Annotated in this window: 59 protein-coding genes and 1 pseudogene (1 of these 60 running past the window's edge); 41 read left to right on the forward strand and 19 right to left on the reverse strand. The window is 71.4% G+C overall.

Annotated elements, in window-relative coordinates; translation table 11 throughout:
• Positions 1-187: 187 nt before the first annotated feature.
• Positions 188-712 carry an ATP-binding protein gene (locus tag ACFVX9_RS20435; protein WP_380481688.1) on the reverse strand — a complete coding sequence of 175 codons (525 nt, stop codon included), beginning with the start codon at positions 710-712 and terminating at the stop codon, positions 188-190.
• A 329-nt stretch (positions 713-1,041) separates the two neighbouring features.
• Here ACFVX9_RS20435 and ACFVX9_RS20440 point away from each other — a divergent pair, with 329 nt between their 5' ends.
• Together ACFVX9_RS20440 and ACFVX9_RS20445 are read left to right on the forward strand one after the other, a co-directional pair.
• Positions 1,042-1,599: a DUF3291 domain-containing protein gene (locus tag ACFVX9_RS20440; protein ID WP_387982924.1), complete on the forward strand. Its 558-nt coding sequence runs from the start codon at positions 1,042-1,044 to the stop codon at positions 1,597-1,599.
• A 199-nt stretch (positions 1,600-1,798) separates the two neighbouring features.
• Positions 1,799-2,947 carry a serine hydrolase gene (locus ACFVX9_RS20445; protein WP_063347206.1) on the forward strand — a complete coding sequence of 383 codons (1,149 nt, stop codon included), beginning with the start codon at positions 1,799-1,801 and terminating at the stop codon, positions 2,945-2,947.
• 365 nt (positions 2,948-3,312) lie between these two features.
• Here ACFVX9_RS20445 and ACFVX9_RS20450 read toward each other — a convergent pair whose 3' ends face one another.
• The gene (locus ACFVX9_RS20450) at positions 3,313-4,062 is read right to left on the reverse strand and encodes an SDR family NAD(P)-dependent oxidoreductase (protein ID WP_387982876.1); all 750 of its coding nucleotides are present in this window, start codon (positions 4,060-4,062) and stop codon (positions 3,313-3,315) included.
• 92 nt (positions 4,063-4,154) lie between these two features.
• Here ACFVX9_RS20450 and ACFVX9_RS20455 point away from each other — a divergent pair, with 92 nt between their 5' ends.
• Together ACFVX9_RS20455 and ACFVX9_RS20460 are read left to right on the forward strand one after the other, a co-directional pair.
• Complete coding sequence (locus ACFVX9_RS20455) at positions 4,155-4,562, forward strand: winged helix-turn-helix transcriptional regulator (RefSeq protein WP_380481684.1); 408 nt, start codon at positions 4,155-4,157, stop codon at positions 4,560-4,562.
• Positions 4,559-4,858 (forward strand): hypothetical protein, encoded by a 300-nt coding sequence (locus ACFVX9_RS20460; protein WP_387982879.1) that lies wholly within the window; start codon positions 4,559-4,561, stop codon positions 4,856-4,858. Before ACFVX9_RS20455 ends, ACFVX9_RS20460 begins: the two co-directional genes overlap by 4 nt.
• Before the next feature lie 28 nt (positions 4,859-4,886).
• Here the strand turns inward: ACFVX9_RS20460 and ACFVX9_RS20465 are convergent, their stop codons facing one another.
• Together ACFVX9_RS20465 and ACFVX9_RS20470 are read right to left on the reverse strand one after the other, a co-directional pair.
• A complete protein-coding gene (locus ACFVX9_RS20465; protein WP_387982881.1) occupies positions 4,887-6,083 on the reverse strand; it encodes an alpha/beta hydrolase family protein in 1,197 nt (398 codons plus the stop codon).
• Positions 6,084-6,344: 261 nt separating this feature from the next.
• Entirely contained in the window at positions 6,345-6,527 is a 183-nt protein-coding gene (locus ACFVX9_RS20470) for a DUF397 domain-containing protein (protein WP_380481680.1), read from the reverse strand.
• 47 nt (positions 6,528-6,574) lie between these two features.
• Here ACFVX9_RS20470 and ACFVX9_RS20475 point away from each other — a divergent pair.
• Positions 6,575-6,784 (forward strand): annotated as a pseudogene (locus ACFVX9_RS20475) (IS630 family transposase); the annotation flags it as partial.
• 12 nt (positions 6,785-6,796) lie between these two features.
• Here ACFVX9_RS20475 and ACFVX9_RS20480 read toward each other — a convergent pair.
• The 4 genes from ACFVX9_RS20480 to ACFVX9_RS20495 all read right to left on the reverse strand — a co-directional run bounded on the left by ACFVX9_RS20480 (position 6,797) and on the right by ACFVX9_RS20495 (position 9,818).
• Positions 6,797-7,159 carry a peptidase inhibitor family I36 protein gene (locus ACFVX9_RS20480; protein WP_380481678.1) on the reverse strand — a complete coding sequence of 121 codons (363 nt, stop codon included), beginning with the start codon at positions 7,157-7,159 and terminating at the stop codon, positions 6,797-6,799.
• Positions 7,160-7,696: 537 nt separating this feature from the next.
• Positions 7,697-8,245, reverse strand: a complete 549-nt coding sequence (locus ACFVX9_RS20485) for a YceI family protein (protein ID WP_380376330.1) — start codon at positions 8,243-8,245, stop codon at positions 7,697-7,699.
• A 525-nt stretch (positions 8,246-8,770) separates the two neighbouring features.
• Positions 8,771-8,962, reverse strand: a complete 192-nt coding sequence (locus tag ACFVX9_RS20490) for a DUF397 domain-containing protein (protein ID WP_380481676.1) — start codon at positions 8,960-8,962, stop codon at positions 8,771-8,773.
• The gene (locus ACFVX9_RS20495; protein WP_387982926.1) at positions 8,955-9,818 is read right to left on the reverse strand and encodes a helix-turn-helix domain-containing protein; all 864 of its coding nucleotides are present in this window, start codon (positions 9,816-9,818) and stop codon (positions 8,955-8,957) included. The genes ACFVX9_RS20490 and ACFVX9_RS20495 overlap by 8 nt, the downstream gene beginning before the upstream one ends.
• A 219-nt stretch (positions 9,819-10,037) precedes the next feature.
• Here ACFVX9_RS20495 and ACFVX9_RS20500 point away from each other — a divergent pair, with 219 nt between their 5' ends.
• From ACFVX9_RS20500 to dnaE, 4 genes are all read left to right on the forward strand, one after another.
• On the forward strand, positions 10,038-10,397 hold the full coding sequence (locus tag ACFVX9_RS20500) for an ATP-binding protein (RefSeq protein WP_380481672.1): 360 nt from the start codon (positions 10,038-10,040) through the stop codon (positions 10,395-10,397).
• On the forward strand, positions 10,397-10,663 hold the full coding sequence (locus tag ACFVX9_RS20505) for a hypothetical protein (RefSeq protein ID WP_159398403.1): 267 nt from the start codon (positions 10,397-10,399) through the stop codon (positions 10,661-10,663). The genes ACFVX9_RS20500 and ACFVX9_RS20505 overlap by 1 nt, the downstream gene beginning before the upstream one ends.
• A 174-nt stretch (positions 10,664-10,837) precedes the next feature.
• Positions 10,838-11,746: a hypothetical protein gene (locus tag ACFVX9_RS20510; RefSeq protein ID WP_387982884.1), complete on the forward strand. Its 909-nt coding sequence runs from the start codon at positions 10,838-10,840 to the stop codon at positions 11,744-11,746.
• Positions 11,747-11,885: 139 nt separating this feature from the next.
• Entirely contained in the window at positions 11,886-15,419 is a 3,534-nt protein-coding gene (gene dnaE / locus ACFVX9_RS20515) for a DNA polymerase III subunit alpha (protein ID WP_380334013.1), read from the forward strand.
• A gap of 42 nt (positions 15,420-15,461) precedes the next feature.
• On the opposite strand, the gene ACFVX9_RS20520 is transcribed toward dnaE, so the two are convergent.
• Positions 15,462-16,349 (reverse strand): LysR family transcriptional regulator, encoded by an 888-nt coding sequence (locus ACFVX9_RS20520; protein WP_063347194.1) that lies wholly within the window; start codon positions 16,347-16,349, stop codon positions 15,462-15,464.
• Between the two features lie 72 nt (positions 16,350-16,421).
• On the opposite strand from ACFVX9_RS20520, the gene ACFVX9_RS20525 reads away from it, so the two are divergent.
• The 6 genes from ACFVX9_RS20525 (at position 16,422) to ACFVX9_RS20550 (ending at position 23,066) form a co-directional block, all read left to right on the forward strand.
• Positions 16,422-17,312 (forward strand): dihydrodipicolinate synthase family protein, encoded by an 891-nt coding sequence (locus tag ACFVX9_RS20525; RefSeq protein ID WP_380481666.1) that lies wholly within the window; start codon positions 16,422-16,424, stop codon positions 17,310-17,312.
• Between the two features lie 100 nt (positions 17,313-17,412).
• Positions 17,413-18,459, forward strand: a complete 1,047-nt coding sequence (locus ACFVX9_RS20530) for an aspartate-semialdehyde dehydrogenase (RefSeq protein WP_387982887.1) — start codon at positions 17,413-17,415, stop codon at positions 18,457-18,459.
• A 296-nt stretch (positions 18,460-18,755) separates the two neighbouring features.
• Positions 18,756-20,222: an NYN domain-containing protein gene (locus ACFVX9_RS20535; protein ID WP_387982889.1), complete on the forward strand. Its 1,467-nt coding sequence runs from the start codon at positions 18,756-18,758 to the stop codon at positions 20,220-20,222.
• 102 nt (positions 20,223-20,324) lie between these two features.
• Positions 20,325-21,323 (forward strand): ABC transporter ATP-binding protein, encoded by a 999-nt coding sequence (locus tag ACFVX9_RS20540; protein WP_387982891.1) that lies wholly within the window; start codon positions 20,325-20,327, stop codon positions 21,321-21,323.
• On the forward strand, positions 21,320-22,135 hold the full coding sequence (locus ACFVX9_RS20545; RefSeq protein ID WP_063347189.1) for an ABC transporter permease: 816 nt from the start codon (positions 21,320-21,322) through the stop codon (positions 22,133-22,135). The genes ACFVX9_RS20540 and ACFVX9_RS20545 overlap by 4 nt, the downstream gene beginning before the upstream one ends.
• Before the next feature lie 109 nt (positions 22,136-22,244).
• Positions 22,245-23,066 (forward strand): hypothetical protein, encoded by an 822-nt coding sequence (locus ACFVX9_RS20550; protein WP_387982892.1) that lies wholly within the window; start codon positions 22,245-22,247, stop codon positions 23,064-23,066.
• A gap of 45 nt (positions 23,067-23,111) precedes the next feature.
• Here ACFVX9_RS20550 and ybaK read toward each other — a convergent pair whose 3' ends face one another.
• The 3 genes from ybaK to ACFVX9_RS20565 all read right to left on the reverse strand — a co-directional run bounded on the left by ybaK (position 23,112) and on the right by ACFVX9_RS20565 (position 26,082).
• Positions 23,112-23,606 (reverse strand): Cys-tRNA(Pro) deacylase, encoded by a 495-nt coding sequence (ybaK, locus tag ACFVX9_RS20555; protein WP_380423260.1) that lies wholly within the window; start codon positions 23,604-23,606, stop codon positions 23,112-23,114.
• A 98-nt stretch (positions 23,607-23,704) separates the two neighbouring features.
• On the reverse strand, positions 23,705-24,433 hold the full coding sequence (locus tag ACFVX9_RS20560) for an LON peptidase substrate-binding domain-containing protein (RefSeq protein WP_380376363.1): 729 nt from the start codon (positions 24,431-24,433) through the stop codon (positions 23,705-23,707).
• A 71-nt stretch (positions 24,434-24,504) separates the two neighbouring features.
• The gene (locus tag ACFVX9_RS20565; protein WP_380481657.1) at positions 24,505-26,082 is read right to left on the reverse strand and encodes an oxidoreductase; all 1,578 of its coding nucleotides are present in this window, start codon (positions 26,080-26,082) and stop codon (positions 24,505-24,507) included.
• Positions 26,083-26,173: 91 nt separating this feature from the next.
• Here ACFVX9_RS20565 and hisD point away from each other — a divergent pair, with 91 nt between their 5' ends.
• The 8 genes from hisD to hisF all read left to right on the forward strand — a co-directional run bounded on the left by hisD (position 26,174) and on the right by hisF (position 32,067).
• On the forward strand, positions 26,174-27,499 hold the full coding sequence (hisD, locus tag ACFVX9_RS20570) for a histidinol dehydrogenase (protein ID WP_380376369.1): 1,326 nt from the start codon (positions 26,174-26,176) through the stop codon (positions 27,497-27,499).
• Between the two features lie 71 nt (positions 27,500-27,570).
• A complete protein-coding gene (locus ACFVX9_RS20575; protein WP_063347183.1) occupies positions 27,571-28,671 on the forward strand; it encodes a histidinol-phosphate transaminase in 1,101 nt (366 codons plus the stop codon).
• 5 nt (positions 28,672-28,676) lie between these two features.
• Positions 28,677-29,270, forward strand: a complete 594-nt coding sequence (gene hisB / locus ACFVX9_RS20580; protein ID WP_063347182.1) for an imidazoleglycerol-phosphate dehydratase HisB — start codon at positions 28,677-28,679, stop codon at positions 29,268-29,270.
• A complete protein-coding gene (locus tag ACFVX9_RS20585; RefSeq protein WP_167745856.1) occupies positions 29,267-29,419 on the forward strand; it encodes a hypothetical protein in 153 nt (50 codons plus the stop codon). The genes hisB and ACFVX9_RS20585 overlap by 4 nt, the downstream gene beginning before the upstream one ends.
• Before the next feature lie 72 nt (positions 29,420-29,491).
• On the forward strand, positions 29,492-30,127 hold the full coding sequence (gene hisH / locus ACFVX9_RS20590) for an imidazole glycerol phosphate synthase subunit HisH (protein WP_350885738.1): 636 nt from the start codon (positions 29,492-29,494) through the stop codon (positions 30,125-30,127).
• 19 nt (positions 30,128-30,146) lie between these two features.
• A complete protein-coding gene (priA, locus tag ACFVX9_RS20595; RefSeq protein WP_380481653.1) occupies positions 30,147-30,872 on the forward strand; it encodes a bifunctional 1-(5-phosphoribosyl)-5-((5-phosphoribosylamino)methylideneamino)imidazole-4-carboxamide isomerase/phosphoribosylanthranilate isomerase PriA in 726 nt (241 codons plus the stop codon).
• Positions 30,869-31,300: a RidA family protein gene (locus tag ACFVX9_RS20600; protein WP_063347179.1), complete on the forward strand. Its 432-nt coding sequence runs from the start codon at positions 30,869-30,871 to the stop codon at positions 31,298-31,300. The genes priA and ACFVX9_RS20600 overlap by 4 nt, the downstream gene beginning before the upstream one ends.
• Positions 31,297-32,067, forward strand: a complete 771-nt coding sequence (hisF, locus tag ACFVX9_RS20605) for an imidazole glycerol phosphate synthase subunit HisF (protein ID WP_063347178.1) — start codon at positions 31,297-31,299, stop codon at positions 32,065-32,067. Before ACFVX9_RS20600 ends, hisF begins: the two co-directional genes overlap by 4 nt.
• Before the next feature lie 91 nt (positions 32,068-32,158).
• On the opposite strand, the gene ACFVX9_RS20610 is transcribed toward hisF, so the two are convergent.
• From ACFVX9_RS20610 to ACFVX9_RS20630, 5 genes are all read right to left on the reverse strand, one after another.
• Entirely contained in the window at positions 32,159-32,941 is a 783-nt protein-coding gene (locus tag ACFVX9_RS20610; protein ID WP_380481649.1) for a VOC family protein, read from the reverse strand.
• A gap of 134 nt (positions 32,942-33,075) precedes the next feature.
• On the reverse strand, positions 33,076-33,885 hold the full coding sequence (locus tag ACFVX9_RS20615) for an aminoglycoside phosphotransferase (RefSeq protein ID WP_380481647.1): 810 nt from the start codon (positions 33,883-33,885) through the stop codon (positions 33,076-33,078).
• A gap of 69 nt (positions 33,886-33,954) precedes the next feature.
• Positions 33,955-34,089 carry a hypothetical protein gene (locus tag ACFVX9_RS20620; protein ID WP_363618922.1) on the reverse strand — a complete coding sequence of 45 codons (135 nt, stop codon included), beginning with the start codon at positions 34,087-34,089 and terminating at the stop codon, positions 33,955-33,957.
• Complete coding sequence (locus tag ACFVX9_RS20625; RefSeq protein ID WP_380481645.1) at positions 34,086-35,207, reverse strand: radical SAM protein; 1,122 nt, start codon at positions 35,205-35,207, stop codon at positions 34,086-34,088. The genes ACFVX9_RS20620 and ACFVX9_RS20625 overlap by 4 nt, the downstream gene beginning before the upstream one ends.
• Positions 35,195-35,905, reverse strand: a complete 711-nt coding sequence (locus tag ACFVX9_RS20630) for an ATP-binding protein (protein ID WP_380536585.1) — start codon at positions 35,903-35,905, stop codon at positions 35,195-35,197. Before ACFVX9_RS20630 ends, ACFVX9_RS20625 begins: the two co-directional genes overlap by 13 nt.
• 192 nt (positions 35,906-36,097) lie before the next feature.
• Here ACFVX9_RS20630 and ACFVX9_RS20635 point away from each other — a divergent pair, with 192 nt between their 5' ends.
• Positions 36,098-37,450 (forward strand): tetratricopeptide repeat protein, encoded by a 1,353-nt coding sequence (locus ACFVX9_RS20635; protein ID WP_380423251.1) that lies wholly within the window; start codon positions 36,098-36,100, stop codon positions 37,448-37,450.
• A gap of 30 nt (positions 37,451-37,480) precedes the next feature.
• A complete protein-coding gene (locus ACFVX9_RS20640; RefSeq protein ID WP_380481643.1) occupies positions 37,481-37,981 on the forward strand; it encodes an NUDIX domain-containing protein in 501 nt (166 codons plus the stop codon).
• 103 nt (positions 37,982-38,084) lie between these two features.
• Here ACFVX9_RS20640 and ACFVX9_RS20645 read toward each other — a convergent pair whose 3' ends face one another.
• Positions 38,085-38,729, reverse strand: coding sequence for a TIGR03085 family metal-binding protein (locus ACFVX9_RS20645; protein ID WP_380481641.1), 645 nt, complete (start codon positions 38,727-38,729; stop codon positions 38,085-38,087).
• A gap of 19 nt (positions 38,730-38,748) precedes the next feature.
• Positions 38,749-39,324 (reverse strand): hypothetical protein, encoded by a 576-nt coding sequence (locus ACFVX9_RS20650; RefSeq protein ID WP_380481639.1) that lies wholly within the window; start codon positions 39,322-39,324, stop codon positions 38,749-38,751.
• 215 nt (positions 39,325-39,539) lie between these two features.
• Between ACFVX9_RS20650 and hisI the strand changes: the two genes are divergently transcribed.
• The 16 genes from hisI to gltB all read left to right on the forward strand — a co-directional run.
• Positions 39,540-39,911: a phosphoribosyl-AMP cyclohydrolase gene (hisI, locus tag ACFVX9_RS20655; RefSeq protein ID WP_063347172.1), complete on the forward strand. Its 372-nt coding sequence runs from the start codon at positions 39,540-39,542 to the stop codon at positions 39,909-39,911.
• Positions 39,912-39,959: 48 nt separating this feature from the next.
• Entirely contained in the window at positions 39,960-41,483 is a 1,524-nt protein-coding gene (locus ACFVX9_RS20660) for an anthranilate synthase component I (protein ID WP_380334091.1), read from the forward strand.
• Between the two features lie 50 nt (positions 41,484-41,533).
• Positions 41,534-42,034 carry a Uma2 family endonuclease gene (locus tag ACFVX9_RS20665; RefSeq protein WP_380481637.1) on the forward strand — a complete coding sequence of 167 codons (501 nt, stop codon included), beginning with the start codon at positions 41,534-41,536 and terminating at the stop codon, positions 42,032-42,034.
• Complete coding sequence (locus ACFVX9_RS20670) at positions 42,031-42,633, forward strand: TIGR02234 family membrane protein (RefSeq protein WP_380376397.1); 603 nt, start codon at positions 42,031-42,033, stop codon at positions 42,631-42,633. Before ACFVX9_RS20665 ends, ACFVX9_RS20670 begins: the two co-directional genes overlap by 4 nt.
• Positions 42,634-42,868: 235 nt before the next feature.
• Positions 42,869-43,123 carry an HGxxPAAW family protein gene (locus ACFVX9_RS20675; RefSeq protein ID WP_380334098.1) on the forward strand — a complete coding sequence of 85 codons (255 nt, stop codon included), beginning with the start codon at positions 42,869-42,871 and terminating at the stop codon, positions 43,121-43,123.
• A gap of 135 nt (positions 43,124-43,258) precedes the next feature.
• Positions 43,259-43,702, forward strand: a complete 444-nt coding sequence (locus ACFVX9_RS20680) for a DUF2752 domain-containing protein (protein ID WP_063347168.1) — start codon at positions 43,259-43,261, stop codon at positions 43,700-43,702.
• A 347-nt stretch (positions 43,703-44,049) separates the two neighbouring features.
• Positions 44,050-44,856 (forward strand): indole-3-glycerol phosphate synthase TrpC, encoded by an 807-nt coding sequence (trpC, locus tag ACFVX9_RS20685; protein WP_063347167.1) that lies wholly within the window; start codon positions 44,050-44,052, stop codon positions 44,854-44,856.
• Positions 44,857-44,865: 9 nt separating this feature from the next.
• Positions 44,866-45,015 carry a tryptophan biosynthesis modulator TrpM gene (trpM, locus tag ACFVX9_RS20690; RefSeq protein WP_167745855.1) on the forward strand — a complete coding sequence of 50 codons (150 nt, stop codon included), beginning with the start codon at positions 44,866-44,868 and terminating at the stop codon, positions 45,013-45,015.
• A gap of 47 nt (positions 45,016-45,062) precedes the next feature.
• Positions 45,063-46,334 carry a tryptophan synthase subunit beta gene (gene trpB / locus ACFVX9_RS20695; RefSeq protein ID WP_063347166.1) on the forward strand — a complete coding sequence of 424 codons (1,272 nt, stop codon included), beginning with the start codon at positions 45,063-45,065 and terminating at the stop codon, positions 46,332-46,334.
• A gap of 2 nt (positions 46,335-46,336) precedes the next feature.
• Positions 46,337-47,146, forward strand: coding sequence for a tryptophan synthase subunit alpha (trpA, locus tag ACFVX9_RS20700; protein WP_063347165.1), 810 nt, complete (start codon positions 46,337-46,339; stop codon positions 47,144-47,146).
• A gap of 211 nt (positions 47,147-47,357) precedes the next feature.
• On the forward strand, positions 47,358-47,606 hold the full coding sequence (locus tag ACFVX9_RS20705; protein ID WP_063347164.1) for a hypothetical protein: 249 nt from the start codon (positions 47,358-47,360) through the stop codon (positions 47,604-47,606).
• A 176-nt stretch (positions 47,607-47,782) separates the two neighbouring features.
• Positions 47,783-48,301: a MauE/DoxX family redox-associated membrane protein gene (locus tag ACFVX9_RS20710; protein WP_363618934.1), complete on the forward strand. Its 519-nt coding sequence runs from the start codon at positions 47,783-47,785 to the stop codon at positions 48,299-48,301.
• Between the two features lie 66 nt (positions 48,302-48,367).
• Positions 48,368-49,231, forward strand: coding sequence for a DsbA family protein (locus ACFVX9_RS20715; RefSeq protein ID WP_380376409.1), 864 nt, complete (start codon positions 48,368-48,370; stop codon positions 49,229-49,231).
• Between the two features lie 143 nt (positions 49,232-49,374).
• The gene (gene lgt, locus ACFVX9_RS20720; RefSeq protein ID WP_387982900.1) at positions 49,375-50,466 is read left to right on the forward strand and encodes a prolipoprotein diacylglyceryl transferase; all 1,092 of its coding nucleotides are present in this window, start codon (positions 49,375-49,377) and stop codon (positions 50,464-50,466) included.
• A 160-nt stretch (positions 50,467-50,626) separates the two neighbouring features.
• Positions 50,627-51,349, forward strand: coding sequence for a VIT1/CCC1 transporter family protein (locus tag ACFVX9_RS20725; protein WP_380481729.1), 723 nt, complete (start codon positions 50,627-50,629; stop codon positions 51,347-51,349).
• 440 nt (positions 51,350-51,789) lie between these two features.
• Positions 51,790-55,475, forward strand: partial view of a glutamate synthase large subunit gene (gene gltB / locus ACFVX9_RS20730; RefSeq protein WP_387982927.1) — the 5' portion only. 916 nt of this gene lie beyond the right edge of the window; the window shows 3,686 of its 4,602 coding nt (coding positions 1-3,686); it begins with the start codon at positions 51,790-51,792; its stop codon lies off the right edge, out of view.

Genomic DNA, 55,475 nt, shown 5'->3' on the forward strand with positions numbered 1-55,475 from the left:
CTTGGCTCTTTTTTGGTAGGGGAAGGGGTGGGAGGTGTCTGCTCTTGTGCTGGGGTTGCGAGGGGGGTCGGGCCGGCCGCTTTCCTGCGCGGTCGGGCGTTGGGCGGGCTGAGCCGGTCCCTGGTGGAGGCTGTTCGCGCTACTCGACATCGGAAGGCCATTTTTTGTTGCGGGTGGCGGGCGGACCTCAACTCCTGACGGCCTCTGCGATCTGCAGGGCGGCCTGGGCGGGCGTGAGGTGCGTGGTGTCGACGACCTCGGCCTCGGCGTGCAACCAGGTACGGGCCGCTTCGGCGTAGGGCTCAAGGTGGTTGAGGCGGAACCGGGAGTTGGGGCCGACCACAGTGTCCCCCGCGATGCGGCCGCGGAGGGTCTCCTGGTCGGCGTGGAGGACGAAGTGCTGCACCGGAATGGCGTGGTGGGCGAGGCCCGTGCTGATCTCGCGCCAGTACTGCTCGACCAGGACGGTCATCGGCATCACCAGAGTCCCGCCGGTGTAGTCGAGCACGTGGCGGGCGGTCTCGACCACTAGTGGCCGCCACGGCGGCCAGTGCTGGAAGTTGTCCGTCCCGGGCAGGCCCGGCGTGATGTCCATGAGTGTCTCGCCGACCTTCTCGGCGTCGAACACCCGGGAGTCGGGGATCAGTTGCTGCACGAGTGCACTGGTCGTGGTCTTGCCCGCGCCGTGGGTGCCGTTGAGCCATACGATCACGGGCTCGACGTTAGCGGTGCGCGGGCCGTAGGAACGGGCACAGCGGAAACCCGGGCGAGTTCGGCACGGACTGGCCCGGCGGCGTGCCCGTACAGGTGCACGCGAAGGAGGCCGACCCGTTCTTCGCCGAGGACCGCGACGTCGCCCGCGCCCGCAACGGCCGGTGCAAGAGGCCATTTTGGCGGGGGAAACGCAACTTCGACAGGGGCTGCGGAGGCGGCTATCTTCACCTGGTCCTCGGCGATCGCCCACGGTCGTACGGGAGTTCCTTCGAGCTGAGCCGCCCGCGGCCGGGCCCGCACCAGGCACCCCCAACCAGGGAGAGACGCATTCCTCATCTTGCGCTGTACACGTTCGGCGTCCTGAAGTCACCTCTCGCCGATCCCGCACCTCTCACGCGCGAACTCCACGACACCGGCGAGGCCGTCTACCGGAGGATCAGCGAGCACCCCGGGTACCTCGCCCATGCCGAAGCGGCAGACGGCGGCCGGGGCACGCACTTCGACCTGGACTGGGGCGCATGGGGGGAGTTCGCCGTACCGGCCTGGTACGGCAAGGGCCGTACGGCGGAAACCACCGCCCTGGCCGCGACCCTCTCACTTTGGACCGACCCGCACTCCGCCTTCGACGCCATCTACACCGACCTGCACCGTGAGGCGCTGAACAGGCGTCACGACTGGTTCGAGAGGACCGGACGCCCGGCTTACGCGTTCTGGTGGGTGCCCGACGGAGTGATACCCGTCTGGCAGGACGGGGTTTCGAGGCTGGAACACCTCCACGACCACGGCTCCGCGCCGCACGCCTTCACCTTCCACCACGCGTTCGCCCCGGACGGAACTCCGGCCAGGGTCGGAGGCATCGGGCCGAAGAGCGACCAGGTCCGCTGACAAGGAAGCCTCAACGACCAGTTGGTGGAAGTGGAGGCGGTGGCCGTGCTGCCGTGAACCCGCACTCCTGCGGACATAGGGGGATAACCCCACCCAAGACCGGGTGGATAGCAGCATCGTCGCAGGTGGTTTGTTCCGGAGAGGGTGGGGGTAACGGCGCGATCCGCCGTTTCCCTCGACGAACAACCGGAGTTGACACATGCGCAAGCAGGCGCGGCAGACCGTCCATCCGTCCCGGCACCGGAAGGTCCTGGTGGCCGCCATGGCCGTCGGTGCCCTGGCGACGGGGGTACTGGCCCCGACCGCGGCGTTCGCGGCGCCGAAGCCGGACATCGTCCAGCAGGGCCTCGACGCGCTGGTGCGGGACGACGGCATTCCCGGCGCGCTGGCGAGCGTCGAGAAGGGGCACGGCCGCGCCCGCAACTACACCGCCGGGGTGGGTGACCTGGCCACCAAGGCGAAGGTCCCGGTCGACGGCCAGGTGCGGATGGGCAGCAACACCAAGACGTTCACGGCGACGGTCGTGCTGCAACTGGTCGGAGAGGGGAAGATCGACCTCGACGGGCCCGTCGAGACCTACCTGCCGGGCCTCCTCCGCGGGGACGGCATCGACGGGCGAAAGATCACCGTCCGTCAGCTCCTCCAGCACACCAGCGGGCTCCCGGACTACCTCAAGGGCGATGTCCCGCCCCGCTACTACGAGCCGCGCGACCTCCTCGACACCGCACTGAAGTTCAAGGCCGACTTCGCCCCGGGCGACCGGTCCAAGTACAGCAACACGAACTACATCGTGGCCGGACTGATCGTCCAACGGGTCACCGGCCGCCCGCTCGCGGCGGAGATCGACCGCCGCATCGTCAAGCGCATCGGCCTGCGCCACACCTACTTCCCCGCCCCCGGCGACGTGACCATCCGCGAGCCGCACCCCAAGGGCTACTACCGGGACACCCCGGACGCGCCGCTGGGCGACGTCACGGAGACGGACCCGTCCTTCGGCTGGGCAGCTGGTCAGATGATCTCCACCAACTCCGACCTCAACCGGTTCTTCTCCGAACTCCTCCACGGCGACCTGCTCCGGCCCGCCCAGCTCGCCGAGATGAAGAAGACCGTCCCCGCCGACTACCTCGGCCCCGGCGCCGCTTACGGGCTCGGCCTCGTGAGCAAGCCCCTGCCCTGCGGCGGCGGGCTCTACTGGGGGCACGGCGGCAGTTTCCCGGGCTACGAGACCCGGGGCGGCGTCACGGAGGACGGCAGCGCTGCGGCGAACATCGCCGTGACGAACCGGCCGGCCGACCCGGCGGCCATGAAGCACGTCGAGGGCCTGGTGGAAGCCGCCCTCTGCCGCTGAGGCCGCTGAGGCCGCTGAGGCCGCTGAGGCCGCTGAGGCCGCTGAGGCCGCTGAGGCCGCGGACGTCCCGGCGCCGAGGCCGCCCGGCGCACTTCGGTGCCGGGCGGCCCCGGTTTGTTGGCTATCTTCCGGCCTCGAATGGGCCAGGGGCGCGGTAGCTGGACTTTTGCCAGTTGGTGTCGGCCGGCCGGGGTCCCGTTGTTTGGCGCAGGAAGTCGGGCTGGCCGACTTCCTGTGCTGTGGTGTGTCCAGGGCGTGTTTCGAAAGTGCTGGTCACAGCCACTCATTGACGGCTGCGACCAGCACCGTTGTTTCGTAGCCGACGGAGCCCGGAGCCCGGAGCCCGGAGCCGAACGGACGGGACGTCAGCGCATGCCGCCGGAAGCGAGGATGACATCCCCGGTGATCCAGCGCGCGTCGTCGGAAGCCAGGAAAGCCACCAGCGGGCCGTAGTCGTCCGGGGTGCCCGTTCGGCCCAGCGGGGTGCCGGCGATCGCCTGTGCTTCCTGGGCCGAGCCGGGGAATCCCATGGCCCTGGTGCCCTCGGTGTCCGACGGTCCGGGCATGATCGCGTTGACCCGGATGCCGCGCGGGCCCAGCTCCTTGGCCGCAACGATGGTGAACGCGTTGACAGCGCTCTTGGACGCGACATAGAGCGAGGCGTACGGCGGGTGGGTGAGTGTGCCGGCCGTCGAGACGTTGATGATCGAAGCGGCGCCGATGTCGTCCTGCGCGGCCAGGGCCTGCGTAGTGAGGATCGTGCCCAGGACGTTCGTGGTCATCTCGCGCTGGAACTCCTCTTCGGTGATGCCCGACAGCGGCGCGAAGGCGGCGACGGCCGCGTTGTTGACGAGCACGTCGACCGGTCCGTACTCCTCGCGCGCCCGATCGAACAGATGGCGCACTTCGTCGTTGCGGGCCACGTCGGCCCGGACCGCGATCGCCCGGCCGCCCTCGGCGGTGATGCCCGCGACGACCCGCTCGGCGCCCTTCGCATCCTCCCGGTAGTTCACCACGACGGCTGCGCCGGTCCCGGCCAGCGCCTTGGCGATCCCCGCGCCCAGGCCCTTCGATGCGCCCGTGACGATCGCCGTACGCGCGTTGCTGCTGCTCACAGTGGCTCCTCGAACGTTGGTGCTTACGAGGTCACCGTAGGAAAGCCAGTTGCTGCTGGGAAGTACCTACTTTTTTGTAAGCTCCTGCTGTGATGGAAACTCGGCAGGTCGCGACAGCCGCCCGGCTCCTGGCCCACGACACCTTCGACAACAAGTGCGCGCTCAGGCCGATCATGGACCAGACGACAAGTCGCTGGGCGACACTGATCATCTCGGCCCTCATCGCCGGCCCGCACCGCTTCGCCCAGCTGCACCAACGAGTCGGTGGCATCAGCCAGAAGATGCTGTCGCAGAACCTCAAGGCACTGGCCCGGGCCGGGCTCGTCGACCGCCAGGTCGCGCCCACCAACCCGCCCCAGGTCACCTACAGCCTGACGGAACTCGGTGTCAGCCTGGCCGGGCCGCTGACCGAACTGATCCAGTGGTTCGGCCGGCACGGAGGCGAGCTGCTCGCCGCCCAGGAGCACTACGACAGCCAGCAGGCGTCACCGCGCGAGTGACGGGCCAGTCCCATGGGCCGGTTCGGCGGAGTCTCGCGGCAGCGCCAGCCGCCCTGGCCGGAGAGCACAGGTCCCGTCCCCGATTCAGCATCCACCACACCCCCGAACACGCCGGCCGGCTCGACCAAGTCGAGCTGTTCTTCTCCACCCTGACCCGACGTCTACGACGCCGCGGCCAGTTCGCCTCCCGCGACGAACTGGCCGCGGCCATCGACACCTTCGTCCTGGCCTGTGACGAACACGACGCCAAGCCCTACTGCCGGACCTACGACGGCAGCCCACTCAAAGCCGCATGAACCCCCGAAGGATCAACGCGGCGCTGCACTAGTACTGGAAGAGCACTTCCGGATTGTTCGGTGAGGGGCCGTCCAGCAGCGGACTGTCGATCCCCTTCAGCGTCTGGTCGAAGAACGCTGCCACGTACTCGCGGGTGATCGCCACCCCGCGTTCCGGGGAGAGGGGCGGCGTCGGGAACCCGGCCTGCTCCAGAAGCAGGTCCAGGTCGGCGAAGCTGAAGTGGTCGGCTCCGGCGACCGTCAGCCACTTCTTGTAGCCGCCGAGGGCGGCCCAGGTCTGCCCCCACGAGGTGTCGTGGCCGCCGACCGAGTGGTAGTCGGCCGTACCCAGCATGAGGAGCGGCCGGTTGATCTGGCCGGGCATCGGGGCCGGGTGGAAGCTGCCGTCCATGTTCACTCCGGCCCGTACCCGCGGGTCGGCGATCATCGTGGCGGCGGCCGCCGCTCCGCCGAGGGAGTGCCCGGCCATGCCGATCTCGTGCTTGTCGATGAGGTGCGCCAGGGGCCACGCGGTATTGCCGTGCGTCAACCGGTCGATCACGAAGGACACGTCCAGCGCGCGGCTGGCGGCGACGGAGTCGAAGTCGAGCGTCTTCGGGTCATCGCAGATCGCGCACGGCGGCGTCTGGCCGTTCGCCAGCGTCTCGCCGCTGTCCTCGTAGGTGTGGCCGACGAGCGCGACGACGTAGCCGTGACTGGCCAGGTCGGTCGCGAGCGAGGTGAGCGTCATGCGCGGGTCCTCGTACGCGGGTGAGAGGACCACCAGCGGATGCTTGCCGCGCTGCGGCCGCGCGCCGTCGAAGGCGTGAGTGGTGACGCCGGAAAGGTTCTGTGCGGTGACGCCGTAGCTCGCCGGCAACTTCCGCCGCTGGATGACTCCGGCTGCCTCGGCGAGGCTCATGTAAGGGGCCGGAGTCCCGGTCCCGGGGACGGCCGGGTAGACCATCGTGACGGTCAGTTGGCGGGGGCCGGATGACGGCACCCACGGGTCGGGACGGCTCTCGTCGGTGAGGTGGATGACGTCCTCGCCGGCGGCGTAGGGGCCGGTCGGCGCGGGGAGCGCGCCTTGGAAGGACCGCGTGGGCGCGGTGGCCGTGGCCGGTGCGGTGTCTAACGCGTGCGTGGCCACCGGTGTGGTCGTGGCGGCGAACCCGGCGCCGGTTCCGGTGACGAGGGCGGCGAGCGCCAACACCGCGACAGCGCTGATACGGCGATTGCGTTTCATGGGATCGACGCTAGGTTCCGCAGCTCCGTATCGAATCAGCCCATGGATGTAGACATTCTGGTGTCGTTCGTAGCCTCCGCGAGGTACCGGAGTCATCCGCCGGGATTATGTCGTGCGGCGCGGGGTTCCCTTCGCCGGCATCGTCGAGCGCCACCTTCGTCTTGGGCTACGACGAACACGACGCCAAGCCCTACCGCTGGACCTACGACGGCAGCCCACTCAAAGCCGCATGAACCCCCGAAGGATCAACGCGGCGCTGCACTAGGCGTGGTGGTCGAACTCGCCGGCTTTGGCGGCTTGCAGGAAGGCGGCGAAGTGGGTGGGGATGGTGAGGTGGCCCTGGTCGGACTCGCGGAGTTCGACCAGGCCGTCGGCGGCGCGGATCTCCACGCACTCGTTGGTCGCGCCGCTGTAGCTGGACTTCTGCCAGTTGGTGTCGGTCATTTGGGGTCCCGTCGGTTGTTTGGCGCAGGAAGTCGGGCTGGCCGACTTCCTGCGTCCTGGAGTTCTGCCGCTACCCGCGCTCACTCCGCCTGGCGGGGGTGCGGATCGCGATCGTCTGTGACAGCTGCTCCCCGCACTTGACGGCGAGACGGTGCCGACAGGTCGGGACGTGGGCGTCCTCGGACAACGTCGAGATTGCCCACGCCCCGACCAGCAGCTCGTGGCTCAGCCGTATCGAGGCTCAGCTCACCGTCCTGGCGCGGTCTCGCTTACTTCCAGTAGTAGTAGTCGGCGCCGAGGTCCGGGTTGACTTCGCCGGAGAGCACCTTCTTCTTGGTGTTGTTGCAGATCCAGCTCTGGCTGACCTCCCAGTCCTGGTCGTCGCGGTTGACGATGGAACGGACCTTGCCGCCGGGCACATCGGCGCAGGAATGGATCTTCGGGTTCTGGTAGGCGTCCATGGTCCCGCCGAAGTTGGCCTCCGGCCAGAAACACACCCAGCCCGAGTAGCAGTCATCAGGCCCGCTCGCCTTGACCGTGCTGGGCGCCGGGGCCGCGGCCGTCAGGGCCAGGGCGGCGGCGGCCCCCACCCCCGCGATCAGGAACCGTCGTGCAGTGGAGGCGATACGCATGGGAGACCCCTCGATCGAGCCGACTCCGCACGGTGCGGAGTCGATCACTCCGTGCATCCCCCTCGCGAACATCCACGACACGTACAGAACACGCCGATCACCGGCCGCCGGAAACAGGAGCAGCCTGGATGGTGGAAGCAGATGCCGCTGGCCAGCCGGCGTGAGTCACCTTGCCCGCTTACCGCTCGAACAGAGCGAACACTGCGCGGCGCAGGAAGTCGGGCTGGCAGACTTCCTGCGCCGTGGTGTGTCTAGTACTGCGACCGCATCTGTCGTTACCGCTGGCGTTCGGCGTCGTTGGTATGACTGTGTGCTGACGAGCTGACGGTTGAGCAGGTCGAGTCGTGGTCCGAGGTGATAGTGGGCTTCCATGCCCGCTTCGCGCACCGTTTCGGCAGGCCACCTCATCGTCACACCCCGCCACCACGCCAGCGAGCACCATCTGCGCTGGTCACGCTTCCGCCGACGCAGCCAGGCCCGAGCCCGCCGCTCCCACTGCAAACACCGAGGCCACAACCCCCAGATGCGGTTGCAGTACTAGTCGCCGGGGATGCCGCCTACGGCGGGCACGGCGAGAATGTCGAGGGAAAGGGTGAGGTGACGGGCGGTCATGCCTTTGTCGACGGTAATACCGAATGCGTACCTGTCGATTCTGGTGGTGGCGCGGAACCGGATTCCATCGGCTGTGAATTCCGGCTGCTCGACGGTAAGTTCGATGGGCCGCGTGGTGGCTTTGACGGTCAGCTCTCCGCGCAGGACGTACCCGGTGTCCGTGGACTGGACGGCGTTCGAGGCGAAGGCCATGTGGGGGTGTGCGGCTGTGCCCAGGTACTTGGGTGAGCGCACGACCCTGTCGCGGGTACCGCTGTCGGTCGAGAAGCTGTCGGCATCGATGACAGCCGTGGCCGACGACTGCGTGGGCTCGGCGGCGACGTGCACCTGCCCCGAGGTAAGGCCGAACGTTCCGCGCACGGCGCCCAGGCCGAAGAAGTGGCGCGTGGTGAAGGCGATCGTGCTGCGTCCGGCGTCGATGGTGTAGGTGCCGACTGCAAGGGTGGTCGGTCGGTCGTCCGAGGTGTGCGGCACATGAATCCTTAGGCAGGGGCAGTCGGTTCCGCGGTGGGGACGAGGACGGCTGGGAGTGCTCCGTGTCAGAGGCCTCCGGGGCCTGTCCGCCCGGTCGTGGTTCCGTCGTTGCGCAGGCCCACGGGAAGGTCTCTTCGGCGTTTGACGTCGAGTTCCGGTACACGCGTGTCAGGCGCTGCTCCACCCTACTTGCGTTGATGCGCAGTTGCCTGGCGATTTGGAGATCGGTGCAGTCCATCACGGTCAGTTGCGGCGACCCGTCGCTCGGAGCCGGCGATGGAGGTGCCACCGTCGGCACCCCGAGGCCGTCTCGAAGCGGCCGTGAATAGGCCACCGACTCCAGCTCCGGGTAGGGAGATTCGATAGGACCCGCTCGGCGTCCCGCCGCACTGCGGGGCGCCGAGTCCCGAGTTGCAAATCGTCCTACCCGAGGGGCGACTCGACCTGTTCGACCATCAGCTCATCAGCACACAGACATACCAACGAGCCCAACACCACATCCGTCACGCAGATGCGGTTGCAGTACTAGGCGTGGTGGTCGAACTCGCCGGCTTTGGCGGCCTGGAGGAAGGCGGCGAAGTGGGCGGGGGTGGTGGGGATGATGAGGTGGCCTTGGTCGGACTCGCGGAGTTCGACCGTTCCGTCGACCGTGCGGACCTCGACGCACTCATTGGTCGCGCCGCTGTAGCTGGATTTCTGCCACTTCGACTCAGGCATAGCTGTCTTCCACTTCCTTCTCGATTGATTTGATGAGGTCCCGCGACTTCTCCTCGGAGAGTGCAAGGGAGTCCATGCGATCGAAGATCGCCCGATGTTTGGCCAGGTCTGCCGGGGACTCGAAGAACAGGACGCCTTGAGCGACATCCATCTGGACGGTATCCAACTCGGGGACGGGGCCCTTCGCGAACGTGAGGTTCTCGGAGGCGCCCGGGAAGGTGGCCATAGCGAAGGGCACTACGCGGATTGAGATCCCGCTGTGCTTGGAGTCTTCGACGAGCGCGTCCAACTGCTCGGAGAGCACCTTGGGTCCGCCGAACTGCATCCGCAGCGCTGCTTCGTGGATGAATGCCTGAAGTGGAGTCTTGCCCGAGCGGACGATCTGCTGTCGCTGCACCCGGAAGGCGGTTCGGACGTCGATGTCCGGGCGGGACAGCGGGGGATAGACGCGCGTGAAGACCGCGGAGGCGTAGGCGCCGGTCTGCAACAAGCCGGGGATGTAGGTCGTCGTACAGGTGGCGAGCGCGGTCGAGTAGCTTTCGATTTCCGCGACCTCGATGAAGTCTGTTGTCAGGACCTCGCGGTACTCCTCCCACCAGCCTCTCCCGCGCTCCGTGATTATTTCGGCGAGAGCGTCGATCAGCGGGCGATTGGCGCAGTTACAGGCGGCGGCGATGGTGCGGAGACGGTCGACACTGATGCCGATCCGTCCGGATTCCATCTGGGTTACCTGGGCTGGACTCATGCCAACGATACGGCCGAGCTCCGAGCCACCGTAGCCAGCCTGCTCGCGCATCCTCCGTAGCTCGGTGCCAAGCCTGCGCTGGCGGAGTGTCGGGTTGGAGCGTGGAGGCATGGGTTCCTTCCGAAGGTGCAGTCCGGCCAAGTGTGCCGCGCCTTTCGAGCGCTGGTCCACCAGTTACCACCATAGGGGGAACTTCCCGAAACTGTAGAAATTTGGATACTCAGCTGCGCTATGGTCGATGACACAGCGATCCGACGGTTCGTCAGTAATGCTTGCTGGCCTGCGTGTCCGTCGCTTCCTCCCTCACCATCACGCCTCGGGAGAACTCCCATGCGCCACCTCAACACGCCCTCCCTCGCCATCGCCCGCCAGTCCCTCCGGGACGCGATGGGTCGTTGCGGGTACCTGCCCTCGGTCACCGACGATGCCGAACTCGCGCTCGTGGAACTGCTCGTGAACGCCTGGAGGCACGGCGGCACCCCCGCGCCGCTCGTCCTCATCCTCGCCGTCGGCCCCACCCTCCGGGTGTCCGTCAGTGACGAGAGCCCGGTCCTCCCGGAAAAGCAACAGCCGGCGCCCCTCGCCCAGTCCGGCCGGGGCCTCCAGCTCATCGAAGGCCTCACCCACCGCTGGGGCGTGGATCCCCAGGAACGCGGCAAAATGGTCTGGTTCGAGCTGGACGCCGCCTGATGTCCTTCCCGCTCCCGCGCCGTCGCCCCATGCTGCCGACCGACCCCCGGATCCGGCACTACACCGACGACCACATCCACACGCTCCTCGCCGAAGTCCAGGAACGTGGCCGGAGGTTCGGCCTGATCTGGCCCTCGGCCACCACCGACAAGACCATCGACGGCCGCATCCTCGTCCGCTTCAACGCCGCCCCCGCCTCCACTCTCCTCAACCTCCTCTCCCTCCTCCTCGCCGCCGAGCGAGGCGACGACTCGTGCGTTTCCTGATCGCCACCGCCTTCGCCGTCCTCCTCGCGCTCGCGATCGCCACCGTCGCCCTGGGCGTCATCACCGCCCTCCGCGCGACCCCGCCCGACGAGGACACCTAACCCCCAGCCCCCTCACCCCCACCTCCCCAGCCCCCGCCGCCCAGCCGTCGGGGGCTAAGGGACGATTGGGCACGTGGCACAGCGGAGATACGAGTACGCCCCGGCAGGCACCCTGCCCGGGCTGTTGCAGCGCGGCCGGGGCCTGGGCGCGCAGATGGCGGCGGAGGACCCGGCGGCAGCCGCCGACCTGGTCTACGGGTGCATCCGCTGGGACTGGCGCTGGAACCGACAGGTGGACGACCGGCACCTCTACCTGGCGCGGCTCGTCCGGGACCTGGAACTGCCGGTCGGACCGATCGTCGACCTGCTGACCGGGGACGAGGACACCTGCCTGCGGGCCACCGGAGTCCTGGAGCTGCTCGCACTCGCCGACTCCGCCGAGGCCCGGGAAGCACTCCGTACCCACGTCCGAGAGGGCGAGCACCGGGTGGCTGGGCAGGACGTACGCCAGCGGCGTGGCCCCCGCGGCTCGATGGACCCCGTCCCCGAGCAGGACAGTGCGAGCCCGCGCGCCCTGCTGTCGGAGCACGGCGGCGAGAGCGATCCCGGTCTGAACATGCTGACGGGAGAGCTGGAGCGGCAGTGGGCGGCCCAGGAGTGGTGTGGCCCGATGCACACCGCCCGGGGCCTGGCCCGGTTCGGCCCCGACGCCGCCGGGGCCGCGTCGCTGCTGCGCCGCTTCTGGCTGTGGACGCCGCACTCCTCCGAGCGCCCCGCCTACCTGGAGGCACTGGCCGCCGTCGCCCCCGTCGGGCTGGCCGAGGTGTACACCGAGTGCCTCTGGGACTGCGAGGCCGGCGCCCGCCTGCCGGCCGTCGCGCACGCCCCCGACCGCCCCCACGTCCGGGAACGCCTCGCCCACCTGCGGGACGATCCGATTGAGCAGGCGGAGGTCCGCGAGGCCGCCGGGGCGCGACTCGCCGGGCTGAGCTCGGGAGGCTCCGAGCCGGAGGGAGCCGACTCCGAAGGGGAGCTAGAGTAGACGGGTGAACGTGTGAGTGATGGTCCGGACCCCACGAGGTGGTCCGGGCCACATCCGTTTCCAGGCACCTTCCGTGACCTGCGCGTACCTGCGCGTTCGCCGGCCCACCAGACCCGCACTCGCCTCCGGAGGCCCCGCCTTGAGCGATCAGCCGTTCGCGCATCTGCACGTCCACACCGAGTACTCGATGCTGGACGGTGCCGCCCGGCTGAAGCAGATGTTCAAGGAGGTCGAGCGGCTGGGCCAGACCCACGTCGCGATGACCGACCACGGGAACATGTACGGCGCCGCCGAGTTCCACAAGCAGGCGACCGCGGCCGGGATCACCCCGGTGATCGGCATCGAGGCGTACGTCGCGCCGGAGTCCCGCTCCAACACCAAGCGCATCCTGTGGGGCCAGCCGCACCAGAAGCGGGACGACGTCTCCGCCTCCGGCGCGTACACCCACAAGACCATCTGGGCCCGTAACAAGGAGGGCCTGCACAACCTCTTCAAGCTGACCTCGCGCTCGTACGCCGAGGGCTGGCTGGTGAAGTGGCCCCGGATGGACAAGGAGCTGATCTCCGACCTGTCCGGCGGCCTGATGGCCACCACCGGCTGCCCGTCCGGCGAGGTGCAGACCCGGCTGCGCCTGGGCCAGTTCGACGAGGCGGTGAAGTCGGCCGCCGACTACCAGGACATCTTCGGCAAGGAGAACTACTTCCTGGAGCTGATGGACCACGGCCTCGACATCGAGAAGCGGGTCCGCGACGGGCTGCTGGAGATCAGCAAGAAGCTGAACATCCCCCCGGTCGTCACCAACGACTCGCACTACACCACCGAGGCCGACGCCGGGGCGCACGACCTGCTGCTCTGCGTGCAGACCGGCAAGAACCTCTCGGACCCGGACCGCTTCCGCTTCGACGGCACCGGCTACTACATCAAGTCGGCCGCCGAGATGTACGCCCTGGACTCCTCGGACGCCTGGCAGGAGGGCTGCCGCAACAGCCAGCTGCTCGTCGCCTCCCGGGTCGACACCGAGGGCATGTTCAAGTTCCGCAACCTCATGCCGCGCTTCCCGATCCCGGAGGGCTTCGAGTCCGAGGCGGACTTCTTCAAGTCCCAGGTGTGGAAGGGCATGGACTGGCGCTTCCCGGGCGGGTACGACGAGGAGCACAAGAAGCTCGCCGAGTACGAGATGGACACCATCATCCAGATGGGGTTCCCGGCGTACTTCCTCGTGGTCGCCGACTTCATCATGTGGGCCAAGGAGCAGGGCATCGCGGTGGGCCCCGGCCGTGGTTCGGCGGCGGGCTCGCTGGTCGCGTACGCGATGGGCATCACCGACCTCGACCCCATTCCGCACGGCCTGATCTTCGAGCGCTTCCTCAACCCCGAGCGCATCTCCATGCCCGATGTCGACATCGACTTCGACGAGCGCCGGCGCGGTGACGTGATCCGGTACGTGACCGAGAAGTGGGGATCCGACAAGGTCGCCATGATCGTCACGTACGGCACCATCAAGGCGAAGGCCGCCATCAAGGACTCCTCGCGCGTCCTCGGCTACCCGTACGCGATGGGCGACCGGATCACCAAGGCGATGCCGCCGGACGTGATGGGCAAGGGCATCCCGCTGTCCGGCATCACGGACAACAGCCACCCGCGCTACAGCGAGGCCGGTGAGATCCGGGGGCTGTACGAGAGCGACCCGGACGTGAAGAAGGTCATCGACACCGCGCGCGGCATCGAGGGCCTGATCCGCCAGCCCGGCGTGCACGCGGCCGGCGTCATCATGTCCGCCGAGCCGCTGACCGACCACATCCCGGTCTGGACCCGGCACACCGACGGCGTCACCATCACGCAGTTCGACTACCCCACCTGCGAGGGCCTCGGCCTTCTCAAGATGGACTTCCTCGGCCTGCGCAACCTGACGATCATGGACGACGCCGTCAAGGCGATCGAGAAGAACAAGGGCATCAAGATCAACCTGCTTGATCTGCCCCTGGACGACAAGCCGACCTACGAACTGCTGGCACGCGGCGACACGCTCGGCGTCTTCCAGCTCGACGGCGGCCCCATGCGCTCGCTGCTGCGGCTGATGAAGCCCGACAACTTCGAAGACATCTCCGCCGTCCTCGCGCTGTACCGACCGGGCCCGATGGGCGTCAACTCGCACACCAACTACGCGCTGCGCAAGAACGGCCAGCAGGAGATCACCCCGATCCACCCGGAGCTGGAGAAGCCCCTGGAGGAGATCCTCAAGCCGACGTACGGCCTGATCGTCTACCAGGAGCAGGTGCAGAAGGCCGCCCAGATCCTCGCCGGCTACTCGCTCGGCCAGGCCGACCTGCTGCGCCGGGCCATGGGCAAGAAGAAGAAGGAGATCCTGGAGGCCGAGTTCGTGCCCTTCCAGAAGGGCTGCCGGGACCACGGCTACTCGGACGCGGCGATCCAGGCGGTGTGGGACGTCCTGGTCCCCTTCTCCGGCTACGCGTTCAACAAGGCGCACACCGCCGGGTACGGGCTGGTCTCGTACTGGACGGCCTACCTCAAGGCGAACTTCCCGGCCGAGTACATGTCCGGCCTGCTGACGTCCGTCAAGGACGACAAGGACAAGTCGGCGATCTACCTCAACGAGTGCCGCAAGATGGGCATCCAGGTGCTGCCGCCGGACGTCAACGAGTCGGACTCGGACTTCACCCCGCACGGTGACACGCTCGTCCGGTTCGGCCTCACCGCGATCCGCAACGTCGGCGGCCCCGTCGTCGACTCGATGATCCGCACCCGCAAGGCGAAGGGGAAGTTCAGCTCCTTCCCGGACTTCCTCGACAAGGTGGAGTCGGTGGTCTGCAACAAGCGGACCGTCGAATCGCTGATCAAGGCGGGCTCCTTCGACTCGCTCGGGCACACCCGCAAGGGCCTCAGCGCGCAGTTCGAGCCGATGATCGACAACGTCGTCGGGGTCAAGCGCAAGGAGGCCGAGGGCCAGTTCGACCTGTTCGGCGGGGACGCCGTCTCCGACGAGCCCAGCTTCGGCCTCGACGTCGTCTTCTCCGAGGAGGAGTGGGAGAAGTCCTTCCTGCTCACCCAGGAGCGCGAGATGCTCGGCCTGTACGTCTCCTCGCACCCGCTGCACGGCATCGAGCACGTGCTCGCCGACAAGGCGGACTGCGCGGTGGCCGACCTCGCCGAACGGCCCGACGGCACCATCGTCACCATCGGCGGCATCATCTCGGGCCTCCAGCGCAAGATGACCAAGCAGGGCAACGCCTGGGCGATCGCGACCGTCGAGGACCTCGCGGGCTCGATCGACTGCATGTTCTTCCCCGCCAGCTACCAGCTGGTCTCGGCCCAACTCGTCGAGGACGCCGTGGTGTTCGTGCGCGGCAAGCTGGACAAGCGGGAGGACGTGCCGCGCCTGATGGGGATGGAGCTGACCGTCCCGGACCTGTCGAACGCGCACGCCGAGGCGCCGATCATCATCAACATCCCGAGCGTGAAGATCACCCCGCCGCTGATCGCCCGGCTCGGCGAGGTGCTGGGCAGCCACCGGGGCACCACGGAGGTCCGGGTGCGGCTGGAGAGCCGCAACAAGACGACCGTGCTGCGGCTGGACCGGCACCGGGTGAAGTCGGACCCGGCGCTGTTCGGGGACCTCAAGCAGCTGCTCGGGCCGAGCTGCCTGGCGGGCTGACGTGCGCCTGATCCCCCGTGCCTCTTAGCGAGGCGCGGGGGATCAGCCGTGCCCGCCCAGGCCCGGGGGGACGGCCGTGTGCAGGGCGGAGACGAAGGCCGAGATGGCCGGGTGGGAGCCGGCGCCCGCGCGGAAGGCGGCCCGGGTGCGGCGGTACATCGGCAGCCGGGTGAGGACCACGCCGGGCGGGGGCTGCGCGGCGCCCAGCTGCGGGACCAGGGCCACGCCCTGGCCGGCCGCGACCAGGGCCAGGACGGTCGCGAAGTCGTCGATCTGGTGCCGGATCCGGGGCGCGAACCCGGCGGCCTCGCAGGCCCGGACGGCCATGCTGTGGCAGAGCGTGCCCGGCGGGGCCATGATCCACGGCGCGCCGCGCTGCTCGGCGACCGTACCCGGGGCGCGGGCCGCCAGGTACATCGGCTCGGTGAACACCGGGCGGGTCACCGCCAGGCCCGGCTCCGGATCGGCCGGGACGAGGTCGTACTCGTGGACCAGCGCGACGTCCAGCTCGCCCGCGCGCAGCGCCGCCGCGACGCCCGCCGGATCCACCTCCGTCACCATCGGCTCCAGGCCCGGATGCCAGGCGGCCAGCTCGCCCAGCACCGCCGGGATGATCGCGCGGGCCGCCGACGGATAGGTGCCGATCCGCAGCGGGCCGGCCAAGCCCCGCCGGGCGTGGGCGAGTTCGGCGCCCGCCTGCTCCAGCAGGGCGAGCACCGCCTCGGCGTGCCGGACGAGGTTGCGCCCGGCCGGAGTGAGCGCGACCCGCCGCCCGGTCCGCTCCAGCAGCGGGACGCCCGCCTCCTTCTCCAGGACGGACAGCTGCTGGGACACCGCCGAAGGGCTGAAGGAGAGCGCCTCGGCGACGGCGGCGATGGTGCCGAGGTGGGCGAGTTCGCGCAGCAGGCGCAGGCGTCGGACGTCGAGCATCGGCTCAGCTTACGAGAAGCATCACGAATGTGAACTGGACCTGGGCGATCGGCGGGCCGCAGGATCGTGGCCATGGAACTCACCGGCATCCACGTCCCCCTGATCACGCCCTTCGCCGCGGACGGCACGGTCGCGCTGGACGCCCTCGCCGTGCTCGCCGCCGAGCTGCTGGAGGCCGGCGCGGCCGGGCTGGTCGCCCTCGGGACCACCGGCGAGCCCGCCGCGCTGAGCGAGGACGAGCGCTGGGCCGTGGTCGAGACCGCCGCGGCCGCCTGCGCCGCCCGCGGGGCCCTCCTGACCGTCGGCGCGCACGGCGGCGACACCCGCTCCACCGCCGAGTCGCTGGCCGCGCTCGGCAAGCGGGTGCCGCAGGCCGCGGCCGCGCTGGTCACCGTCCCGGCGTTCCTGCGGCCGGGTGAGGCCGGGACGGTCGCGCACTTCCGGGCGCTCGCCGGGAGCAGCCCGCTGCCGCTGGTCGTCTACCACATCCCGTACCGCACCGGGCAGCAGCTGTCCGCCGCCGCGCTGCTCGAACTCGCCGCACTGGACGGCGTGGTGGGCGTCAAGTACGCGACCGGGGGAGTGGACCAGACGGCGGTGGAACTGCTCGCCGCCGCCCCCGCCGACTTCGCGGTGCTGACCGGGGAGGACGCCTTCCTGTCGCCGCTGCTGGCGCTCGGCGCGGCCGGCGGCATCCTCGCCTCCGCCCATCTGGCCACCGCCCGGTTCGTCGAGCTGACGCAGGCCTGGCAGGCCGGGGACGCCGCCCGGGCCCGGGCGCTCGGGCACCGGCTCACCGGGCTGGCGCTGGCCGCCTTCGCCGCGCCGAACCCGACGGTGATCAAGGGCGTGCTGCACGCCCAGGGCCGGATCCCCACCCCGGACGTCCGGCTGCCGCTGCTGCCGGCCGGCGGGGCGGAGGTCGAGGCGGCGCTGAAGCTCGTGAGTGGTCTGGACCACTAGTCGCTCTCACACCGTGGAACACCAGGCCGCCGCACCCTCGTGACAAGGCATGATGGGCAGAGTGCGGCTGTAGACAGCACCATCCAGAGGAGTAGTCGGAATGAAGATCGGCATTGTCGGGGCCACCGGCCAGGTCGGCGCAGTGGTCCGCGAGATCCTGGCGGAGCGCGCTGGTCGTGAAGGCGGACTGGGCCCGGTCGAGCAGCTGCGGCTGTTCGCCTCGGCCCGCTCGGCCGGACGCACCCTGCCCTGGCAGGGCACCGAGGTCACCGTCGAGGACGCGGCCACGGCCGACTACACGGGCCTGGACATCGTGATCTTCTCGGCCGGCGGCTCCACCTCCAAGGCCCTCGCCCCCAAGGCCGCCGCGGCCGGCGCCGTCGTCATCGACAACTCCTCCGCCTGGCGCCGCGACCCCGACGTCCCGCTGGTCGTCTCCGAGGTCAACCCCGGCGCCATCGCCGACCGGCCCAAGGGCATCATCGCCAACCCGAACTGCACCACCATGGCCGCCATGCCCGTGCTGCGCCCGCTGCACGAGGAGGCCGGCCTCGCCGCGCTCGTCGTCTCCACCTACCAGGCCGTCTCCGGCAGCGGCGTGGCCGGCGTGGCCGAACTCCAGGACCAGGCCGCCAAGGTCGTCGACGGCGCCGCCGCGCTCGCCCACGACGGCTCCGCCGTCGAGTTCCCCGAGCCCAAGGTCTACCAGCGCCCGATCGCCTTCAACGTGGTGCCGCTGGCCGGCTTCATCGTGGAGGACGGCTCCAACGAGACCGACGAGGAGCAGAAGCTCCGCCACGAGAGCCGCAAGATCCTCGGCATCCCGGACCTCAAGGTCGCCGGCACCTGCGTGCGCGTCCCGGTCTTCTCCGGCCACTCGCTCCAGATCAACGCCCGCTTCGAGCGCCCGATCAGCCCCGAGCGCGCCGCCGAACTGCTCGCCGCCGCCCCCGGCGTCGAACTGTCCGACATCCCCACCCCGCTCCAGGCCGCCGGCCGGGACCCGAGCTACGTCGGCCGCATCCGGGCCGACGAGACCGTCGAGCACGGCCTGTCGCTGTTCGTGTCCAACGACAACCTGCGCAAGGGCGCCGCGCTCAACGCCGTCCAGCTGGCCGAGCTGGTCGCCGCCGAGCTCAAGGGCTGACACCCGGCCCCACCGGGCCGCGGGCGCTCGCACCCCGCGGCGGGCGCCCGCTCGCACTCCCCGGCGTGACCAAGGGCGGGCCCCGTCGTTGAACGGGGCCCGCCTTTGCGTTCCGTTGGGCTTGCCGTTGCGGTACCGCGACATCCGTCGAGGTTCGGCGCGCGAACCAGGGGGAAAAGGTGACCCAACGATCGGGCGGCCACGGGGGCCCCTCACCCCACCACGTCCGGACGACGGGCGGATCCGCGCCCACCCGGCCCGACCCCCACACGAGGGCGAGTGGAAAGAGGTGCGCGATGGACCGCTGTGTCGTCCTGGTGGATGCCGGATACCTGCTGGGCGCCGCCGCCAGCCTGCTCGCCGGTGACCCATCCCGTTCCAGAGTCACCGTCGACCACACCGCGCTGATCACCGCGCTGCGCGAACGCGCCGAAGCCGAGACCGGGCTTCCGCTGCTGCGCATCTACTGGTTCGACGCCGCCCCCGACCGGCGCCCGATGCCCGAACACCGCCGGCTGCGCGTCCTGCCCCGCGTCACCGTGCGGCTCGGCGCCCTCACCCGCGCCGAAGGGCGCTGGGTGCAGAAGGGCGTCGACGCCGCCATGCACGCCGAACTCTCCGAACTCGCCCGCAACCGGGCCTGCGCCGACGTCGTCCTGATCACCGGCGACGGCGACCTGCTGCCCGGCATGATGACCGCCAAGGAACACGGCGTGGCCGTCCACCTGTGGGCGCTCCAGGCCGCCGACGGCGACTTCAACCAGTCCGAGGACCTGGTCGGCGAGGCCGACGAGCGAAGAGTGCTCGACCGCGAGTGGATCGAGGGCTCCTTCAGCCTCCGGGACAACGCCAACGTCTTTCCCGCGCCCGGCGCCCGCCAGGAGATCGCCAAGATCCTCGCCGCCCCGCCCGTCGCCCCGCCCGTGGTGGCACCCGCCGCGGCGCCGGTCGTGGCGCCCCCGGTCGTCCAGCCGGCCGCCGTCGCCCCGGCCGCCGTGCCCGCTGCCGCCGTGCCCGCTGCCCTCGGGGCCTCCGCCGTCGGGGCCGCTGTCGTCGGGGCCGTCCCAGGGGCCGGGCGGCCCCAGCCGGCCGCCGCGCTCAAGGTCGTCCCCACCCCCAAGGACCTCGCCGGGCGCACCCCCGCCGTCGCCCCGGCCGTCAACGGGCACGGCGGCACCGGACTCGCGAACGGCCACGGCGGCAACGGGCTCGTCAACGGGCACGGCGCCAACGGGCACGGCGGCAACGGGTTCCTGAACGGGCAGGCGAACGGGCAGGCGAACGGGCACGGCACCAACGGGCAGGCCGTCGGCACGACGGGCGCCCCCGGACAGGCCGGCCCCGTCCTGCGCTGGTCCTCCGACCGCGGCTGGGTCGACCGCCCCGCCCCCGAACCCGCCGTCACCGCCGGCGACAGCCTCCCCACCCTCGCCCACCTCACCACCGCCGAACAGCGCTGGGCCGACCGCGAGGAGGACATCACCTCCATCGGCGGCGACGCCCACGAAGTCGGCCAGGTCTTCGCCCGCCGCTGGAGCGAACGGCTGGGCGACGTCGAACGGCTCACCGTGCTCTGGCCCGACTACCCCCGCATCCCGCACCGGGTCGACGGCGAACTCCTCCGCTACGCCGCCCGCTTCGGACTGCTCGCGCACAAGGACGACCAGATCGACGAACACGACCGCTACGCCATCCGGGCCGGATTCTGGAAGGAACTGGCGGTGCGGGTGCCCGGCGGATCGATGGTGGTCGTGGACGACTGACGGGCGCACGGCCCGGGTTGGACCCGGCGAGCCGCGTGCCGGTTTTCGGTGATCAGGCCCCCTTGTCCGGTTCGCCCGGGCGAACGCGTAAAGTCTTCGGTCGTGACCGAGTCGGCAGGGCGAGTACCCCAGAACACCCCGCCGTGCGTCGCCGTGCGCGACCTCGTCAGGACCTACCGCACCGGGCGCGGAGCCGCCGCGGGCGAGATCCGGGCCAACGACGGAATCAGCCTCACCGTCCGCCAGGGCGAGATCTTCGGGCTGCTCGGACCCAACGGGGCCGGCAAGTCCACCCTCGTCCGCCAGCTCACCGGTCTGCTGCGGCCGGACTCCGGATCCGTCGAACTCCTCGGCCACGACATCGTCCGCCACCCCGAACGGGCCGCCCGGCTGCTCGGCTACCTCGGCCAGGAATCCAGCGCCCTCGACGAACTGACCGTCGCGCTCGCCGCCGAGACCACCGGACGGCTGCGCGGCCTCACCCGGGCCCAGGCCCGTACCGAAGCCGCCGACGTCCTCACCGAACTCGGGCTCGAACCCCTCGCCCAGCGGCCGCTCGCCAAGCTCTCCGGCGGCCAGCGCCGACTCGCCTGCGTCGCCGCCGCCCTCGTCGGGGAACGGCCGCTGCTCGTCCTCGACGAACCCACCACCGGCATGGACCCCGTCGCCCGGCGGGCCGTCTGGACCGCCGTCGACCGGCGCCGCACCGAACGCGGCGCCACCGTCCTGCTGGTCACCCACAACGTCATCGAGGCCGAGACCGTGCTCGACCGGGTCGCCGTCATCGACGACGGGCGGGTCATCGCCTGCGACACCCCCGGCGGGCTCAAGGCCCTCGTCGACGGCGACGTCCGGCTCGACCTGGTCTGGCGGGACGAGGCGCCGCTCACCGTCCCCGCCGTCGCCGAACTCGCCGAACGGGCCGAACGCACCGGCCGCCGCTGGACCGTCCGCACCACCCCCGAACAGGCCCGCGAACTGGTCGCCGCCGTCACCACCGGCCCGGCCTTCGCCGCCCTCGACGACTTCACCCTCGCCACCCCGAGCCTTGAGGACGCCTACCTCAAGCTCGGGGGCCGCCACGGAGGACTGGCCAAGTGACGCTGCTCTCGGTGCCGCCGCAGGCCACCGCCCCCGCGACCGGCGGCACCCCCGCCCCGCTCGCCCCCGCGGCCCGGCTGCTGCCCGCCCTCGCCGCCGTCTACCGGGCGCAACTCGCCCGGGCCCGGGTGGCGCGGATCCCGCTGCTGTTCGTCGCCACTTTCCAGTCCGTCGGCATCCTCGTGATGATGCGGGGCGTGGTGGACGCCGGGCAGACCTCGGCCGCGCGGTCCGTGGTCGCCGGGTCCAGCGTGCTGGTGGTGGCGTTCGTCGCCCTCAACCTGCTCGCCCAGTACTTCGGGAAGCTGCGGGCCACCGGCGGACTCGACCACTACGCGACGCTGCCCGTACCCGCCGCCTCCGTGGTGCTCGGCGCGGCCGCCGCCTACGCCTCGTTCACGCTGCCCGGGACGGTCCTCACCGCGGCCTTCGGCGCCGTGATGTTCGGGCTGCCGCTCGGGCAGCTGTGGGTGCTGCTGGCCGTCGTCCCGCTCGCCGGAGCCGCCCTGTCCGGGCTCGGGGCCGCCTGCGGGCTGCTCGCGCCCCGGCAGGAGATCGCCACCATGCTCGGGCAGCTCGGCATGTCGGCGGCGCTGCTGCTCGGCGTGCTGCCCGTCGACCACCTCCCGCAGCCCGTCCTGTGGCTGCGCGACCTGCTGCCCTCCACGTACGGCGTCGAGGCCTTCGCCCGGACGTTCGAACCCGACCCGGACTGGGCGCTGATCGCGGGCGACCTCGCCGTCTGCGCGGGCGTCGGCGTGGTGTCGCTGGCGATCGCCACCTGGGCCTACCGGCGGGCCGTCTCCCGGTAGGGGGTGTCCCGGGGGTCGCCCGGGGTCCGGCTCCGCGCGGTGCGGAGTCCGGCTCTGGGAGGCACGGGCGGCGGCTCGTCCCGGCCGCGATCGTGAAACGATGGGGCCTGTGACCGTACCGAACACACCTCCGGACCCCACCCGCGCCGCCGCGGACGCGGTGCCGGACATCACCCCCGATCCGTACGCGCCGCCGCCCGCCCCCGACGCCGGGACCCCGCCGCCGGCCGGCCTCGCGGTCGCGCAGTCGCCGGGCCCCACGCTCAAGGAGCGGCTGCTGCCCGAGCTGCGGCTCGGCGCGGGCACGGTACTGGCCTGCATCGCGGTCGGACTGGTGATGGCAGGGCTGTGGGTCTGGCTCGCGCCCAAGGTGCCGCTGGTCGTGGACGGCGACCGCATCCTCTACGCCGACCCCGAAGGCGAACAGCGGGCGGGGGCCGACGCGGTCTTCGCCCTGATCGCGCTCGGCGCCGGCCTCCTGACCGCGCTCGGGGCCTTCCTGGCCACCCGGCATCGCGGCGGCGGCATCGCGGTCGCGCTCGGACTGATGGTCGGCGGACTCCTCGGCTCGGTCGGCGCCTGGCGGCTCGGCCGGTGGCTCGGCCCCAGCAACGACCTGATCGCCGAAGCCCGGCGGGTCGGCAACGGCGGGCACTTCGACGCGAGCATCGACCTCGGCGCGCTGGGGGCGCTGCTGGTGTGGCCGATGGCGGCGATGGTGGTGCTGCTGGCGCTGTCGGCGGCGTTCGGCAAGCGCGAGGAGGACCCGCCGCCGTACTGGGCCGGGCCGTACGGGGCGGCTGCGCCGCAGGCCCCCGCGGACGGCGCGGCGTGGGCGGACGGCGCGGCGCGGCCGCAGGACGCCGTGCGGGCGGACGACGGTGTTCGGCCGGAGGACGCTGCGCGGCCGGGGGAGCGCGGGCAGGGCTGACCGCGTAGGCCCGGGCCCACCCGCGGGTGGGCCCGTCGGCCGGGGTCAGCGGGCGATCGGTGCGGTGCGGGCGCCGGTGAGGGTGACGAGGTCGGCCGGGGAGAGTTCGACCTCCAGGCCGCGGCGCCCGCCGGAGACGTAGACGGTGGGGTGGGTGAGCGCACTGGCGTCGACCACGGTCCGCAGCGGGCGGCGCTGGCCGAGTGGGGAGATGCCGCCGAGGACGTAGCCGCTGCTGCGCTCGGCGGCCGCCGGATCGGCCATGGCGGCGCGCTTGCCGCCCACGGCGGCGGCGAGGGCCTTGAGGTCGAGCTGCCCGGCGACCGGGACCACACCGACGGTGAGCACGCCGTCCACGTCGGCGACCAGGGTCTTGAAGACCCGCTCGGCGGCGACGCCCAGGACCTCGGCGGCCTCGCCGCCGTAGGAGGCGGCGGCCGGGTCGTGCTCGTAGGCGTGCACGGTGAACGGGACGGCAGCGGTCTCCAGGGCGACGGTGGCGGGGGTGCCCTGCCCGCCCTTCTTCGGCTTCTTCGCCATGTGGGGCTCCTTCTTCGCCGTGCGGGTTTTCCGGGCCAGCGTGCGGGCTTCCCGGGTCAGCGTGCGGGTTTTCCGGATCAGCGTGCGGGCTTCCCGGATCAGTTGGGGCTGAACGACTGGCGGGTGAGGTCGACGGCGGGCAGCGACGGCAGCCAGCTGAGCACGGAGCTCTCGCGGCGCAGCAGGTCGAGTTCGGTGCGCAGCCGCTGGGCGGTGTCGGGGCAGGCCAGCAGCTGCTGCTTGACCGGGGTCTCGAACACCGAGGCGGCGGCGACCAGGTAGGAGAGCACCTGCGGGTCGTCCGGGAGCTCCTGGCGCCCGACGGTGCTGGCCTCGCGGGCCCCGGCGAGGCGCTTCTGGTAGACCCGGAAGGCCCGCTCGACCTCGGCGGCGAGGGCGCCGGAGCCTTCGCCGGGCTGTTCCTCGACGAGTTCGGCCTCGCCGGTCAGGTACGGGCCGGAGACGTCCGCCGAGCGGAGCCGGAACCGGGTGGTGCCGGTGACCAGCAGCTCGTAGCGGCCGTCCGGCTGCTCCTGGACGGAGGCGACGTCGGCGACGCAGCCGATGTGGAACATCGCCTCCAGCGGGTCCCCGGTGGCCGTGCCGAGGCCGCCGAGCGGCCCGGTCGGGCCCTCCTCGGGGCGGACCGGGGAGACCTCGCGGCCGTCCTTGATGGCGAGCACGCCGAAGCGGCGCGGCGTGTCGGCCGGTAGTTGGAGCAGGTCGGCGACGAGACGGCGGTAACGCTCCTCGAAGACGTTCAGGGGCAGCACGAGGCCCGGGTAGAGCACGTTGTTCAGCGGGAAGAGCGGGAGCCGTTCTGTCACGGCGGACAGCGTAGTTCCCCGCGCGGTCGCGGCGCGTCGGGGTTGCGCCCGAGGGCGGCCCGCCGGGGCGGTCAGCCCCGTTGCAGCATGCGGGTGGCGCCGGCCACGACGGTGGTGGCGAGCAGCCAGCCGACGATCACCAGCCCGGCGGTGACGTACTGGCTGAGGCCCCCGGGGTTCCAGCCCTGCTGGCCGAGCTCGACGACCGGGACCAGCTGGCTGAGCGTGTACAGCACCGGGTTCCAGTGCGGGTGCTCGTCGGCCTTCAGCGGCTGCAGCGGGTGGGTGGCGAACCAGACGCTGCCCAGCGCCCAGGCGAGCAGCAGCCACAGGCCGGCCCGGCCGGGGCGGTAGCCGTAGCCGACGGTGGCGTCCTGGACCCGGCCCCAGATCCGGGCGGGCAGCGGGAGGGTCCGGTGGCGGCGGCGCTGCTTGGCGTACAGCACCTCGCGGGCGTCGTCGTCGGCGCCGTCGCGGCGCAGGGCGGCGGCGAGCTGCTCGTAGGACTCGGGCTGGAAGTCCACCGAGGAGCCCTCCAGCCAGGCGATCCGCTGCTGGACGCTGAAGGGCCCGACCGGGCGCAGCACCTCGTAGACGAAGCCGGTCAGGCCCAGGTGGCGCCCGCGCGGCCAGGCGTCCGGGGTGTCGACGAGGTTGCCGACCCGGGCGCGGGAGAGCGAGACGGTGCCGGTGGGGCGGACCCGGCAGGTGAACCGCAGCTCGGGGGTGTGGATGCGGCGCAGCGAGAGCTCGTCGTCACCCTCCAGGTGGAACTCGCCGGAGATCAGGCAGGCGCTCTCGAAGCGGGCGTCGGAGAGCCGGACCCGGCCGAAGGCGCGGAACGGGGTGCTGGGGGCGCCGGGCGGCGGGTTCTGGCCGTAGCCGGAGCCGTAGTAGCTGCGGGAGCCGAACCAGCCGCCGTCGGCGGAGCTGGTCAGGTAGAGGGTGTGGCCGACGGTGAGCCGGACGGCGTTGAGGCAGGTGCGGTTCTGCGGGACGGCGTGCAGCTGGGCGCCGCGCAGCGACAGCCGGCCGCCTATCCGGGCCGTGCGCAGGCTCAACTCGCCCTGCACGTCGACGCGTTCGGCCTCGAAATCCTGGTGGACGGCCAGGCCGTCGGCGGACAGCGCGCGGCCGTAGCGGTCGCCGCCCAGGACGGTCTGGTTGAGCAGCAGGTCGGTGCCGACCTTGGCGTCGGTGAGCCGTACGCCCTCGGGTATCCGGCAGCGGGCCAGATGGAGGTCGCCGGTGGTGGTGAGCCGGGAGGCCTCCAGGCGGGGGATCAGGCAGGTGACGAAGCGCAGCGTGGAGGCCGAGGCCTCCGAGATGAGGATCTTGCGTTCGAAACGGCACTCGCGGAGCTCGACGTAGTGGCCGATGGCGCCGCCGGCCAGGTTGAGCGCGCCGGTGACCAGCACGCCGTTGAGCCGCAGCGAGGCGACCCGCCCGGTGGCGGCGGCCGGGCCGGCCAGCAACAGATGGGCGAGCACCTTGGCCCGGACGGTGCGCCCGGGGCCCCAGGCGGCGTCCCCGAACGGGTCGTCGGTGGCGGCGTCGCCACTCCGCCGGTCGAAGACGTTGCCGCGACGGAAGGCCTCCCAGAGCTCACGCTCCGTATCGGTCCAGCCCTCCGGGGCGTGCTCCAGCATGCTTTTCCCCGTCCCCCCGGTCGTCTCGCCTTTCGTATCACGGACTGAAATGCGGGACCAGGGGTTCCGGCCACTCCTTACACTGGGTGGCGTGATCTCTCGAATCGACCTCCGCGGCTCGCTGGACGACCCGCGTGACCTGCTGCCCCGTGCCGAGTTCGACGTGGCGGCCGCCCTGGAGAAGGTGCGGCCGATCGCCGAGGACGTACGCCATCGCGGGGTCGCGGCCGTGATCGAGATCACCGAGCGCTTCGACGGCGTCCGGCTGGAGTCGACCCGTGTCCCGGCCGAGCAGCTGACCGAGGCCCTGGAGACGCTGGACCCGAAGGTGCGGGCCGCGCTGGAGGAGTCGATCCGCCGGGCCCGCGCCGTGCACGCCGACCAGCGCCGCACCGAGCACACCACCCGGGTGGTGCCGGGCGGCACCGTCACCCAGCGCTGGGTGCCCGTGGAGCGCGTCGGCCTGTACGTGCCGGGCGGGCTGGCCGTCTACCCGTCCTCCGTGGTGATGAACGTGGTGCCGGCCCAGGAGGCGGGCGTCCAGGGCATCGCCGTCACCTCGCCGCCGCAGAAGGCCCCTTTTAACAGTGACTGGGGCGCCGGCCGCGTCCACCCGACCATCCTGGCGGCCTGCGCGCTGCTCGGCGTGGACGAGGTGTACTCCGTCGGCGGCGCCCAGGCCGTGGCGATGTTCGCGCTGGGCACCGAGGAGTGCGCGCCGGTCAACATGGTCACCGGCCCCGGCAACATCTACGTGGCCGCCGCCAAGCGCTTCTTCGCCGGTCGGATCGGCATCGACTCGGAGGCCGGCCCGACCGAGATCGCCGTCCTCGCCGACGACAGCGCGCTGCCCTCCGACGTGGCCGCCGACCTGATCAGCCAGGCCGAGCACGGCCCGACCTCCGGCTCGGTGCTCGTCACCGACTCGCCGGCGCTGGCCGACGCGGTCGAGGCGGAACTCGCCGTCCAGGTCGCCAGGACCAAGCACAGCGAGCGGGTCGCCGAGGCGCTGGGCGGCCGGCAGTCCGGGATCATCCTGGTCGACGACCTGGAGCAGGGCCTCGCCGTGGTCAACGCCTACGCGGCCGAGCACCTGGAGATCCAGACCCGGGACCCGCACGCGGCGGCCGCCAAGGTCGTCAACGCGGGCGCCGTCTTCATCGGCCGCTGGACCCCGGTCTCGCTGGGCGACTACGCGGCCGGCTCCAACCACGTGCTGCCCACCGGCGGCTGCGCCTGCCACTCCTCCGGCCTGTCCGTGCAGACCTTCCTGCGCGGCGTCCAGGTCGTCGAGTACGACCGGGACGCGCTCGCCGACGTCGCCGCGCACGTGGTCAACCTCGCCAACGCGGAGGACCTGCCCGGGCACGGCGACGCGATCAAGGCGCGCTTCGACTGGACGGTGCCGGGATCGTGACTGCTGCTACTCCTTCTGTGACTCCTGTGACTTCTGAGGCTGGTGCGACTCCGGTGGCTGGTGCGACTCGGGTGACTCGGATCGACGACCTCCCCATCCGCGACGAGCTGCGCGGCCAGTCCCCGTACGGCGCGCCTCAGCTGGACGTGCCCGTCCAGCTGAACACCAACGAGAACCCGTACCCGCTCCCCGAGGAGCTGGTCGCCCGGATCGCCGAACGCGTCGCCGAGGCCGCCCGCAACCTCAACCGCTACCCCGACCGGGACGCCGTCGAACTGCGCGAAGGCCTCGCCGCGTACCTCGGCCGGACCACCGGCTTCGCCGTCACCCGGCAGCAGGTCTGGGCCGCCAACGGCTCCAACGAGGTGCTCCAGCAGCTGCTGCAGACCTTCGGCGGCCCCGGCCGCAGCGCGCTCGGCTTCGAGCCCTCCTACTCGATGCACGCGCTGATCTCCCGGGGCACCGGCACCGAGTGGATCTCCGGCCCGCGCAACGACGACTTCACCATCGACCTGGACGCCGCCCTCGGCGCGATCGCCGAGCACCGGCCGAACGTCGTCTTCATCTGCTCGCCGAACAACCCGACCGGCACCGCCGTCGCCGCCGACACCGTGCTGCGGCTGTACGAGGCCGCGCAGGCCGCCGGGCCCAGCCTGGTCGTCGTCGACGAGGCGTACGTCGAGTTCTCGCACCGGGCCTCGCTGCTGCCGCTCATCGAGGGCCGCCCCAACCTGGTGGTCTCCCGCACCATGTCCAAGGCCTTCGGCGCGGCCGGGCTGCGCCTGGGCTACCTGGCCGCCGACCCGGCCGTGGTGGACGCGGTGCAGCTGGTCCGCCTGCCGTACCACCTGTCGTCCGTCACCCAGGCCACCGCGCTGGCCTGCCTGGAGCACACCGACACCCTGCTCGGGTACGTCGGCCGGCTCAAGGCGGAGCGCGACCGGCTGGTCGACGCGCTGCGCGGGCTCGGCCTGGAGGTCACCGACTCGGACGCCAACTTCGTCCAGTTCGGCCGCTTCGCCGACACCCACGCCGTCTGGCAGGCCATCCTCGACCAGGGCGTCCTGGTCCGTGACAACGGCGTCCCCGGGTGGCTGCGCGTCACCGCCGGCACGCCCGCCGAGAACGACGCCTTCCTGGACGCCGTCCGCACCGTGATCAAGGAGCTGTAACCCGTATGTCCCGCATCGGACGCGTCGAACGCACCACCAAGGAGACCGCGGTCCTGGTCGAGATCGACCTCGACGGCACCGGGAAGACCGACATCTCCACGGGCGTCGGGTTCTACGACCACATGCTCGACCAGCTCGGCCGCCACGGCCTCTTCGACCTCACCGTCAAGACCGACGGCGACCTGCACATCGACACCCACCACACCATCGAGGACACCGCCCTCGCGCTCGGCGCCGCCTTCAAGCAGGCGCTCGGCGACAAGGTCGGCATCTACCGCTTCGGCAACTGCACGGTGCCGCTGGACGAGTCGCTCGCCCAGGTCACCGTGGACCTCTCCGGCCGGCCGTACCTGGTGCACACCGAGCCCGAGCACATGGCGCCGATGATCGGCTCGTACGACACCACGATGACCCGGCACATCCTGGAGTCCTTCGTGGCCCAGGCGCAGGTCGCCCTGCACGTCCACGTGCCGTACGGGCGCAACGCCCACCACATCGTGGAATGCCAGTTCAAGGCGCTCGCCCGAGCCCTGCGCTACGCCGCCGAGCGCGACCCGCGCGCGGCCGGAATCCTCCCCTCGACCAAGGGTGCACTGTGAGCAAGGCGACCCTCGCCCTCATCTTCGTCGGCCTCTTCCTGGCCGGCGGCGTGATCTCGTTCTGGAAGCAGAAGCTGCCCAAGGGCGTCATCCTGGTGCTCGCGTTCGGCTCGGTCATGTGCCTGGCCTCCGGCATCATGCGCCTCTAGCCGCATGGACGCTGGATACATGGGCTCTGGACACGTGAGCTCCGGACACGTAGAGAGACTGGACACCTGAACATGGGCAAGAACGTCGTCGTCCTCGACTACGGGTCGGGCAATCTCCGCTCCGCGCAGCGCGCGCTCGAACGGACCGGGGCGGACGTCACCGTCACCTCCGACTACGACACCGCGATGAACGCGGACGGCCTGCTCGTCCCCGGCGTCGGCGCCTTCGAGGCCTGCATGCGCGGCCTGAAGTCCGTCCGGGGCGACTGGATCATCGGCCGCCGGCTCGCCGGGGGCCGCCCCGTCATGGGCATCTGCGTCGGCATGCAGATCCTCTTCGAGAAGGGGGTCGAGCACGGCGTGGAGACGGCCGGCTGCGACGAGTGGCCCGGCGTCGTCGAGCCGCTGGACGCCCCCGTCATCCCGCACATGGGCTGGAACACCGTCGACGTGCCCGAGGGCAGCCGGATGTTCGCCGGCCTCGACCCGCAGACCCGCTTCTACTTCGTGCACTCCTACGGTGTGCGGCACTGGGAGCTGGAGACCCACAGCGCACGGATCCACGCCCCGCTCGTCACCTGGGCCACCCACGGGCAGCCCTTCGTCGCCGCCATCGAGAACGGCCCGCTCTGGGCCACCCAGTTCCACCCCGAGAAGTCCGGCGACGCCGGCGCCGCCCTCCTGACCAACTGGGTCAACACCCTCTGAGCTCGGAAGAGTTGTGACTATGAGCCGCCTCGAACTGCTTCCCGCCGTCGACGTCCGGGACGGCCAGGCCGTCCGCCTGGTCAAGGGCGCGTCCGGCACCGAGACCTCCTTCGGCGAACCGCTCGCCGCCGCCCTCGCCTGGCAGAACGCCGGCGCCGAGTGGCTGCACCTGGTCGACCTCGACGCCGCCTTCGGCACCGGCACCAACTACGAGCTGCTGCGCGAGGTCACCGGTCGCCTCGACATCAAGGTCGAGCTGTCCGGCGGCATCCGCGACGACGAGTCGCTCGCCAACGCGCTCGCCACCGGCTGCACCCGGGTCAACCTCGGCACCGCCGCCCTGGAAGCCCCCGAGTGGGTCGCCAAGGCCATCGCCGAGCACGGCGACAAGATCGCCGTCGGCCTGGACGTCGTCGGCACCACCCTGCGCGGCCGCGGCTGGACCCGCGACGGCGGCCAGCTCTTCGAGGTGCTGGAGCGGCTCAACCAGGAGGGCTGCGCCCGCTACGTCGTCACCGACGTCAACCGGGACGGCACCCTGACCGGCCCCAACCTGCAGCTGCTGCGCGACGTCTGCGCCGCCACCGACCGCCCCGTCGTCGCCTCCGGCGGCGTCTCCTCGATCGACGACCTGCGCGCCATCGCCGGCCTGGTCGGTGCGGGTGTCGAGGGCGCCATCGTGGGCAAGGCACTCTACGAGCAGAAGTTCACCCTCGAAGAGGCCCTGGAGGCGGTTTCAGGATGACGGAACGTCGGATCGTACGTGGCAGGGTCGGCGGATTCTCCCCCTGGGAGGACCAGTTCGGCTACTCGCGGGCGGTCGCCGCGGGAGACCACGTGCACGTGGCCGGCTCCACCGCCTGGGTGGACGGCCGGATCGAGCACGAGGGAGACCCCTACCGGCAGACCCTCGCCGCGTTCGGCGTCGGGCTCAACGCCCTCGCCGCGTACGGTCTGACGGCGGACGACGTGGTCCGCACCCGGATGTACATCACCCACGTCCGCGACGCCGACGAGGTGGGCCGCGCCCACCACCAACTCTTCGACGCCGCCCGCCCGGTGGCCACCATGGTGGTGGTCGACGGGCTGATCGACTCCCGGATGATGGTCGAGATCGAGCTCGACGCCTATCGATCCGGGCTGGCAAAGACCCTGGAAGGCAAACAGCCGTGACCCTCGCCGTACGTGTCATCCCCTGCCTGGACGTCGACGCCGGGCGGGTGGTCAAGGGCGTCAACTTCCAGAACCTGCGCGACGCCGGCGACCCGGTCGAGATGGCCAAGCTCTACGACGCCGAGGGCGCCGACGAGTTGACCTTCCTCGACATCACCGCCTCCTCCGGCGACCGGGAAACCACCTACGACGTGGTCCGCCGCACCGCCGAACAGGTCTTCATCCCGCTCACCGTCGGCGGCGGCATCCGCGCCGTCGAGGACGTCGACAAGCTGCTGCGGGCCGGCGCCGACAAGGTCGGCGTCAACACCGCCGCCATCGCCCGGCCGGAACTGGTCCGCGAGATCGCCCAGCGGTTCGGACGGCAGGTCCTGGTGCTGTCCGTCGACGCCCGGCGCTGCCCCCCCGGCACCGAGACCGCGTCCGGCTACGAGGTCACCACCCACGGCGGGCGCAAGGGCACCGGCCTCGACGCCGTCGAATGGGCCGGGCGCGCGGCCGAACTCGGCGCCGGCGAGATCCTGCTCAACTCGATGGACGCCGACGGCACCAAGGACGGCTACGACCTGGAGATGATCCGGGCCGTCCGCAAGACCGTCTCCGTGCCCGTCATCGCCTCCGGCGGCGCCGGCAAGCTCGCCGACTTCGCGCCGGCCGTCGAGGCGGGCGCGGACGCGGTGCTCGCCGCGAGCGTCTTCCACTTCGGGGACCTGCGGATCGGGCAGGTCAAGGACGCGCTGCGGGAGGCCGGGCACCCGGTGCGGTGACCGGACGTACGCCCTGAGGGCCCGCCGCGCTGGTGCGTGGCGGGCCCTTCCGCGTTCTCAGGCCTGCGGTGTTCTCAGGTCTCCTGCGTTCTCAGGCCTGCGGCGGCTCGCCCTTGATCAGCGCGAACGGCGTGCCGTGCGGGTCCGCCAGCCAGGCCAGCCGGCCGACGTTCGGCACGCTCTCGGCGGGCATCAGCACCGAGCCGCCGGCCGCCGTCGCCTTCGCGATCACCGCGTCAACGTCGTCGGCGGCGAAGTACGGCGTCCAGGCGGAGGGCTCCTGCGGGGACATGGTCGGGGCGATGCCACCGAAGGCCGTGGCCTGCTGGTCGCCCTCGGAGGTCGAGATCACCCGGTAGTCCATGCCCGGAGCCGGCTCGAACTTCTCCACCCGCCAGCCGAACAGCGCCTGGTAGAAGCCGACCCCGGCGCTCTGGTCCGAAGTGTGGAGCTCGGACCAGACCAGCGCGCCGTCCTCCGACACGGCCTCCAGACCGGCGGTCTTGCCCGGCTGCCAGACCGCGAACCTGGCCCCCTGCGGGTCGGCGAACTGGGCGAACCACCCCTCGCCCATGACGTCCATCGGCGGCACCAGCACCGAGCCGCCGCCCTGCTCGGCGGCCTTCGCCGTGGCATGCACGTCGGCGGCATGGAAGTACGTCGTCCAGGTCGGCTGGTCACCCTCGTCGAGCGGGCCGACGGCGCCGACCGTCCTGCCGCCCAGCTGGAAGAAGCCGTAGCCGCCCGCCTCCGGGCCGCCGGACCGGAACGTCCAGCCGAAGACCTTGCCGTAGAACTCGGCGGTGGCGGGGATGTCCGGGCTGCCGAGGTCGATCCAGCAGGGCGCGCCGGCCGGAAAGTCGGTGGTGAGCATGAGGTGGTGCCCCTTCGACGGAAGACGTGACCAGGCCGGTTCCGTCAGGCGCGCGCACGCACGCACCCTCCCCGACCCTCTGCGAGTCTGCACCCGGCCACTGACATTCGCAGCCGGGGGAGCGGCCGCAGACCTCAGCTGCGCCCGCGGAAACGGGCCCACTGCTGAGCCGCCCGGTTCAGCCCGGCAGTCCACGGGTCCGGATCGTCTCCGGCGATCTCGGCCCACATCCGGGCCTGAGCCTGCGCGAAGGCGTCCACCACGGTCGGATCGCCGGTCTGCCAGGCCGGGACCCTGGCGGCCCACGCTTCCGCCGCAGCCGGGCCGTGGCCGCCCGCAGCGATCAACCAGACCACCCACAGGGCCGGGTCGATCCAGGGCGCTCCCCGGGTGGCCCACGCCCAGTCGACGAGAAGTGCATGGTCTTCGCGGATCAGGACGTTCTCGTTGTTCAGGTCCGTGTGCAGCAGGTGGTTGCCGCCGAACTGGAGCAGCACCTCGGGGTCGTCCACGTAGGCGGCCCATCGCTGCTCGGCCCGGCGCAGCTCGATCGGGGGACACGGGGTACTGCCGAGTCGACTGAGGGTGTCGACCATCAGCTCCAGGTCACCGGTGTCCCGGTAGCCGGCGTGGCGGGCCTCGACGTGCTCGAACGCGACGAGGCTCCAGCCGTCGACGTCGAGGTGCCAGAGGACGGTGGGGGCGAGGCCTTCCACGTAGGGGTTGATCTCCCTCTCACGTCGCTGTGTCCACACGCGTGGGTGACTCAGCTGCATCCCCTTGACGAAGACGGCGCCCCTGGAGGTGCTGAGTCTGGCGGCGATCTCGGAGTTGAAACCGGCCGAGACGGTCTGCGCGGCAAGGACCGGCGTCCCGAGGCGGGCAGTGACGGCCCGGCGCACGGAGCCGGGCAGGTCTGCCCAGTGAAGGCGGCTGGTGGTCACGGCTCACAGGCTCCCAGAGTCACCCCGGAGGCCGACGGCACCGCAGCCGTCGGCCTCTGGGGTTGCGCCCTACCGGTACGGGTTGTCGTCGTTGCACCCGGGGAGGGCGTCCGCGCCAAAGTCCTCCATGTCGTCGATGAACCCCAGCGTCTCGTCGTCGTCCTCGCGCCGGGTGGTGGTGATCTCGACCATGACAGCGGTCATGCTGTGCTTCCTTTCTGTCCGTGCTGGCAGTAGGTGTTCAGTGGTGCCTTCGCCTCCTGGTAGCGCTTGGCCAGAGGTCGGCAGACCGAGCAGTCGGCGGAGAGCTGGCAGCTGGAGCAGCCACCGGTGCGAAGCATGAGGCGGTCGGCGATTCCGCCGAGCCGGGCGAGGCCTTGGACGCCCTCGGCCATGAGATCGATCTGCTCATCGCGGCCGACCTTGCAGATCGAGGCCCTTCCGTGCGGGTCGACGTGGAGGAACGTGTGTCCCACGTTGCAGCCCGTGAACCGTTCGAGCGGCCTCAGATGAGCGGGCGACTGGGATGCAAGCGATTCGGCGCCGCCGTAGATCGTCGGCGACATGTGGGTGTACTCCTTGCAGGGGAGCCCGAGTTCGTCCGCCATCCCATGCATCCGGGAGAGCTCGTGCGCGTTCTGCGCGGTGACGATCAACGCCAGTTGCAGGGGAAGGCCGGCCGTGATTCCGGCGGCCAGTCCGCGCGTGACCCGTTTGAAGGCGCCCCGACGTCGGGTGAACGAGTCGTACGTCTCTGCGGTCGCGCCGTAGAGGGAGACCGTGACCCTGTACGGCCTGCTGGCGGCGAGCGCTTCCAGGGCTGCGGGGCTCGACAGTCGCGTGCCGTTCGTCAGGACCTCGACCATCATTCCCAGATCGTGCGCGAGCCGGCACGAAGCCGCGAAGTGGGGGTCGATCAGCGCCTCGCCCCCCGTGATCTGGAGCCAGAGGATCCCGGCGTCCCGCAGGGTCAGCAGCAGACAGCGCTTGCCCTTTTCGTCCAGGCCGGCGAATCGCTTCTCTCCGAGGTAGCAGTGCTCACAGTCCAGGTCGCAGCCGAGGTTGATCTCCCAGCTCGCACGGCTGTGCCCGTACACCGGGGCGTCGCGGACCAGGACGGCTTCACTCGTCGGCCGGATCGCCAGTTCGGCGCCCCAGCGGGCACGGGCGGCGTGCGCGAGCCAGAATGGGAGGTTGGCCCCGGAGTCGTGGGAATGCTCCAGCTCCCGGAACCGTCGTTCGGGCAGCTCGATGCCCTCCAGCCGGCCCGGTCGCAGCACAACGAAGCTCTTGAGGAACGGACTTGCGATCAGGCTGTGCACTTCTCCTCCTCGACCGTCAGGGTGCCTGAGTGGCGCAGCTGGGACTCGGCGGCCGACTTGGTGTAGAAGCGCCTGATCCGGTCCGAGGAACCCGGAACGCGCACGTACTCGTGCTGTTCGCGGTCGTAGATCCCCCAGCACTCCAGCAGGAAGAAGTGGGGGCTTCGGGAGTCGATCAGGCGGATCTCGTAACGAGGCGAGGCGGAAGGAGCGCTCACCGCGACTTCCGGCTGGGCGTGAGCATGAGTCGCGATGGCTGGTGCGGCGAGCCGCGAGTCCCCCGTCACGACCTGGTCGGGTGCCGCCTCGAACCAGACCACCTTGCCCTCCTCCGCCGGGTACCAGCCCCAGGAGTGGGTCAGCGCCTCCACCAGGAGCAGGCCGCGGCCGCCGGTGGCCATGTCGTCTGCCGCGCTCCTCACCGGCGGCTGCGGACTCCTGTCCGCGACCTCGACCCGGAGGCGGACCCCAGTCCACCGGACCGTGACGCGGCAGCGCTTTCCGGTGTGCTCAACGGCGTTGGTGATCAACTCGGCGGTGCACAACTCCACATCGCGCAGTGACTTCTCGGAGAGGAGTTCCGGCCAGGACCGAGCCGCACGCATCACCCACAGCCGGGCGGATCTCACCGCAGCCGTGGTCGGTTGCACCTTCTGGGACTTCGGCATCGGGAGCACAGCGCAGTCGTCGGTGTTCATCAGCCCTCCCGGACTGGGGCGTTGATCGGTGCGGCGATGAGCAACCGCACTGTGGTTCGACCTTCAGAGCGACAGGACTCAGAGGCCCTGGCAGGCTCGAATCCAGTGAACCGGCCCAACAGCACGATCGGTATACCTGTCGACACGTAGAGTGGTTTACGCGGTTTACAGCCCGACCTCAGGGGATCGATCGTGGCCACACGCAGGGAACCCAATCACCGCCTCAGGGAGACGATTTCAGCGGGCGGATGGACCTATGAGGCGTTAGCCCGTGCTGTGCGGTGCATCGGTGCGGAGAACGGTGAGATGCTCCTCACCAACAAGTCCGCCGTGGCCCACTGGATCAACGGCGCGCAGCCGGCGGGGCAAGTCGGCCAATACATCGCCGAGGCGCTCTCCCGCCGCTCCGGGCGCCGGGTCACCCTTGCCGAACTCGGCTTCGCCACCCCGGAAGAGTCCTTGGCGGTGAGTAGTGATCCGGTCGAGGCGGTTGCCAATCTCGGCCGTGCAGATGTCGAGCGCCGCACCTTTCTGGCCGTCGCCGCATTCACAACTGCCGGTGTAGCCATGCCGTTGCTCTACGATCCTGAGCCGATTTCGCGCCTGATGAGGGCCCGGACCGGCTTGGCCCGCATCGGTGTTGAAGAAGTTGAGGTCGTTCGGCAGATCACTGCCGTGTTCAGCGCGGCAGACGAACGACTCGGCGGCGGGCACGGGCTGACCACCGTGACCGCTTACCTGGCCGACACTGCAGCCCCGATGCTCAACGGCCGCTTCCCCAACGAAAGCACGCGGCGGCACGCCTTCGGAGCCGTGGCCGAACTTGCCTACCTTGCTGGATGGAAACACCACGACCTCGGCCAAGAAGGCGCTGCCCAGCGCTACTACCAGGTCGGCTACCAACTCGCTGTGGAGTCGGACCCCCATGGTCACGCCGGATGGATGATGCGGACCCTGGCCCATCAGGCGCTCAGTCTCAAGCAGCCCCACCACTGTGCGGCGCTGATCGAGAATGCACTCGCTCGGAGCGTTGGTCGGGTGGATGGAAGGACCGAGGCGCTTCTTCACATCACTCACGCTCGTGCTTTCGCCGCCACCCGTGACAAGTCCTCCGCAGCCAAGGCGCTCCTCGCCGCGGAGAACGCCCTCGTTCGAGATGGCGACCCTCAGCCCAGTTTCTCATTCGTCAGCGGCCCTGCGGTCGGTACTGTCGCCAGCCACACTGCTCGAACCCTCACCGACCTCGGGGACCACGCAGGAACCGAACAGCAGCACCGTGCCGCGCTGATTCGTTGGGATGCCGAGAAGTACAAGCGGGTTCACGCCCTCACCTACGCAGATCTGGGTGACAGCTTGGCTGTTCAAGCCCGAGCGGACGAGGCGGTCGCAGCCTGGGGGCGTGCGCTCGACCTCATGGCCGGCATGACCTCGGACCGGACGAGAAAGGCGATTTCCTCAATCCGCCCGTGCTTGGCGATCTACCGTAGACGTGGTGTTCCTGGAGCCGTAGATCTGGAACGCCGGACACGCGAGGCACTGACATGACAGCCGTACCGCAGGAAGGACCCGACCGACGTGGCTCAGCCGACCGCCGATCAGATGACTGCTCTCAATCCCGCTACGGAGTCGATGACTCTGCTGGTCGCCGCCGTCATCGTCCATGACCTTGAAGCTCAACGTGTCGTTCTTCTCCGGCGGGGGCCCAGGGCCAAGTTCGCGCAGGGCCTGTGGGATCTGCCGGTCGGCAAGAGCGAACCAGGCGAGCCGATCACGGAGACGGCGGTTCGCGAGCTCAGGGAGGAGACCGGGCTCGTCGCCGCTCCCGAGGACTTGCAACTCGTTCACGTCATCCACGGTGCTCGCGGCGTCGAGGCTCCCAACGGCTTCCTGACTGTCGTTTTCGCGACTCACCGGTGGTCCGGTGAGCTCGCGAACGGGGAACCTGCCAAGCACTCGGACGTTGCGTGGGTCGGCGTCGGTGCCGTACCGGAGGAATTCGTCTCCACTACCAGGGGCGCTCTGATCAGCTATCTCACCGATGGCCCGAGCGTCTCTCTCGACTCGTGGCGGAGCTGATTGTCGACCGGGGGTTTTCGATCTCCTCCCATTTCTATCGGTCTTGGGTCGTCGAGCGCTGCCCCTCGGTATTCCGAGGGGCAGCGCTTCATTTCTCTCGCTTTTACCGCGCGGGCAGGGGGAGGACGTGGCGGAGGGCTTCGAGGGCGTCGGGGGAGCCGTCTGTGGTGAGGGTGGTGTGGGTGCCGCGGCCGTAGGTGAAGAGGACCAGGTCGCCTGGTTCGCCGGTGAGTTGGACGGTGGGGGAGCCGGTGGGGCCGACGGTGAGGGACTGGCCGTCGGGGCGGCGCAGGGTCAGGCGGACGGGGGAGCGGCGGCCGGCTTCCAGGCGGGCCAGCAGTGGCAGGCGGCGCCACAGGGCTTCGGCGCGGCCGGCGGGCACCGGGGAGGGCGTCCAGTCGTCGGCGGCCCGCAGGACGTCCTCGGCGTGCACGTAGTACTCGACGGTGTTCGCGGCCTCGTCGGCGCCGGGCAGGGCGAACAGGGAGAACACCGGCGGGCCGGAGCGGAAGAGCTTCAGCAGTTCCTCGTACGGGCGCTCGGCGTACGCGGACTGCACCCGGTGGGTCCAGTCGGCGAGGGCGCCGACCCGGATGCCGGCTGCCGCGTCGGCGCGGCGCTCCCGGATCACCAGGTGGGCGGCGAGGTCGCGGGTGGTCCACCCGGCGCAGAGGGTGGGGGCGTCCGGCCCGGCGGCGGCCAGGAGTGCGGCGAGGCGGTGGCGTTCGGCGAGGGCGTGGTTCGACATGGCGCCACGATAGAGGCTGTCAGTGCAGGTTGCCGGTGAGCTTGGGGCCGCCCTGCTTGTTGGAGGCCGTCAGGGTGCAGGTGTAGTCCCGCCAGCCCTGCTGGTAGTTGGCCTGGGCGGGGCCGAACTGGCGGCCGTAGTACGTCTTCCCGTCGTTCTGGCGGGCCTTGGCGGCGGCCTCGGCCTCCTTGCAGCCCTCGCGCATGGCGAGCGAGATCGGGATCTCGCCGGTCAGGCCGTCGGCCAGTTTCAGGTCGGCGATCACCTGGCCGTCGTGCTCGCCGGTGCAGGGGCGCTCCTCGGCCTTGGTGATCACCGGGCTGAGCTGCGGGTGGTCGAAGCAGGCGCCGACCGGGAAGAAGGCGTACGGCGGGGTCTTGGTCGGGGTGGGTGTCGGCGTGGGGGTGGGCGTCGGGGTCGGGGTGGCCGTGGGGGTGGGCGGGGGCGGCGCGGCGGCGGGCTTGCGCTCCTCCGGCCAGAGCAGGACGGTGGCCACCACCGCGAGCAGCACGGCCAGGACGGCCACGACGGCGAGGACCAGGCCCCGGGACGGGCGGGAGTCGGCGGCTGCGGGCGGCTGCTGCTCGGAGGTCATGGGCATGAGGATGGCCCACGCGGGGCCCGCCCGGCAGGCGGTTGGCCGAAATCGCCCCTTTACGGCGAGGTTCGGGGTAGGGCGGGATAGGCTCCCCGGCCGCACGGATCCAGCCCGGAGGTAGTGAGTGCACCGTGTAGGGCCCACCGCACAAGGCGCACGGCGCAGGGCGCAGGCCGCACCGGGGCTGCGGGCCGGACTGCAACAATGGCCCCATGTCCACCACACCCGCCACCCCCGGCACCACCGCCCTGGCCCCCGAGATCGCCGCGCGCCTCAAGCGCACCGAGGACGGCCTGCTCCCGGCGATCGCGCAGCAGTACGACACCGGCGAGGTGCTGATGCTGGGCTGGATGGACGACGAGGCGCTGCACCGCACGCTCACCACCGGCCGCTGCACCTACTGGAGCCGCAGCCGCCGCGAGTACTGGGTGAAGGGCGACACCTCCGGCCACGCCCAGGCGGTCAAGTCGGTGGCGCTGGACTGCGACGGCGACACCCTGCTGGTGAAGGTCGACCAGACCGGTGCCGCCTGCCACACCGGCGACCGCACCTGCTTCGACGCCGACGTGCTCCCGCTCGCCTGACCCCTCCTCCTGCTCCTCCTACCGGAACTCCAGAAGGTGCCGCTCGCCATGGATCTCGAAGCCTTCCGCAAGCTCGCCGTCGACACCCGGGTCATCCCGGTCACCCGCAGGCTCCTCGCGGACGGTCTCACCCCGATCGGCCTGTACCGCAGCCTCGCCGAGGAGCGGCCCGGCACCTTCCTGCTGGAGTCCGCCGAGCAGGGCCGCAGCTGGTCGCGCTACTCCTTCGTCGGCGTCCGCAGCGCCGCCGTCCTCACTGTCGGGGAGGACGGCGAGGCCCGCTGGCTGGGCACCCCGCCGGTCGGCATCCCGACCGGCGGCGACCCCTTGCAGGTGCTGCGCGCCGCGCTGGAGGCGCTGCACACCCCGCGCCGCGACGACGACGGCCTGCCGCCGCTCACCGGCGGCCTGGTCGGCTACCTGGGCTACGACGTCGTCCGCCGGCTGGAGAAGCTGCCCGACCTCAACCCGGACGACCTGCGGCTGCCCGAGCTGACCATGATGCTCGCCACCGACCTCGCCGTGCTCGACCACGTCGACGGCACGGTGCTGCTGATCGCCAACGCCGTCAACCACAACGACCTGGCCAGCGGCGTGGACGAGGCCTACGCGGACGCGGTGGCCCGGCTGGACGCCATGGAGGCCGACCTGCTCAAGCCGGTCGACCCGGGCCTGGCCACCTTCACCCCTGCCGGGCCGGGCGAGGCCCGCTCCCCGTTCGGCGGCGCGCCGTACCGGGCGGCGGTGGAGGTGGTGAAGGAGCGGATCCGGGCCGGCGAGGCCTTCCAGGTCGTCCCCTCGCAGCGCTTCGAGGCGCCCTGCCCGGCCTCGGCGCTGGACGTCTACCGCGTGCTGCGCACCACCAACCCCAGCCCGTACATGTACCTGTTCCGCTTCCCGGGGCCGGACGGCACCGCCGAGGGCGGCTTCGACGTGGTCGGCTCCAGCCCGGAGGCGCTGGTCAAGGTGACCGCCGGCGAGGCGATGGTGCACCCGATCGCCGGGACGAGGCACCGCGGCGCCACCCCGCACGAGGACGCGGCGCTGGCCGCCGAACTGCTCGCCGACCCCAAGGAGCGGGCCGAGCACCTGATGCTGGTCGACCTGGGCCGCAACGACCTCGGCCGGGTCTGCGAGCCGGGCAGCGTGGAGGTGGTCGACTTCATGCACATCGAGCGCTACAGCCACGTGATGCACATCGTCTCCACCGTCACCGGCCGGGTGGCGCCCGGGCGGACCGCCTTCGACGTGCTGACCGCCTGCTTCCCGGCGGGCACCCTGTCCGGCGCGCCCAAGCCCCGCGCGATGCGGATCATCGAGGAACTGGAGCCCACCCGCCGCGGCCTGTACGGCGGCTGCGTCGGCTACCTGGACTTCGCCGGGGACTCCGACACCGCGATCGCGATCCGCACCGCCGTGCTGCGCGACGGCACCGCCTTCGTGCAGGCCGGCGCGGGCGTGGTCGCGGACTCCGACCCGCACGGGGAGGACACCGAGTGCCGCAACAAGGCGGCCGCCGTGCTGCGGGCCGTCGCCACCGCCAATACGCTGCGGACGCCGGAACTGTCGTGAGTCGACAGTCGTGAGCTGTAAGCCGTGAGTCGTCGAGGGAGGCGGCCGGGATGTCCGAGGTGTCGCCCGACGAACTGCGGCGGGTGGTCGTGCTCGATGCGGCCGCCCAGATCGAGGACCAGCTGGGCGGGCACGGCCGGGTGCTGTCCGGCGCCGTGACCGACGCCCCGGCCGACGCCCCCGACCTGATCCCCGACCTGACGGTGACCGCCCCGGGGGCGGAGCCCGACGGCCGGGGCCGGTACGCCGGGAGCGACGTCGAGGCCGTCCTGGAGGTGGCCCGGCCGCACCTCGCCGAGACGGCGCTGGCGTACGCGCGCAGCGGGATCCCGCTGTACGTGGTGGTCGACCCGGCGGCGGCGGCCTGCACCGTGCACACCGCGCCGTCCGCCGACGGCGGGTACCGGGAGGCGGAGCGGGTGCCGTTCGGCAACGACCTGTTCCTGCCGCTCGCCGGGCGGACGCTGGTGCTGCGGACGGACGAGTTCCCGGCCGGGCCGCCCACCCCGGGTGCGGGGCCGGACGCCGGGCGGGGGATAGTGGACGGGTGAGCGCACCTGACCAGACCCCCGTACCCGCCCCGCCGGCCCCCGCGTCGGGCCGCCGGACGCTCGGCGTGATGCTCCTGCTGACCGTGCTGAGCGCCGTGCTGGTGCTGACCGCCGTCGGCCGGGTCTGGGCCGAGGGCCGGGCCGGCACCCTGGCGGTGTCCGTCTCCGGCGGCGCGATCTCCGAACTCCCGGGCGGACTGGCCCTGGTGGGGCTCGCGGCGGCCGTCGCGGTGTTCGCGGTGCGCGGCGCGGGCCGGCTCGCGGTCGGCGCGCTGACCCTGCTGGCGGGCCTCGGCGCGGCCGCCGCCTCGGCCGCGGGCGCCGGGGACACCGCCGCGCTGGACGCCGAGGCGGCCCGCAAGCTGGCGCTGTCCGGGTCGGCGGCCACCGAGGTCGGCCACACCGGCTGGCCCTGGGTGGCGCTGGCCGGCGGGCTGCTGCTGGCCGTCGCCGGGCTGCTCACCCTCCGCTACGGCCGGAGCTGGCCGGCCATGGGCAGCCGCTACGAGGCGCCCACCCGCAAGGCCCCGGCGAAGAGCGAGACCCCGGCCGACCTGTGGAAGGCGCTGGACCGGGGCGAGGACCCGACCACGGTCTGAGCGCGGGGTCTGAGCGCGGGCCTTGAGCGCCGGGCCCGAGCGGGCCCGGGCTTCGGGCCTCAGCGGGCCCCAGTAGACCTCAGCAGCCCGCAACGGGCCCCGGCGGCGGTGTGACGCGATAGACCCGCCACCCGCTTTGGGCCGCCGGTGTGTGGCCCGGCACAATGGAACCCGTCAACCCGCCGGCGGCCCCGCAGGCCCGGCCGGGCCCCGAGAGGCTAGGAGCACCACTCAGATGGCAGCAGCAGCACACGGTCACACCACCGCCGCCTGGACCGGCGTGACCATCACGTTCATCGGTTTCGGGATCGCGGGGGTCGCGATGATCCTCCCGTCGGTGATGCTGGTCTGGGCCGGCATCGCGGTCATCCTGGCCGGCGGCGTGGTCGGCAAGGCCATGTCGATGGCGGGCATGGGCCAGCAGCCGAGCGCCAACGTGTACACCTCGCACGAGGAGCAGCGCGCGGCCCGGGCCGCCGTCGCCGCCTGACGACGGACTCCTCGCAGCAGTACGACTCGCAGGAGTACGACTCGTAGCAGTACCGACTTGTAGCAGTACCGAACGGCGGGCGCGCCACGCCCGCCGTTTCGTTCTGTCCGGGCCCGGCACGGGCAGAATCGGGGCGTGACCTCCGCCTCCACCACCTCCGCCCTGCCGCCCGTCCTGCGCCGGCTCGGCCCGCCGCTGGCCGCGCTGGCGGCGGTGGCCGTCCCCGCCGTCTACGTCGCCGCGGTGGACCCGAACACCCCCGGGCACTACCCCGACTGCCCCTTCCTGGCCGCCACCGGCTGGTGGTGCCCCGGCTGCGGGGGGCTGCGCTGCGTCCACGCGCTGGCCCACGGGGACTTCACGGGCGCGCTGCACGACAACGCCGCGGCCGTCCTGCTGTTCGGCGTCCTGGCGCTGTTGTGGCTGCGCTGGGCCTGGGCCGCGCTGACCGGCGCCGGGCCGCGGCCCAGGCCGCCGGTCGGGGCCCGGCGCTGGGTGCTGATCCTCCTGCTGCTGCTGGTGTTCACGGTGGTGCGCAACCTGCCCGTCGGGGCGGGGCTGGCGCCCCTGCTGGTTTGACCGCCCACGCCGACGGGTAGCGACCCGCGCAGGCTCGCGCACCGGTCCACACCGGGGCCCGTACATCGGTCCACTTGGTCCGCACCGCACGTTCGGGCACCGCCGGAGAACCGGTGAAACCGCAGTTGGGGGCTGCTCAGGGGGGCGTCCGGCACGCGAGACGCACACCGGGCGGATGCGCCCCGCGCCCCCGGGTGCCGATACCATCGAAGTGCCGCCGGGCCACCGCCCGGACGGCTCGTCGCCGGCGAACGAACAGAAATGTTGGGGGCACTTCGCGTGAGCGAGCGAACCATTGACAGGTGCGTGTTGCGCGCAGCGCCTGCTGAGCGAAGCGAGGTGTGCGCATGAGTGTGCTCGACACGATCATCGAGGGGGTCCGCGAGGACCTCGCCGAACGGCAGGCCCGGGTCTCCCTGGACCAGCTGAAGGAACTCGCCGCCAAGGCCCCGGAGGCCAAGGACGGCGTCGCCGCGCTCAAGGGCGACGGGGTCCGGGTGATCTGCGAGGTGAAGCGCTCCAGCCCGTCCAAGGGCGCCCTGGCCGCGATCGCCGACCCGGCCGCCCTGGCGAGCGACTACGCGGCCGGCGGCGCCGCCGCGATCAGCGTGCTCACCGAGCAGCGCCGCTTCGGCGGCTCGCTGGCCGACCTGGACGCCGTCCGCGCGGCGGTGGACACCCCGCTGCTGCGCAAGGACTTCATCGTCACCGCCTACCAGCTGTGGGAGGCCCGCGCGCACGGCGCCGACCTCGCGCTGCTGATCGTCGCCGCCCTCGACCAGTCGGCCCTGGTGTCGCTGATCGAGCGGGCCGAGTCGATCGGCCTCACCCCGCTGGTCGAGGTGCACGACGAGGAGGAGATCAAGCGCGCGGTGGACGCCGGGGCACGGATCATCGGCGTCAACGCCCGCAACCTCAAGACCCTTGAGGTGGACCGCAACACCTTCGGCAACGTCGTCCACGCCATCCCGGACAGCGTCGTCAAGATCGCCGAGTCCGGCGTGCGCGGCCCGCTGGACGTGATCTCCTACGCCAACCTGGGCGCCGACGCCGTCCTGGTCGGCGAGTCCCTGGTGACCGGCAAGGACCCGCGCGCCGCGGTCGCCGACCTGGTCGCGGCCGGCGCCCACCCCGCCGTCCGGCACAAGGACTGATCCGCCGACATGAAGATCGCCACCCGCCTCGCCCCCGGTTGCCGCCCGCGCGGCTGCCGCGCGCCCGCACGCCGGGTGCTGGGGCGGCGGGTGCGCTACGTGATCGGCTGCGAGCCCGGGCAGGTGCCGGGCCGCCGATGGCGACGGACATCCGGCTGAGCCCAGCCACGAGACGTCCCTGTCGTCATCTTCCAAAGGACTCCACCATGTCCGACAAGTCCGCGAAGGACTACCTGCCCGGCGCCCAGGTGCCGGACGCCCGAGGCTACTTCGGTGCCTACGGCGGCCGCTTCATCCCCGAGGCGCTGGTCGCCGCGGTCGAGCAGGTCGCCGAGGAGTACGAGAAGGCCAAGGCCGACCCGGCCTTCGCCGCCGAACTCGACGGCCTGCTCAAGGACTACACCGGCCGCCCGAGCCCGCTGACCGACGTGCACCGCTTCTCCGCCGAGGCGGGCGGCGCGCGCGTCCTGCTCAAGCGCGAGGACCTCAACCACACCGGCTCGCACAAGATCAACAACGTGCTGGGCCAGGCCCTGCTCACCCGGCGGATGGGCAAGACCCGGATCATCGCCGAGACCGGCGCCGGCCAGCACGGCGTGGCCACCGCCACCGCCTGCGCCCTGTTCGGCTTCGACTGCACCATCTACATGGGCGAGGTCGACACCCAGCGCCAGGCGCTGAACGTCGCCCGGATGCGGATGCTCGGCGCCGAGGTGGTGTCCGTCACCTCCGGCAGCCGCACCCTCAAGGACGCCATCAACGAGGCGTTCCGCGACTGGGTCGCCAACGTGGACTCCACCCACTACCTGTTCGGCACCGTGGCCGGCCCGCACCCCTTCCCGATGATGGTCCGCGACTTCCACCGGGTCATCGGCATCGAGGCCCGCCAGCAGGTGCTCGACCGCACCGGGCGGCTGCCCGACGCCGTCGTCGCCTGCGTCGGCGGCGGCTCCAACGCGATGGGCATCTTCCACGAGTTCATCCCCGACGCCGGCGTGCGCCTGATCGGCTGCGAGGCCGCCGGCGAGGGCGCCGACACCCCCAAGCACGCCGCCACCCTCACCAAGGGCGACCCCGGCGTGCTGCACGGCTCGCGCACCTACGTCCTCCAGGACGAGGACGGCCAGACCATCGAGTCGCACTCCATCTCCGCCGGCCTCGACTACCCGGGCGTCGGCCCGGAGCACGCCTGGCTGAAGGACACCGGACGGGCCGAGTACCGCCCCGTCACCGACGACGCCGCCATGCAGGCGCTGCGGCTGCTGTCCCGCACCGAGGGCATCATCCCGGCCATCGAGAGCGCCCACGCGCTGGCCGGCGCCCTGGAGCTGGGCCGCGAGCTCGGGCCCGAGGCCACCATCCTGGTCTCGCTCTCCGGGCGCGGCGACAAGGACATGCACACCGCGGCCGAGTACTTCGGCCTGTACGACGAGCCGGCCGGCGGCTCGGCCCACGACGCGGCCCACGGGGGTAAGTGACCATGGCATCGAAGCTCAGTGGCATCCTGGCGGCCGCCAAGGCCGAGGACCGCGCCGCGCTGATCGGCTACCTGCCGGGCGGCTTCCCGACCGTCGACGGCGGCATCCGGGCGATCAACGCGCTGATCGAGGGCGGCTGCGACATCGTCGAGGTCGGCCTGCCGCACTCCGACCCGGTGCTGGACGGCGCCGTCATCCAGACCGCCGACGACATCGCGCTGCGCGGCGGCGTGCGGATCAAGGACGTGCTGCGCACCGTCCAGGAGGTCGCCACCGCGCACCCCGAGGCGGCGGTGCTGGTGATGACGTACTGGAACCCGGTCGACCGCTACGGCACCGCGCGCTTCGCCGCCGACCTCGCCGCCGCGGGCGGCGCCGGCTGCATCCTGCCGGACCTGCCGGTGGAGGAGTCCGAGGAGTGGCGCAAGGCGGCGGACGAGCACGGGCTCGACACCGTGTTCGTGGTCGCCCCCAGCAGCAAGGACCCGCGCCTGGCCGAGGTCACCGCGGCCGGCAGCGGCTTCGTCTACGCGGCCGCCGTGATGGGCGTGACCGGGACCCGCGCCCAGGTCGGCTCGCTCGCCGAGGACCTGGTCGCCCGCACCCGGGCCACCACCGACCTGCCGGTCTGCGTCGGCCTCGGCGTCTCCACCCCCGCGCAGGCCGCGGAGGTGGCGGGCTTCGCCGACGGCGTGATCGTGGGCTCCGCGTTCGTGAAGCGGATCCTGGAGGCCGGCGACGACGAGGCGGCCGCGCTGGACGCGGTGCGCGCCCTGGCCGGCGAGCTGGCGGCGGGCGTCCGCCGGCGCTGACCCGTACGTCCTGACGGCCCGTCGCCCTTCGTGGGTGGCGGGCCGTCGCGCTTGCGTGCGCCCGGCTCGCCGGGCGGCGGCGCTCGCGCGGCCCCGAACGGGTGAACAGCGACGGGCACACGCATCAGCCGGGGTTGACCGGCGTTGAGTGGAGGGACGAGTGCACGAACGAGGTGCACGGGGGTTGCCGAGCGAGCGAAGGAGTGAGCCGGTGCCGGGTCTCCATCGGGCCGTTCTGCTGCGGGCGGCCGCCGCCGCGCTGGCGCTCGGCGCCGCCGTCGGCGCGCACACCGAGGTGGGGCAGGCGCTGGCCAGGCGCGGTGCCGAGCGGGCCGTGCGGGACGCGTACGCCTGCGCCGAGGCGGCCCGCTGGGACGCCGCCGAACGGGCCGCCCACCCGCACCACGAGGGCCGCGCCGACCTGTTCGACCCCGGCCGTCCGCCCGGCTGCCGCTCCTGAGGGCCGCGCGGACCTGATCGACCACGGCCACCCACCCCTGAACGGACGTTCGCCGGATTCGGACACACCATCACCAGACGTCACCCATCCGGCTTAATTCCTGAATATGGAGGAACCGCCCTTCGTCCCTTACGGTTCATCAGGAAGTGAACGAGTTTCCCGAGGGGGGTTCCCTGATGGCCGGCCCGGCAGCGCAGCCCGGTGACACGGCGCCCGCGCCGCCCGCCCGGCGGCCGGTGCCAGCCTGGAGTCCGTGGCTGGGCACCGTCGTCCGGCTCGGCCTCGCGGTGGTCTGGGGCTGGGCCGGCCTGGCCAAGATCGCCGACCCGGCGGAGGCCGCCCAGGCCGTCCGCGCCTACGAGATCCTGCCCGAGGGCCTGGTCAAGCCGGTCGGCTACGCCCTGCCCTTCCTGGAGCTGGCGCTCGCCCTGCTGCTGGTGATCGGCCTCGGCGTCCGGATCGTCGCCGGCGTCTCCGCGCTGCTGCTGCTCACCTTCATCGCCGGGATCGCCGCCGCCTGGGCGCGCGGCATCTCGATCGACTGCGGCTGCTTCGGCGGCGGCGGGCACGTCGACGCCTCGCAGACCGAGTACCTCCAGGAGATCCTGCGCGACACCGGGTTCCTCCTGCTGGCCGGGTGGCTGCTGTGGCGGCCCCGCACCAGGTTCTCGGCGGACGGCTGGCTGGCGAGCTGACCGGCCGGCCCCGCCGCACCCCCACCCCACCCCACGAAGGCCCTCCCGATTGTGGATGTCAAGGCAATGAGCGAGAAGAACCGAGAAGGCAAGCGCACCGCCCGCGAGCGGATGCTGGAGCAGCGGTCGGCCGACGAGGCCACGTCCAAGCGCAGGAAGAAGCTGTTGGTGGGCGGCGCGGTGCTCGTGGTGATCGCCGCCGCCGTGGTCACCGGCGTCGTGGTGCAGAACCAGCGCTCCAAGCCGGAGACCCCGGTCGCCGCCCCCGCCGGGACGATCGGCGACAAGAACCTGGTCATCCCGGCCGGCTCGGCCAACGCCCCGGCCGTCCTCACCGTCTACGAGGACCCGCGCTGCCCGGCCTGCGGGATCTTCGAGCGCGAGTTCTCCTCGACCGTCGACCAGCTGGAAGACGCCGGCAAGATCTACACCAACTACCACATCGTGTCGTTCATCGACCGGGCCGTCCCGGGCAAGGGCTCCAAGGCGGGCGCCAACGCGCTGGCCTGCGCCCAGGACGCCGGGCACTTCCGGGACTTCCACGACGTGCTGTACCGCAACCAGCCGGGCGAGACCAGCGACGCCTTCGGCGACAAGGCCGTCCTGATCAACCTCGCCAAGCAGGTCAACGGCCTCGACACGCCCGCCTTCCAGGCTTGCGTCAACGACAACAAGTACGGCGGATGGGTGTCGTCCGTGCAGCAGGACTTCGACAAGTCCAGCTACAAGTCCACCCCGACCGTGCTGCTCAACGGCCAGCCGGTCTACCCCAAGAACGGCGCCGAGGAGATCACCCCGGCGAACCTGGTGAAGTGGGTCGACGCCGCCAACCAGGGCAAGCAGCTGGGCACCGCAGGCTCCAACGGGCAGACCCCGGCGCCCACCAGCACCGCCTCGGAGGCCAACAACCCGTCGCCGACCGCGGGCTGAGCCCCGCACACCGCCGGGTGACCGCCGCCGCCTCCTCCCCGTCCGGAGGGGGCGGCGGCGTCGTTCCCGGCGCCCGTTGTTCGGTATCTGTGACCCCGGGGGTGCCCAGCAGGGGCCGCAGACCCTGTAGCGTCGGAACCGCCATGGATATCGCCTACATTCCCAGCCCGTCGCGGGGCGTCCTGTACCTCGGACCGATCCCGCTGCGCGCCTACGCCTTCTGCATCATCCTCGGTGTCGTCGTGGCCGTCTGGCTCGGCAGCAAGCGCTGGGTCGCCCGGGGCGGTGCCAAGCACACGGTCGGCGACATCGCCGTCTGGGCCGTGCCCTTCGGCCTGGTCGGCGGCCGGCTGTACCACGTGATCACCGACCACCAGCTGTACTTCGGGGTCGGCAAGAACCCCTGGAACGCCTTCAAGATCTGGGAGGGCGGCCTCGGCATCTGGGGCGCCGTCGCGCTCGGCGCGGTCGGGGCCTGGATCGGCTGCCGCCGCCGGGGCGTGCCGCTGCCCGCGTACGCGGACGCCATCGCGCCGGGCATCGCGCTCGCGCAGGCGATGGGCCGCTGGGGCAACTACTTCAACCAGGAGCTGTACGGCCGGCCGACCACGCTGCCGTGGGGCCTGGAGATCGACAAGACGCTGCCGGGCGGCGAGGTCGTCAAGGGCGTCTACCACCCGACCTTCCTGTACGAGTCGATCTGGTGCGTCGGCGTCGCGCTGCTGGTGATCTGGGCCGACCGCCGCTTCAAGCTGGGGCACGGCCGGGCCTTCGCGCTGTACGTGGCCGCGTACACGGTGGGCCGGTTCTGGACCGAGTGGCTGCGGATCGACGAGGCGCACGTCTACTTCGGCCTGCGGCTGAACGACTGGACGTCGATCGTGGTGTTCATCGGCGCCGTGGTCTACCTGGTGGTCGTCGGCAAGAAGCGGCCCGGCCGGGAGGACCCGGCGAGCATCGACCCGCTGGCCGACGAGGAGGGCGAGGCGCAGGGCCCGTCCGACAAGGCGGCGGCGTCCGGCAAGGCCGCGGGGTCCGAGAAGTCCGGTAAGGCCGAGAAGGCCGGCAAGGCCGCTTCGGCGGAGAAGGCCGGCGGGAAGCCCGCGCCGTCCGAGAAGGTCGCCGGGGCCGGTGAGACCGCCGAACTGTCCCAGTCCGCGGACGAAAAGGCGGACGCGGAGGCAGCCTCCGAGGCCGTCGAGAGCGCCGACAAGAATGCCAAGAACCTGACCTGACCTGGGAGTTCCCCCCGCTTCGGCCGCCCGCGCGATGCTCGCGCAGGGCGGCCGAAGCGCTGTTCGGACAGCCTTACTTTGCTGGAAATGCGCAGGTCAGACGGTCTACGGTCGGGGCAGACGAATCGAACGGAGGGGAACTGCCGTGAGCGCGACCACCCTGGAGCCCGAGGCCGGGCACCACCCCCGCATACCCGCTGCCGGGCACCACCGGGACGTGAACGGAGGCTGGCTGCGGCCCGCCGTGTTCGGGGCGATGGACGGCCTGGTCTCCAACTTCGCGCTGATGACCGGCGTGGTCGGCGGCTCGGCGTCCAGCGGCACGGTGGTGCTGACCGGGCTCGCCGGGCTGGTGGCCGGCGCCTGCTCGATGGCGGCGGGGGAGTACACCTCGGTGGCCTCGCAGGCCGAGCTGGTGCAGGCCGAGATCGAGGCCGAGCGGCTGGAGCTGAGCCGCAACCCGCACGGCGAGCTGGCCGAGCTGGCGCAGCTGTACATCTCCCGCGGGGTGGAGCCGGACCTCGCCCACGAGGTGGCCCGGCAGCTGTCCGCCAACCCGGACCAGGCCCTGGAGATCCACGCCCGGGAGGAGCTGGGCATCGACCCGAACGACCTGCCGTCACCGTGGGTGGCCGCCGGGTCGTCCTTCGTCTGCTTCGCGGTGGGCGCGCTGCTGCCGCTGCTGCCGTACCTGCTGGGGGCGACCTCGCTGGTGCCGGCGTTGCTGCTGTCGGTGGTGGGGCTGTTCCTGTGCGGCGCGGTGGTGGCCCGGGTGACGGCGCGCAGCTGGTGGTTCAGCGGGCTGCGGCAGCTGGTGCTGGGCGGGGCGGCGGCCGGGGTGACGTATCTGCTGGGGTGGCTGATCGGCGGGCACGTCGGCTAGGTGCACTCGTTCGGCCGGGGTGTGTGACGACCCGGAGGAGTGCATGACTATGCCAGGTAGTGCGTGACGTTCCGCACATGGCCGCCGGGCGGTGCCTGGCCTAGTCTCACCATCCGGGCTTCGGGGCCGAGGATTCGCATCCGTGGGTGAGCCCTCGGGATCGATTCACAGGCGTCCTTGATCGTCCCGTGTGGCGATCGGGTTTCGCCCCTGTTTCAGGCGGCCGACCGCCGGGCACAATCGAGGGGACGCGCATTGTGGCGCGTCCTCTCATTCCCCCCTTGACCTGCGGATCAGTCCGCCATGTGGACGAGATATTCCACTTCCCGGGATCTTGGGCATCATGTAACTTGCACGAAATCGCATCAGGGCCAACGTCGTCCCTCCTTGCACCACACAGCCGAAAGACGACGACGGGAGAGCCGATGCTGCCTGCATCCATGCACTCCGCCAACGAGCCCCAGGCCGGCGCAGCCCGCCAGCCGTACGCGCTCGTTCCGGATGCGCGACCTACCGCTCAGGGCCTGTACGACCCGCGAAACGAGCACGACGCCTGCGGCGTCGGTTTCGTCGCCACGCTGACCGGCATCGCCGACCACACCATCGTCGAACAGGCGCTGACCGTCCTGCGCAACCTGGAGCACCGCGGCGCCACCGGCGCCGAGCCGGACTCCGGTGACGGCGCCGGCATCCTCACCCAGATCCCGGACGCCTTCCTGCGCGGCAAGGTCGACTTCGAGCTCCCCGCCGCCGGCTCCTACGCGGTCGGCATCGCCTTCCTGCCCGACGAGGACGCCGCCGACGCGGACGCCGTCGCCCGGATCGAGGCCATCGCGGCCGAGGAGGACGTGACCGTCCTCGGCTGGCGCGACGTCCCCGCCACCCCGGACCTGCTCGGCGCCACCGCCCGCAGCGTCATGCCGCGCTTCCGGCAGCTCTTCCTCGCCAAGGACGGCCTGGCCGGGATCGAGCTCGACCGGACCGCCTTCGTCGTCCGCAAGCGCTCCGAGCGCGAGGTCGGGGTCTACTTCCCGTCGCTGTCCGCGCGCACCATCGTCTACAAGGGCATGCTGACCACCGGCCAGCTGGAGCCCTTCTTCCCCGACCTGTCGGACCGCTCCTACGCCTCCGCCGTCGGCCTGGTGCACTCGCGCTTCTCCACCAACACCTTCCCGAGCTGGCCGCTCGCCCACCCGTACCGGTTCGTCGCCCACAACGGCGAGATCAACACGGTCAAGGGCAACCGCAACTGGATGAGCGCCCGCGAGTCCCAGCTCGCCACCGACCTCATCCCCGCCAACCGCAACGGCCGGGGCCTGGAGCGGATCTTCCCGGTCTGCACCCCGGACCACTCCGACTCCGCCTCCTTCGACGAGGTCCTGGAGCTGCTCCACCTCGGCGGCCGCTCGCTGCCGCACTCGGTGCTGATGATGATCCCGGAGGCGTGGGAGAACCACGCCACCATGGACCCGGCCCGCCGCGCCTTCTACCAGTACCACTCCAACCTGATGGAGCCCTGGGACGGCCCGGCCTGCGTCACCTTCACCGACGGCAACCAGATCGGCGCCGTGCTCGACCGCAACGGCCTGCGCCCGGCCCGCTACTGGATCACCGAGGACGGCCTCGTCGTCCTCTCCTCCGAGGTCGGCGTGCTCGACATCGAGCAGGAGAAGGTCGTCAAGAAGGGCCGCCTGCAGCCCGGCCGGATGTTCCTCGTCGACACCGCCGAGGGCCGCATCGTCGGGGACGAGGAGATCAAGTCCTCCCTCGCCGCCGAGCACCCCTACGCGGAGTGGGTCGGCGCCGGGCAGATCCAGCTCGCCAAGCTGCCCGAGCGCGAGCACATCTTCCACACCCACGCCTCGGTCACCCGCCGCCAGCAGACCTTCGGCTACACCGAGGAGGAGCTGCGGGTCATCCTCGCGCCGATGGCCAAGACCGGCGGCGAGGCGCTCGGCTCGATGGGCACCGACTCGCCGATCGCCGCGCTCAGCGAGAAGCCGCGCCTGCTGTTCGACTACTTCGTCCAGCTCTTCGCGCAGGTCACCAACCCGCCGCTGGACGCCATCCGCGAGGAGCTCGTCACCTCGCTGCTCAGCAACCTCGGCCCCGAGGGCAACCTGCTGGCCGCCGAGGCCGCCGCCTGCCGCTCGGTCGGCATCACCTTCCCGGTGATCGACAACGACGAGCTGGCCAAGCTCGTCCACATCAACCACGACGGCGACCAGCCCGGCCTCAAGGCCGTCACGCTCTCCGGCCTCTACAAGGTCGCCGCCGGCGGCCAGGGCCTGGCCGCCCGGCTGGCCGAGATCGCCGCCGAGGCCGACGCCGCGATCGCCGACGGCGCCCGGATCGTCGTGCTCTCCGACCGGCACTCCGACGCCGAGCACGCCCCGATCCCCTCGCTGCTGCTCACCTCCGCGATCCACCACCACCTCATCCGCACCAAGCAGCGCACCCAGGTGTCGCTGCTGGTCGAGGCCGGCGACGTCCGCGAGGTGCACCACGTCGCGCTGCTGATCGGCTACGGCGCCGGCGCCGTCAACCCGTACCTGGCCATGGAGTCCGTCGAGGACCTCGTCGCCCAGAAGGTCTTCATCCAGGGCGTCGAGGCCGAGAAGGCCATCAAGAACCTGATCAAGGCGCTCGGCAAGGGCGTGCTCAAGGTCATGTCCAAGATGGGCATCTCGACCGTCGCCTCCTACCGCGGCGCCCAGGTCTTCGAGGCCATCGGCCTCTCCCAGGAGCTGGTCGACGGCTACTTCGCCGGCACCACCACCAAGCTCGGCGGCATCGGCCTGGAGGAGATCGCCAAGGAGACCGCCGCCCGCCACGCCAAGGCCTACCCGGCCTCCGGCATCCCGGCCGCGCACCGCGCGCTGGAGATCGGCGGCGAGTACCAGTGGCGCCGCGAGGGCGAGCCGCACCTGTTCGACCCGGACACCGTCTTCCGGCTCCAGCACTCCACCCGCAACCGCCGGTACGACATCTTCAAGCAGTACACGGACCGGGTGAACGAGCAGTCCACCCGCCTGATGACGCTGCGCGGCCTGTTCCAGCTGGACGCCCTCGGCCGGACCCCGATCCCGGTCGAGGAGGTCGAGCCCGTCTCCGAGATCGTCAAGCGCTTCTCCACCGGCGCCATGTCGTACGGCTCCATCTCCCTGGAGGCGCACGAGACCCTCGCCATCGCGATGAACCGCCTCGGCGGCAAGTCCAACACCGGCGAGGGCGGCGAGGACCCGGACCGCCTGTACGACCCGCAGCGCCGCTCGGCCATCAAGCAGGTCGCCTCCGGCCGCTTCGGCGTCACCTCCGAGTACCTGGTCAACGCCGACGACATCCAGATCAAGATGGCCCAGGGCGCCAAGCCCGGCGAGGGCGGCCAGCTGCCCGGCCACAAGGTCTACCCGTGGGTCGCCAAGACCCGGCACTCCACCCCGGGTGTCGGCCTGATCTCGCCGCCGCCGCACCACGACATCTACTCGATCGAGGACCTGGCGCAGCTCATCCACGACCTCAAGAACGCCAACCCGGCCGCCCGCATCCACGTGAAGCTGGTCTCCGAGGTCGGCGTCGGCACGGTCGCCGCGGGCGTCTCCAAGGCGCACGCCGACGTGGTGCTGGTCTCCGGGCACGACGGCGGCACCGGCGCCTCCCCGCTGACCTCGCTGAAGCACGCGGGCGGCCCCTGGGAGCTCGGCCTCGCCGAGACCCAGCAGACCCTGCTGCTCAACGGCCTGCGCGACCGCATCGTCGTGCAGACCGACGGCCAGCTCAAGACCGGCCGCGACGTCGTCATCGCCGCGCTGCTCGGCGCCGAGGAGTTCGGCTTCGCCACCGCGCCGCTGGTCGTCTCCGGCTGCATCATGATGCGCGTCTGCCACCTGGACACCTGCCCGGTCGGCGTCGCCACCCAGAACCCGGTGCTGCGCGAGCGCTTCTCCGGCAAGCCCGAGTTCGTGGTCAACTTCTTCGAGTTCATCGCCGAGGAGGTCCGGGAGATCCTCGCCGAGCTGGGCTTCCGCACGATCGAGGAGGCCGTCGGCCACGCCGAGCACATCGACGCGGCCGCCGCCATCGACCACTGGAAGGCCGCCGGGCTCGACCTGGCCCCGCTCTTCCA

Source organism: Kitasatospora sp. NPDC058243 (assembly GCF_042882025.1).
Classification (GTDB): Bacteria; Actinomycetota; Actinomycetes; order Streptomycetales; family Streptomycetaceae; genus Kitasatospora.

Excerpts from the sequence above, each read along its gene's own strand:
- ACFVX9_RS20445 (WP_063347206.1), top strand. The coding sequence starts at position 1,799 with ATGCGCAAGCAGGCGCGGCAGACCGTCCATCCGTCCCGGCACCGGAAG.
- ACFVX9_RS20710 (WP_363618934.1), top strand. The coding sequence starts at position 47,783 with ATGGCCGGCCCGGCAGCGCAGCCCGGTGACACGGCGCCCGCGCCGCCC.
- ACFVX9_RS20455 (WP_380481684.1), top strand. The coding sequence starts at position 4,155 with ATGGAAACTCGGCAGGTCGCGACAGCCGCCCGGCTCCTGGCCCACGAC.
- ACFVX9_RS20520 (WP_063347194.1), bottom strand. The coding sequence starts at position 16,349 with ATGCTCGACGTCCGACGCCTGCGCCTGCTGCGCGAACTCGCCCACCTC.
- ACFVX9_RS20660 (WP_380334091.1), top strand. The coding sequence starts at position 39,960 with ATGGATCTCGAAGCCTTCCGCAAGCTCGCCGTCGACACCCGGGTCATC.
- ACFVX9_RS20600 (WP_063347179.1), top strand. The coding sequence starts at position 30,869 with ATGACGGAACGTCGGATCGTACGTGGCAGGGTCGGCGGATTCTCCCCC.
- ACFVX9_RS20490 (WP_380481676.1), bottom strand. The coding sequence starts at position 8,962 with ATGCCTGAGTCGAAGTGGCAGAAATCCAGCTACAGCGGCGCGACCAAT.
- hisI (WP_063347172.1), top strand. The coding sequence starts at position 39,540 with ATGTCCACCACACCCGCCACCCCCGGCACCACCGCCCTGGCCCCCGAG.
- trpC (WP_063347167.1), top strand. The coding sequence starts at position 44,050 with ATGAGTGTGCTCGACACGATCATCGAGGGGGTCCGCGAGGACCTCGCC.
- ACFVX9_RS20495 (WP_387982926.1), bottom strand. The coding sequence starts at position 9,818 with ATGCCTCCACGCTCCAACCCGACACTCCGCCAGCGCAGGCTTGGCACC.
- trpB (WP_063347166.1), top strand. The coding sequence starts at position 45,063 with ATGTCCGACAAGTCCGCGAAGGACTACCTGCCCGGCGCCCAGGTGCCG.
- ACFVX9_RS20500 (WP_380481672.1), top strand. The coding sequence starts at position 10,038 with ATGCGCCACCTCAACACGCCCTCCCTCGCCATCGCCCGCCAGTCCCTC.
- ACFVX9_RS20565 (WP_380481657.1), bottom strand. The coding sequence starts at position 26,082 with ATGCTGGAGCACGCCCCGGAGGGCTGGACCGATACGGAGCGTGAGCTC.
- ACFVX9_RS20465 (WP_387982881.1), bottom strand. The coding sequence starts at position 6,083 with ATGAAACGCAATCGCCGTATCAGCGCTGTCGCGGTGTTGGCGCTCGCC.
- lgt (WP_387982900.1), top strand. The coding sequence starts at position 49,375 with ATGGATATCGCCTACATTCCCAGCCCGTCGCGGGGCGTCCTGTACCTC.
- ACFVX9_RS20620 (WP_363618922.1), bottom strand. The coding sequence starts at position 34,089 with ATGACCGCTGTCATGGTCGAGATCACCACCACCCGGCGCGAGGACGAC.
- ACFVX9_RS20715 (WP_380376409.1), top strand. The coding sequence starts at position 48,368 with ATGAGCGAGAAGAACCGAGAAGGCAAGCGCACCGCCCGCGAGCGGATG.
- hisH (WP_350885738.1), top strand. The coding sequence starts at position 29,492 with ATGGGCAAGAACGTCGTCGTCCTCGACTACGGGTCGGGCAATCTCCGC.
- ACFVX9_RS20630 (WP_380536585.1), bottom strand. The coding sequence starts at position 35,905 with ATGAACACCGACGACTGCGCTGTGCTCCCGATGCCGAAGTCCCAGAAG.
- ACFVX9_RS20505 (WP_159398403.1), top strand. The coding sequence starts at position 10,397 with ATGTCCTTCCCGCTCCCGCGCCGTCGCCCCATGCTGCCGACCGACCCC.
- ACFVX9_RS20535 (WP_387982889.1), top strand. The coding sequence starts at position 18,756 with ATGGACCGCTGTGTCGTCCTGGTGGATGCCGGATACCTGCTGGGCGCC.
- ACFVX9_RS20525 (WP_380481666.1), top strand. The coding sequence starts at position 16,422 with ATGGAACTCACCGGCATCCACGTCCCCCTGATCACGCCCTTCGCCGCG.
- ACFVX9_RS20530 (WP_387982887.1), top strand. The coding sequence starts at position 17,413 with ATGAAGATCGGCATTGTCGGGGCCACCGGCCAGGTCGGCGCAGTGGTC.
- ACFVX9_RS20650 (WP_380481639.1), bottom strand. The coding sequence starts at position 39,324 with ATGACCTCCGAGCAGCAGCCGCCCGCAGCCGCCGACTCCCGCCCGTCC.
- ACFVX9_RS20665 (WP_380481637.1), top strand. The coding sequence starts at position 41,534 with ATGTCCGAGGTGTCGCCCGACGAACTGCGGCGGGTGGTCGTGCTCGAT.
- ACFVX9_RS20470 (WP_380481680.1), bottom strand. The coding sequence starts at position 6,527 with ATGACCGACACCAACTGGCAGAAGTCCAGCTACAGCGGCGCGACCAAC.
- trpA (WP_063347165.1), top strand. The coding sequence starts at position 46,337 with ATGGCATCGAAGCTCAGTGGCATCCTGGCGGCCGCCAAGGCCGAGGAC.
- ybaK (WP_380423260.1), bottom strand. The coding sequence starts at position 23,606 with ATGGCGAAGAAGCCGAAGAAGGGCGGGCAGGGCACCCCCGCCACCGTC.
- ACFVX9_RS20610 (WP_380481649.1), bottom strand. The coding sequence starts at position 32,941 with ATGCTCACCACCGACTTTCCGGCCGGCGCGCCCTGCTGGATCGACCTC.
- ACFVX9_RS20645 (WP_380481641.1), bottom strand. The coding sequence starts at position 38,729 with ATGTCGAACCACGCCCTCGCCGAACGCCACCGCCTCGCCGCACTCCTG.
- ACFVX9_RS20480 (WP_380481678.1), bottom strand. The coding sequence starts at position 7,159 with ATGCGTATCGCCTCCACTGCACGACGGTTCCTGATCGCGGGGGTGGGG.
- hisB (WP_063347182.1), top strand. The coding sequence starts at position 28,677 with ATGTCCCGCATCGGACGCGTCGAACGCACCACCAAGGAGACCGCGGTC.
- priA (WP_380481653.1), top strand. The coding sequence starts at position 30,147 with ATGAGCCGCCTCGAACTGCTTCCCGCCGTCGACGTCCGGGACGGCCAG.
- trpM (WP_167745855.1), top strand. The coding sequence starts at position 44,866 with ATGAAGATCGCCACCCGCCTCGCCCCCGGTTGCCGCCCGCGCGGCTGC.
- ACFVX9_RS20675 (WP_380334098.1), top strand. The coding sequence starts at position 42,869 with ATGGCAGCAGCAGCACACGGTCACACCACCGCCGCCTGGACCGGCGTG.